A 56,489-nucleotide genomic window follows, 5' to 3' on the forward strand; every position below is an offset into this window, starting at 1 on the left:
TTCCAACCGCCATAAGACCTTTATTACGCAGTTCATCTCCTACTTTTGGACCTACTACATCCACGCGGCGCACTTCAAATTTACCTGTATCTTTTAATAAATTTGCAATACTTACTCCAATGTCACTTCCCAAGCTATCACTACTTCCTGAAAAACGAATAATCACTTCATTAGCACTACCAAATTCAGTAACACTAGCTCCTTTTAAATTTTCATTGATAGCTAAAGCTTTGCGAATTTCAGCCAAAGGAGCTTTTTGCTCGTATTGAAGTTGCACTAAAGTTCCACCGGTAAAATCAATACCAAAATTTAAACCCTTAGTAAAAAGGATAAAAATAGAACCAAAAAATAAAATAAAAGACAAAGAGATGGCTGCAAATCTCATTCTCATAAAATCATAAACATGTTTTTGACTAAAAAATTGCATTAAGGTCTCCTATATCCAAACCATAATCTTGTGTTATTGCTTTTTTCCATACGGTTCATAAACATTTCAAACATACCATGAGTTCCAACAATAGAAGTAATCATCGAAACTAAAATCCCAATACTCAAAGTCACCGCAAAACCTTTTACTGCACCTGTTCCATAAGCATAAAGTACCACCGAAGTAATAAGCGAAGTAATGTTAGAATCTAAAATCGCACTCATTGCATGCTTATAACCATTTTCAACACTTTGCCTTATGCTAGCACCTTCTCGCAATAATTCTCTAATTCTTTCATTAATAATAACATTAGAATCTACTGCCATACCCACAGTCAGTACAAGTCCTGCCATACCAGGTAAAGTTAAGGTTGCTCCAAACATAGCCATTACAGCAATAATCACTAAAATATTTGCTACCAAAGCAATATTAGCAAAAATTCCTGCTATACCATAATACATCACCATAAATGCAATAACTAATATAGAAGCACCTGCTAGAGCTATCATACTCATTTTAATACTATCAGCACCCAAAGATGGTCCAACGCTTCTTTTTTCAAGCATTTTAACCGGTGCTAAAAGCGCCCCACTTCTTAAAGCAATGGCCACATCATGAGCTTCTTCAACAGTAAAACTGCCGCTAATTTGGCCGCTACCCCCGCCTATTCTTTCATTAATTCTTGGAGCTGAATATACTTTATTATCCAAAACTATAGCTAAGCGTTTGCCTACATTATTTCCTGTGTAATCTCCAAATTTTTTCGCACCTTCTGAATTTAAAGTAAAATTAATCACAGGAAGATTATTACTTTGCGCAAAACCTACTTTTGCATCTGTTAGCATAGAACCATCAAGAATAGGTATAGATTTTACTAGATATTTAATTTGAGGATTTTTTGCATCTTCAAAAATCAAGTCTCCATATTCAGCAGCTTGAGCTGGAGTAAGATTATTTACCTGATCCATTCTAACATCATCTACTTCCATTAATTGCAAATGCGCAGCTTTTGCGATAAGTTCTCTAGCTCTAGCCTCATCTGCAGCAGTTTTAATACCTGGAAGCTCGACTAAAATTTTATCCTCACCTGATCTTGCTACATTTGGTTCTGCAAGGCCAAATTGATCAAGTCTGTTTCTAATGGTTTCTACAGCTTGTAAAATAGCTTGTTCATGAGTTAATTTAATTTCTTCTTGGGTTAAAGAAAGTGTGTAGTGTAAATTTTCATGTGTAATAGCCAAGCCTTTAATGTCTTTTAATAACAAATCAACCTTAGCTACATCATTTTCATCTAATAAACTAAATTCAATACTAGCATCATTTACTTTGATTTTATCAACAATAATATCTTCTTTATTGATAGAATAACTAAGAGAAGAGGCTATGGATTTAACCTTTGATTTAACCGCCTCTTCCACTTCCACACCTAATAACATATGCAAACCACCTTGCAAATCAAGTCCTAGGTTGATCTTAGCACCACTTTGGGTTTGCATAAAAGAAGGTATGGAAAAAACTAATCCTATAAGAAAAACTACAAAGAAAATAATACTTCTATAGGTAATTTTTCCACTACGCATCAATTTTCTTTGCTATAAAATCTCTAGAAATTTTTACAACTACATTTTCATCATTAAGCTTAACTTTGATAAAATCCTCTTCTGGTTTTACCACCTCGCAAATTATCCCACCATTTGTGATGATTTTATCCCCTTTTTCTAAAGATAAAACCATTAATTTGTGGTCTTTTGCTTGTTTTTGCTGTGGTCTAATAACCAAAAAATAAAAAATCGCAAAAAGCACAATGAGAGGCAACAATGAAGTCCAAATATTTCCGTTTTCTGCCATTTCTTCCCCTTTTTTTAAAGTTCATAAATTCTAATTCTACCACTTTTAAAATAATAAAAGCCTTTTTTTCTGCACTTTTATTGTCAAATTTTATTTATTTTTCTTTTTTTGAAAATTTACTTTTTGAATTTATTTCACCATTTTTAAGTATATATGGTTTGGTTTTATTGCTAAGAAATAAAAGTAAAGTAGGATATTTTTATACCGGATTTTTTGTAGGAATTTTATGGTTTTGGTGGATAGCTTTATCATCAATTTATTTTGATTTAGCTTATTTAATTCCTTTGGAAATTATCTTAATCGGATTAATTTATGGATTATTATTTTTAGTATGTTTTTTTCTTAAATATGACTTTTTAAGGCTTTGTGGAATTTTTTTACTTAGTTTTGTTCATCCTTTTGGCTTTGATTGGCTAAATTGGGGTGTTTTAAGTGTATATGGAATCTTTGATGCAAGTTATCAAGGCATTATAACTATGTTTTTGATTGCTTATTTTTATTATGAAAAATACATTTCAAGATATTATAAGATGGCAATCATTTTAATCCTTATTCTAATCGGAGCTCAATATAATCAAAAACAATCACAAGCACTAAATTTAGACTATAAATTAATCCAAACTAATATCTCTCAAGATCAAAAATTCATACAAGAAAATTTACAAACTCATTCTAAAGATATATTTTATCAAATCAATCAGGCCATAAAAGAAGGTAAAGAAGCAATTATTTTTCCTGAAACAGCTTTTGCCTTTGCTTTAAATAAAGCTCCAAGTTATTTACAAGTTTTAAAAGATTTATCAAAACAAATCATCATCATCACAGGTGCTATAAGTACTACACCTAATCATCTATACAATAGTACTTATGTATTTGACAATGGTAACATACAAGTTTTTAACAAACATTATCTTGTACCTTTTGGAGAAGAAATTCCTATATTTAAAACCTTTTTTAAAAAATACCTTTTAAATATTGATGAATTTTCAAAAGGAAAAGAATTAAATCAATACACTCTAAATAATCAGCTCATCACTAATGCTATCTGCTTTGAAGCTACAAAAGAAAAACTTTACAAACACTCAAAAATCATCATAGCCATTTCAAACAATGCTTGGTTTAATTTTTCAAGTGAGTATAAATTACAAAATTTTCTAATGCGTTTTTATGCAAATAATTATAATGTAAGTATATATCATGCAGTTAATGGAAAAGAAAATGCAGTAATTAAACCAAAAGAGATATTGATTTTAAAAATAAAAGAAAAACTTTTAAAGCAAAATGAAGCTTAAAAGCTTCATTTTATAATGCTTTAAATTCATCAAGCGCGTCTAATTTTTCCCAAGGATAATCAGCCTGTCCCACTTGACCACGAGCAGCTACATCGGCATACATGAAAGTATCTTTACTTGGTTTATCAAGATTGAATTTATTTTTAATCCAATTTGGAGTTAATGGGAAAGTTTTCATCACAAAATCACTTAAAATATCATCATTTAATCTTGTATTTGTTCCCATGCAATCCACGCTTACAGAAGTTGGCTTAGCCACACCTATAGCATAAGAAAGTTGTACTATACATTTTTTAGCAAGCCCTGCTGCTACGATATTTTTAGCAAGCCATCTTGCAGCATAAAGCCCACTTCTATCAACCTTAGTATAATCTTTAGAAGATTGCGCACCACCTCCTATTGGAGCATAGCCACCAAAGCTATCTACTATAAGTTTTCTTCCTGTTAAGCCACTATCATGTAATGAACTGTGATTTACATATTTTCCCGTTGGGTTGATTAAAATTCTTGTTTTTTCTGGGCAAAAAAGCTCTTTTGGCAAATTTGAATCCAAAATCAAATCCATCACCAAAGCTCTTAAATCTTCTATTTTCATACTTTCAACACAAGGAGCTGAAACTACAATAGTATGGATACTTTGAGGTTTACAATTTTCAAAATTTTCTTTATTTGCATAATCAATTGTCACTTGAGTTTTAATATCCACTCCAAGTTTATCAGGATTCTTTTTTGCAAACTCATATACTTTATCACAAAGCATTCTAGCATAAGAAATAGCTGCTGGCATATATTCTTTTGCTTCATTACTTGCAAAACCAAACATTATCCCTTGATCACCTGCTCCAATTTCTCCATCTTCTTGATCAACACCTTGATTAATATCAGGACTTTGCTCATTTAAAAATACCATTACATCTAAATCATCAGGATGTAAACATTGCTTTTTATTAAAATGTGGATGTCCATCGTAACCAATATCTACTAAAGCTTTTTTTACAATATTTTCATAATCTTGTTTTTCTAGCTTATGTTTTGATTTAATCTCGCCACCAATTACTACTTTATTTCCTGCTACAAAAACCTCACTAGCAACCCTTGAGTCTTTATCGTGAGTTAAAAAAGCATCCACTATAGAATCAGCTATAATATCAGCACATTTATCAGGATGTCCTGCGCTAACAACTTCAGAAGTAAATAAATACATATTTTATATTCCTTAATTATCATAAATAATAATAGCTTTATTCTAGCACAAGCTAGCTTAAAAATCAAAAAGCTTATTTAAGCTTTACTTTGTTAGAATAAATTAAAAATTTATCACTACAAAAAAAGGTAAGAAATGAGTTTATTCTCTTGTGCAATCAAACGCTATAAAGATGGAAATCTTATTTTACAAATTTGCATAGGTATTGTTTTAGGAATTTTAGTAGGTATATTTTCTAAAGATTTAGCTATTTTTGCAAATATTTTTGGTGCTTTATTTACAGGAGCTTTAAAAGCTATAGCACCGATTTTAGTTTTTATCTTAATCTTAACAACTATTTGCACAAAAGAATTTAATCATGGAAGTGAGAAAATAAAACATATTATTTTCTTATATATATTTGGAACTTTTTTAGCTTCTTTAAGTGCAGTTAGTATAAGTTTTGTCTTTCCTGTAGAATTAGTATTAACCGATATTGAAAAAGCTTCCACTGCAAGTCCTGCACACATAGGCGAAGTATTTAAAACCTTACTTTTTCAAATCGTAGATAATCCTATCCATGCTTTATCTTCAGGAAATTATTTAAGCATATTAGCTTGGGCTATAGGTGGGGGTTTTGCTCTAAGGCATTGTTCAAATGACGCAAAACAACTTTTTACTGATATCAACGAAGGCGTGTTAAAAATCGTCAAATTTATAGTCAAGCTTGCTCCTTTTGGAATTTTTGGACTTGTAGCAAATTCAGTTGCTCAAACAGGAGCAGCAGGACTTTTAAGTTATATTAAATTATTAATCATTTTAGTTTTAACCATGTTTTTTGTAGCCTTTGTGATTAATGCTTTAATTGTCTTTGCTTATACGAAGAAAAATCCTTATCCTTTGATTTTTATTTGCTTAAAACATAGTGCTGTTTTTGCATTTTTTACAAGAAGTTCTGCAGCAAACATCCCTGTAAATATGGCACTTTGCTCTAAATTAAATATCAACAATAATCTATATAGCATTTCTATTCCACTAGGAGCTACGATTAATATGGCAGGAGCAGCTGTAACTATAGCTATACTAAGTCTTGCAGCAGCTCATACAGTGGGTATTGAAATAAATTTTTTACAAGCTATGCTTTTGAGTGTTTTAGCTGCATTTGCAGCTTGTGGAGCTAGTGGGGTTGCCGGAGGTTCACTTTTACTCATACCACTCGCTTGCTCTTTGTTTAATATCGATTATGATATAGCTATGCAAGTAGTTGCGGTTGGTTTTATCATAGGGGTTATTCAAGATAGCGTTGAAACAGCTTTAAATAGTTCAACAGATGTTTTATTTAGTGCTATTTGTTCAGATAATGAACTTAATTTAAAAATTTAAGGAGGACTTATGAGGCATTTAATTACTACAAAAGATTTTAGCAATGATGAAATCTTGACTTTATTTAAAGAAGCAAAAGAATTTTTAGATGAAAAACCACGTACATTTTTAGAAGGAAAAAGTGTCACAACAATTTTCTTTGAAAATTCAACACGCACTCAATCAAGCTTTGAAACAGCCGCAAGAAGACTAGGCGCTAAAGTTTTAAAATTAGATGTTTCAAGAAGTAGCTCAAGTAAAGGTGAAACACTTTTTGATACTGCTGCAAATTTAGATGCAATGGCACCAAGTGCTATTGTAGTTAGACACAAAAACTCAGGTGTGCCTCATACTTTAGCAAATTACACTCATTGTCCTATAGTTAATGGAGGCGATGGTAAACACGCTCATCCTACCCAAGCCTTACTTGATCTTTTTACTATAATGGAGCATTTTAACTATAATGTAAAAGGTAAAAAAATAGCCGTAGTAGGAGATATTAAAAACTCACGCGTTGCTGCTTCAAATTTAGAATTATTACCTCGTTTTGGTATAGACATTACCCTAGTAGCCCCACCTCATTTTATGCCAAATTATCCTATTAAAAAAACAAATAAACTAAAAGAAGTTATTGATGATGTAGATATTATCATGAGTCTTAGAACACAAACTGAAAGACACAATATTCCAACCTATGCATCGCTTAAAGATTATGCAAATGATTTTTGTATTAGCAAAGATTTAATAAAAGATAAAAATCTCATTATCTTACATCCTGGTCCTGTACATAGAAATATCGATATTAGCGATGAAGTAATGGCTGATAAAAGATGCAAGGTTTTAACTCAAGTTAAAAATGGTGTTGCCATTAGAATGGCTGTATTAAAAAAACTCATTTTAGAAAGCTAAAACCATGCAAAATTGGAACTTAAGTACATTATTTAAAGATGAGCAAGAATTAAATCTTTTTTTAAAAAAAACCCAAGATGAAGCTTGTGAATTTAAAAAACAATATGAAAATAATCTTCATAGTTTAAGCAATGAGCAATTTTTACAGGCTTTAAAAAATTATGAAGAATTAATCTTAAAGCTTTCCCACATACTAACATATGTGTATTTAAATTTTGCTCAAGATACTACCAAGGGTGCTTTTTATGCAAAATATGAAAATTTAAGTAAAAAAATAGAAGAAAATCTTTTATTTTTTGAGCTTGAATTTTGCGAGTTAAAAGAAGAAAAAAGCAAAACTTTCATCATATTTTGCAAAGATTATGAGTTTTATTTAAATAATCTTATCAAACACAAAAAACACAATCTTTCTAAAAAAGAAGAAAGAGTTATCTTGGCTCTATCAAGTACGGGTTCAAATGCATTTGCAAGATTATTTGATGAAACCTTTAGTGCTTTAAAATTTAATTTTGAAGGACAAAAATTAAGCGAAGAAGAAATTCTAAGCAAGCTTTATGATAAAGATAGAAGCATTAGAAAAAAAGCTTCAAAATGCTTTAGCAAAACTTTAAAAAAACAAAACAAGCTTTTAGTATATATTTTTAATATGATTAAAAGCGAACTTGCTAGTATTTGTGAGTTAAGATCTTATGAAAATCCTGAAACCCCAAGACATACAAGAAATCAAATTTCTAAGAAAAGTGTTGATGCGCTTATTAGTGCTAGCGAGAATAGCTTTGATATTGTTTCTAAATTTTACAATACAAAGAAAAAAATTCTAGGATATAAAAAGCTAAAAGATTATGATCGTTATGCGCCTATTGGAAAGGAAATGCAAGTTGATTTTGATCAGGGAAAGGATATAGTTTTAAAAGCCTTTGAAAAATTTTCTAAAGATTTTTATATGATAGCAAAAGAAGCTTTTGAAAATAACTGGATCGATGTTTACCCTAAAGAATTTAAACAAAGCGGTGCTTTTTCTCACTCAAGCACGCCACTAAGCCATCCTTTCATACTTTTAAACTATACCAACCAAAGACGCGATCTTTTCACTCTAGCACATGAGCTAGGCCACACTATACATCAAAAACTTTCTTATAAAGTAAGTTTTTTAAATCAAGATACACCACTAACTACAGCAGAAACTGCTTCAGTGTTTGCAGAAATGTTGATTTTTGATTATATTAAAGAAAATTTAGACAAAGAAGAGCTTTTATCTTTATATGCAGCAAAAATCGAAGATATTTTTGCTACTCTTTATAGACAGATTAATTTTACTACTTTTGAACGCAGATTTCATGCTAAAAAAGAAGAACTAAGTGCTCAAGAACTAAGTGAAATTTGGCTTGAAGAATCAAGAAAAATGTTTCAAGATAGCGTAGTTTTAACTAAAAACTATGCTCTTTGGTATTCTTATATACCACATTTTATACACTCTCCATTTTACTGCTATGCTTATGCTTATGCACAACTTTTAGTTTTAGCGCTTTATGGTCTATATAAAAGTGGTAAATGTCCTGATTTTACTTCAATTTATATTGAGTTTTTAAGTAGCGGGGGAAGCAAAAGCCCAAAAGAACTTGTAGCTATGTTTGGCTTTGATATAGAAAGTGATGAGTTTTGGAATATAGGCTTAGAGCAAGTTAGAATACTAGTAGATGAATTTTTAAGGCTAAGCAATGATTGATAAAATTTTAAATAATAAAAATTTTATAAGTTTAATGCAAAAAAGCATTTATGAATGTTTGCAAATTTTAATCCAAGAAGATATTGAATTTAATATCATTGTAAATACTAAATTTGTTACACTCGAACCTCCTTTACCATCAGAATTAGATGTAGTGAGTAAAAATCCTTATTGTCTTTTCGCACTTGGTGGCTATACTTTTAAATCTATAGTTTTAACAAATGAACATATAGAATTTCACGCAGGTTTTGGGCCTGATGATTTTGCAACCTTTGTAAAAGTGGATTTAGGTGCAATTACTCAAATTCAAGTTGAAGATAATATCATTTTTGTTAATTTTTCAAACTATTTCAAAAAGCAAAATGATCAAAAATTAAAAGAAAAATCCATGAATGCTTTTTTAAATAATCCTAACAATAAAGATTTATTTAAAAAATGAGTTTTTTTGAAGGTTTAAATGATAGCCAAAAAGAAGCTATCATGCATATTGATGGAGCTATGCTAATACTAGCAGGCGCAGGTAGCGGAAAGACTAAAACCATTACCACTAGACTTGCCTATTTAATCGATCATGTAGGTATTCCTGCGCAAAATACCCTCACGCTAACCTTTACAAATAAAGCTGCTAATGTAATGAAAACAAGAGCCTTAGCACTTTTACAAGATCAAATTTTACACAATCCCCTTTTATGTACTTTTCATAAATTTGGCTTGTTATTTTTAAGACTTTATAGCGAAAGAATTAATAGGGCAAATAATTTTGTCATTATTGATACAGATGATAAAAAGAAAATACTAAAAGATTTAGCTAGCGAAAATTTACAAAGCTCTTTAGCAAGTATAGGTGCTTATATTTCAAATTTTAAAAATCAAAGCAAAAGCGCCCAAGAAATACGCAAAGAATTAGAATTTTTAAAAGATGAAAAAAACAAAAATTATGAAGAAATCATTCATTTATATGAACAATATGAACATTTTTTAATCCAAAATAATTTCATGGATTTTGATGATTTACTCATGCTAACTAATAAAATTTTAGAAGATGAACAATTTGCAAAAGAGCAAAGTCAAAAATATACTTATATAACAGTAGATGAGTATCAAGATACTAATGCCTTACAATATCAAATCCTAAAAAAACTTTGCACGTCTCATGAAAATATTTGTGTGGTGGGTGATGATGATCAAAGTATTTATGGTTGGCGCGGGGCTAAAATAGAAAATATCTTAAATTTCAAAGAACAATTTAACAATGTAAAATTAGTCAAATTAGAGCAAAATTACCGCTCAACTAGCGCTATTTTGCAAGCTGCAAATGAGCTTATAGAACATAATAGAAAAAGATTAGGAAAAACTTTAATTTGCACCAAAGATGAGGGCGAAGAAATCACAATTTTACAAAATGATGATGAGAAAATTGAAAGCTTTAAGGTTGCAAGAGAAGTTTCAAAACTTTTAAACTCAGGGATTAATCCTAGTGAAATAGCCATACTTTATAGAGTAAATGCCCTATCTCGCGCTCTTGAAGAAGCTTTTAGTAAAGAAAAAATTCCTTTTAAATTGCTAAGTGGAATTCGTTTTTATGAAAGAGCTGAGATTAAAGATATTATTTCTTATTTAAGATTACTTTCAAATTTAAATGATGATTATTCTTTTAAACGCATTATCAACCGCCCTAAAAGAAATTTTGGTAATGCAAGTTTAGAAAAGCTAGAAAATTATGCCAAAGAAAATCATTTGTCTTTATTTGAAAGTCTATGTGCTTTGCAAGGAAGTGGATTTTTTAGCAAAAAAACAGACAAAGAATTAGAAAAATTCATACTAAGCATACACAAAATCAAAGAAAAAGATGATTTACTTGCAATGATTTTAGCCTTAGAAGAAGAATTTAAAATCAAAGAATTTTACAAAGATAATCCAGAGGGTGAAGATAAACTTTTAAACATAGATGAACTTTATGCTAATTTAAAAGATAAAATCACTCATGGAAATTATAATGGCTTAGATGATATTTTAAATGAAATTTCTTTACTTAATGAGCAAGATGGACTTGATAAAGAAAGTATTTGTATTATGAGTATTCATGCAAGTAAAGGACTTGAGTTTGATTATGTTTTTATCATAGGCTTAGAAGAAGGATTTTTCCCACTCACTAGCGAATCAAGCAATATAGAAGAAGAAAGAAGACTTGCTTATGTAGCAATCACTAGAGCCAAGAAAAAACTTTATTTAAGCTATGCTAATTCTAGATTTTATAAAGGAAGTCGCACAAGATTAGAAAAAAGTAGATTTTTTGGCGAGAGCAATGTAATCAAAAAAGAATTAACACTAGATCATCAAAAAAATTGCTACAAAAAAGGCGATTTAATCAAACATAAAATTTTTGGCATAGGCAGAGTCACTGGAGTAAGTAAAATAGGAGTTGAAGAAAAACTCACAATTAATTTTGGAGGCATAGAAAGAATGATAATGTCAAGTTTTGTGGAAAAAGTGATATGAATAAACTTTTTGTAGCTTACAAACCAAGTGGAATGAGTTCTAATGCTTTTTTAAGCAAACTCAAGAAAAAATATAAAAACAAAAAAGCAGGTTTTTCAGGAACACTTGATCCTTTTGCAAAAGGTGTTTTACTCATAGCCTTTGATCAATACACAAAACTTTTTCGCTTTTTTGATAAAAATCCAAAAGTTTATAAAGCAACACTTTGGCTAGGCGTGCATTCACTAAGCCTTGATAATCAAAACATCAAAGAGATCAATCTTATAAATGCTTTTGATGAGCAAATTTTAGAACAAATTAAAAATGAACTTTTAGGTAAAATCACCTACACCCCACCCGTATATTGTGCAAAAAAAATAGATGGAGTACGCTCTTATGAGCTTGCAAAAAGAGGTTTTGAAGTCAATTTAAAACCCTGCGTTATGGAAATTTTTTATACTAAAATTTTACACTATAACCACCCCTTTTTAACTATAGAAATAGCGGTTAGTGAGGGTTCTTATATACGCTCTTATTGTGAATTATTTGCTAGAAAACTTGGTATCAAAGCCACGCTAAGCTCATTAGAGCGTTTAAGTGAAGGAAGGTTTTTTTATGAAAATGAAAAAGAGTTAAATCCTTTAGCTTATTTAAATCTTAGAAAAAATACGATAAAATACCCCCAAAAATTACACAATGGACAAAAAATATTTTTGGACGATTTGGAAATTCAAGAAGAAGGTAGCTATATTTTAGAAGAAAAAGATTTTTTTTCTATCATTTCTATCCAAGATAATCAAGTGCAATATTATTTAAATAAGGTATTAAAATGTTAATTTTATCAAGAAAAGAAAATGAAAGTATAAAAATCGGAGATGATATAGAAATCAAAGTAGTTCAAACAGGCAAAGGCTATGCTAAAATAGGCATCGAAGCTCCAAAGTCTTTAATGATACTACGTAAAGAGCTTATCGAACAAGTAAAAAGTGAAAATTTACATGCAATTAGCGATGAAACGATAAAACTTGATGATCTGAGTAAAAAGCTTAAAAAATGAAAGCTTACGCAAAAGCTAATATTTTTTTAAAAATCATAGGAATTGACTCAAGATCATATCATTTATTGCAATCACGCTTTGTTTTACTAAAAGATATTTTTGATGAGTTAAGTTTTAGTGATGAAAAAACCAAAGAAGGGTTTGAAATCACTGGAAATTTTACCCAAGATACCATCATACACAAAGCTTATAAAGAATTAGAAAATTTAGGATTTTCTAATGAATTAAATGAATTTTTTAAAGACAAAAGTTTAAAGCTTACCAAAAACATTCCCATAGGTGGAGGTCTTGGAGGAAGTAGCACTGATGCGGTGACATTTTTGCTTATGATCAACGAAGCTTTAAATTTAAAACTCAACCAACAACAACTTGAACAAATCTGCCAAAAACTCGGCTCTGATTTAATATTTTTTTTAAGCGGATATGATAGTGCAAATGTTAGCGGATGTGGCGAGATTGTAGAGTATTTTGAAGATGATTTTAACCAACTTGATTTTACTTTTCCAGCTATTGAATGCTCAAGCGCAAAAGTATATAAAACATTTGATGAAAGCTCATATGATTTAACAGCGAATTTAAATTTAGCCAAAACACTTAAAACACTTAAAACAAGTGAAATTTTAGAGTATAAAAATACTGATTTAAATGACTTATTTGCTCCTTGTGTAAAAATTTATCCTAAAATGCAAACTTTTCTTAATGAAGCTTATTTTTTAAGTGGAAGTGGAAGTGGAGTTTTTAAGGCTAAATGATGAAAAAAACTATAGTAAAAAACAAAAAAGCTTTTTTTGATTATGAAATTTTGGAAAAATTTGAAGCAGGTATTGTTTTAAAGGGTTCTGAGGTGGTAGCATTAAGAGCTAGTAGAGCAAATTTAAAAGATTCTTTTGTGCGTATTATCAAGGGTGAAATTTTCTTACTTAATGCTCATATTTCTCATCTTAGCACTACACATTCTTTTTATAAACATGATGAAAAAGGCGCGCGAAAACTTTTAATGCATAAAAAGCAAATCGATAAGCTTTTTGGTAAAATTAGCACCCAAGGCTTTACTATAGTGCCATTAGAACTTTATTTTAATGAAAAAAATAAAGCAAAAATCTTAATAGCCTTAGCCAAAGGAAAAAACTTGCACGATAAAAGAGAAAGCTTAAAGAAGAAACAAGCAGATCTTGAGGCAAGAGCTGCTATGAAAAATCATTATTAAAAAAAGGATTTTGATGAAAAAATTTGCTTATTTATTTTTTACAGTTGTTTTTGCATTTTTAATAAGTGCTTGCTCAAGTGAAGAAAAAATCGAAAACGAATTTGCATTTGCTGAGTATAAAATGGGCGATGAAATTCTTTTAAAAAGTGTCAATGGTGGTGAAAAAACCTTAGTAAGAACACAAAATGGTTTTGTGGTAAAGGGTGAAGAGAATAAAATTTTAATGTTTGATTTTTTTGGAACCTTTTGCACACCTTGCCAAGAAGAAGCTACCCATCTAACAAGCTTATGGCAAAAAAATACCGATAATTTTATCATCATAGGGCTTAGTCATTTTGAAAATGTAAGTGATCAAGCTGTGAAAGATTTTGCTATCAAATACGGGGCATATTATTTTTTAAGCAATTCTAAAGAAAATGATAGAATTGTTGCACAAGCCTTAAAAGATATTAATTATCAAAGCATGGAGCAACTTCCTTTTAAAGTAGTTTTAAAAGATGGTATTTATCAAGATTTAACAGACTTTTGGAATAAAAACTCAAAAAGTTATGTGAAATATTATCTTGGAAAAGTTTCTACTCAAACTATGCAAGAAGATATTACTAGGATATTAAATGAGTCTAAAAAGTGAAATTTTAGAACAACAAAAACTAGCAGAACCTAAAATGTTTAAGGTTTTGCTTTTAAATGATGATGTTACCACTATGGATTTTGTAATTGAAATTTTAATGAATATTTTTCATCATGATTTTGAAAAAGCAAGTGCAATTATGCTTGAAATCCATCATCAAGGAAGTGGAGTTTGTGGTATATATACAGAAGAGATTGCACTAAGTAAAAAACAACAAGTTGACACGGCAGCAAAAAACAATGATTTTCCACTCCAAACAAGGATAGAAGAACAATGAAATATAAAGAATTAATTGACTCATTTATACCAAATGCAAGACATTTAAGCTTTATCAATCATCATGAATTTATCACTTGCGAACATTTGCTTTTTGCTTTAGTTAAGCTTAGCAATGATTTTAAAAATCTACTTGAAGAAATCGGAGATGGTGATTTACAAGGCTTTGAAAATGAGTTAAAAAACTACTTAGCTAAAAATAACGAAATTCTAAAAAAAGAAATAGAACCTATTTTTTCTGTGATCTTGGAAAATATATTACACAAGCTAAATGCAAAAAATCAAACAAGTGTGATTGATTTTATCATCGCACTTTGCAAAGAAGAAAAAGCTTATTCTTATAATATTTTAAAAAAACACCTAATAGAAGAAGAAAAAATAAAAGAATTGTTACAAAATGCTGAATTTGAAAATTTAAAAACCCATACTATAGAGCTAGTTGAGCTTGCAAAAAAAGGCAAAATAGATCCTGTTATAGGTAGGAAATTTGAACTTGAAAGAATGATGCAAATTCTAAGCCGTCGCAAGAAAAATAACCCTATTTTAGTTGGCGAGCCAGGTGTTGGTAAAAGTGCCATTATAGATGGACTAGCGCTAGCTATAGCTGAAGAAAAAGTGCCAAAACATTTAAAAAACTCAAAAATTTATAGTCTTGATATGGCAAGCTTGCTTTCAGGGACAAAATACAGAGGTGATTTTGAAAAAAGATTAAAAGATATCATTAAAGAATTAGAAAATATCCCTAATGCTATTTTATTTATAGATGAAATTCACACCATAGTAGGAACTGGCGCAAGCAATGAAAGCCATGCAGATATGTCAAATTTATTAAAACCTGCACTAAGTAATGGCAACATTAAATGCATAGGAGCAACTACTTTTATAGAATACAAAAATACCTTTGATAAAAACAAAGCTCTTAGTAGAAGATTTGCAAAAATTGATATAGATGAACCAAGCGAAGAAGAATGTTTTTTGATCTTACAAGGCTTAAAAAGTAAATACGAAAATTTTCACAAAATCAAAATCAGTGATGAAATTTTACAAACAAGTATAAAACTAGCAAAACAATTTTTACATGATAAATTTTTACCCGATAGCGCGATTGATTTAATCGATGAGCTTGGTGCAAGCTTTGCTTTAGAAGATAAAAAAAGTAAAAAAATAGTAAAAATAAAAGACTTAGAAAATACTTTAGCAAGAATGACACATTCTCATAAAATTTATGAAAGTGATCAAGGTAAAATTCTTAAGAACTTAGAGCATGATTTAAAACAAAACATTTTTGGACAAGATGAAGCTATCAAGGCTTTATGCTCTACCTTAAAACAAAGCTATGCAGGATTAAAAGGTAAAAATACCCCAAAAGGCGTGTTTTTATTTACCGGTTCAAGCGGGGTTGGCAAAACCGAACTTGCCAAAAATTTAGCACAAATTTTAAACCTTAATCTTGAAAGATTTGACATGAGTGAATATTCACAAAAACACGATGTGAGCAAACTCATAGGAACTTCAGCAGGTTATGTGGGCTATGAAGATGGTGGCTTGCTTAGTAATAGTATTAGAAAAAATCCTTTTAGTGTGATTTTATTTGATGAGATAGAAAAGGCTCATCCTGATTTAACTAATACTTTTTTACAAATTTTTGATAATGCAAGCTTGACAGATAATAGTGGATTAAAAGCTGATTTTAAAAATACTATTATCATTATGACTTCAAATTTAGGCTTAAAAGAAAGTAATGAGCTTGGTTTTTTAAGCAGCGATAAAGAAAAAAGTAATAAAGCCATAAAAGATTTTTTTGCGCCTGAATTTATCAACCGTATTGATAAAATCATTCATTTTAATGACTTAGATCAAGAAATTTTAGAACAAATCGTTCAAAAAGAGCTAGATTTAATGGCGAAAAATTTAAATAATATCACCATAGAAGCTGATAAAAAAGTAAAAGAATTTCTTGCTAAAAAAACCAATAACAAAGAATTTGGAGTCAGATTATTAAAACGCATTATTGCTGAAGAATTAGGAGAGAGATTAAGCGATGAGATTTTGTTTGGAAAATTAAAAAATGGTGGTAAATTAAAACTCAAACTTTCCAAAAATGAAAAAATCGAATTTGTATTCTAAACTTTTAAAAAGCCCTGATGATGCGCCTGTTTTTATTAGCGAAAAGCTAGAGGTAGATTTTATACCTCATGCTTATCGTCTAGGGCTTTTTCCATGGACTAGCAATCCTGTTACTTGGTGGTGTCCTTCTCCTAGAATGGTGCTTTTACCTGATGAAGTGCGTATACAAAAAAGCATAAAAAAAGCTTTAAAAACTTATGAAATAAGACTTGATTTTGATTTTAACTCGCTTATAAGTCATTGCGCAAAAAGAAAAAAAACTTGGATAAGTCAAGAATTTATACAAGTTTATACAAAGCTTTTTGAGCAAAATTTAGCTCATAGTGTTGAAGTTTATGAAAATGATGTTTTAATCGGCGGTTTATATGGACTTATCATAGGCAAAATATTTTTTGGTGAAAGCATGATAAGCCTTAAAAAAGATGCATCAAAAGTAGCCCTAATAAGACTTTGTGAGCTTTTAAAACCATATGATTTTTTAATAGATTGTCAAGTGCCTAATGAGCATTTAAAATTTATGGGCGCTAAAGAAATGACAAAAAAAGATTTTTTAAAAACGCTAGAAAAAAAAGTTTCGCTTGAAAGTGGCTTTAAAAATTTCAAAAATTTACTATAAAAAGATATACTTATAGATAAACAAAATTGCATAAATATTTTGGAATGATTTTTGCTTTTAGTCTATAAAAGCTTTATTTTAAAGGAAAAATTATGATAAGCCCTTTTAAATCAAAAGAACTTATTGTTGATGCTTTAGCAGGAAGAAATCTAAGAAGTCAAATGATTAATTCTAACCTTGCAAATGTTGATACTCCTTTTTATAAAGCAAGAGATATAGAATTTGAAACTGCTTTAGTTAATAGAGCAAATGAAATTTTTAAAAAGAAAGATACCAAAGAGCTTGAATTAGCAAGTACAAATGCAAATCATCAAAAACCTTGGAAATTTCCAGATCCTAATAAATCAACCATTTATTTAAGAGATGGACATTTGGCAAGAAATGACGCAAATACAGTAGATCTTGATGTAGAAACTACTGAAATGAGTAAAAATACTATGATGATTACTGCTTTAGATGGTGTTTTAAGAAGACAAAGTAATATTTTTTCAACCATCATAGACACAAGCTCTAAATTAGGCTAGGAGAAAAATAATGGCTTATTTAAGTGATTTTGATATTAGCGGATACGGACTTAGCGCACAACGCTTTAGAATGAATGTAATTAGCTCAAATATAGCTAATGCAAACACTACTAGAACAGCAGAAGGTGGTCCGTATAGAAGAAGAGAAGTGATTTTTAAAGCGACTGATTTTAATGAATTACTAAATAAACAAATCGCTAAAGATAATAATTTTTTAGAATATGAAAATCCTCTAAATGACCCTGCTTCGCAAAAAGATGCAAAACCTGCTATAATGAGCGTAGTGGTTGATAAGGTTGTAAGAGATGATAAAGATTTTCGTATGAAATTTGATCCATCTCATCCAGATGCGAATGAACAAGGTTATGTTGCTTTTCCAAATATAAACCCTGTCATTGAAATGGCCGATTTAATAGAGGCAACAAGAGCTTACCAAGCAAATGTAAGCGCTTTTACAAGCACTAAAACTATAGCACAAAGTGCGATAGATTTACTAAGAGGTTAATAAATGAACACTATTAATGGTATAAATCAATTTAACAATGTTAACAATAAAAATAATAACAACACAAATAACATAGGTGATGAATTTTCAAGCTTATTAAAAAATTCTATAAACAACCTTAATAAAACTCAAGAAACAGCTGAAGCTGCTATGGTAGATATCGCAACAGGTGAAGTAAAAGACTTACACCAAGCAGCAATTGCGATTAGCAAAGCTGAATCAAGTATGAAATTTATGCTTGAAGTTAGAAATAAGGCTATAAACGCATATAAAGAAATTTCAAGAACTCAAATTTAATATATGCTTTCAAACACCATTAGAAATAGAGTTTCAAAGGTAGCTTTTGCTTTTTGTATGGCTCTGTTTTTTATGGCCTTGTTTTTACTTTCTACTTTTTTTCTAACCTCAAAACGCCATATACCAAATACTCAAAAAGAACAATATTTTTCCGCTCTTAGAGGTAATATTATCACAAGCGATAATTTTACAGTAACTTCTAGTAGGCAAATTTATAGAGCAGAGATTGATCTAAGAAGTTTAAATCCTGATAAAAAAGAATTATTTTTAACACTTTTTCAAATTTATAGCGGCGCAAGCGATGAACAAATACAAGATATCAAAAAAAGAATGCTTGCAAAAAAAAGAAGAAGTTATAATTTTATTTTACTCCAAGATATTAATTCAAAAGATGCAAGTTATTTAAAAGAATTAGCTAAAAAGCTTTATACTCAAGGCTTTTTTAAGTCTTTTACAAATAACAATGGCAGAGTTGAAACAAGAGGACTTGATATCATAGAACACAAAGAAGATCGCGTGTATATGCCAAAAGACTCACTTACTCCTATCATAGGCTACACAAGAACTTATATGGATGAAAAAAGTGAAATTTTCAAAAATGTTGGTATAAAAGGCTTAGAAAAATATTACAATGAATGTTTAAATCCTTTGCAAAATGCAAAAATCCAAGGTTTAAGAGATATAGGTGGCAATATTATCTTAAATTTACACTCTTATGAAAAGCGTAAAATAGATGGTTGCAATTTATACTTAAATATTTCACTAAAGCTTCAAAAGGGCCTAGAAAAGGCTATTGATAAAAGAAATGAAGATCTAAAAGCTAATGAAATTATAGTTGCAATTATGGAAAGTAAAAGTGGGAAAATTTTAGCCCTTGCTAGCTCAAGAAGATACGATCCGCAAAATCGTGGAAAAGATCTATCTGTGCTTAATGCAAGTGCGATAGAATATGGCTATGAAGCAGGTTCTGTTATAAAGCCTTTTATATTTACCACCGCTTTAATGCTTGATAAAATCAAAGTCAATGAAATCATCAATACCCAAGGTGGTCAATACAAGCTTGGTCGTTTTACCATACGCGATGATCATAGAAAAGATAAAATGAGCATGGAAGAAGTTATTACCTACTCCTCAAATGTCGGTATGATTAAAATCGCCCAAAGATTAAGCAATCTTGAAATCATCTCAGGGCTTAGAATTTTTCGTTTTGGAGAAAGAAGTGGTATTGATCTTCCTTATGAACAAAAAGGAGAAATACCAAATCCAAAAAGATTAAGAGAAGTAGAAAAATCTGTATTAAGTTATGGTTATGGCTTAAAAACAACTTTTATGCAACTTCTAGCTGCTTATAATGTATTTAACAATGATGGAATTTATATCACACCACAAATTGCAAATAAAATTTATCAAGATGGGCGTTTAATAAAACTTGATGATGAAGTTAAAAAAGAAAAAATTCTCTCAAGCAAAGCTGCCAAAGAAATGCAACAAATTTTAATCAATGTTATAGAAAAAGGAACAGGTAAAAAAGCACAAACTCAAGGTATTATCATAGGTGGTAAAACAGGTACAGCTAGGATTGCTGAAAGAAAAGGCTATACTTCAAATCGCTATAATGCTTCATTTTTTGGCTTTGCAAATGATGAGAAAAACAATTATACCATAGGAGTTTTGGTAAGAAATCCTACCAAGGCCTATAGTTATTATGCTGCACAAAGTGCTTTACCTATGTTTAAAGATACAGTAAATCTTATGATAAAAGAAAGTTATTTAAAACCTATAGAAAACAAAACGATAAAAAACTAATCCAAACTAACTTTAAAATTTAGAGTTTTATTTGACTCTAAACTAAACAATTTAAAATAAACTCTATAAACTCATCGCTATCATTAGGGCAAGCAATAAGCTCATAATCACTTTTTGCTAAGTGTCTATACTCAACTCCAAGTTCAAAAATCGTTTCAGAACAATCTATACAAAAAGATATAGGATAAATCAAAGCTTTTTGATCTAAATTTGCTAAAATATCACTTGTATTAGGTTCAAGCCATTTCACTGGACCTAGTTTTGATTGATAGGATAAAATGATTTGATCAAATTCATTTTTAAGTTTTTCTTTTAAGATACCCACGTGCTCTTGCACATGTTTTTCATACAAATCACCTTTTTTAATCACCGAAAGCGGTAAAGAATGGGCAGAAAAAATCAAAGTTTTATAATCACATTCTTTCTTTTTTTCTAAAATATGCTTTATAATCATTTCATTATAAAGTTCATCTTTATAAAAAACATCAATGATTTTTACATTAGCTTGATTTTGGATATTTCTTAGCTCATTTTGCACCACTTCTAAAGAACTAGTTACAGTGGTTTTAGAATGATGAGGATATAAAGGAAATAAAATGATTTCATCATTTTTTTGAAAATCATATTTTGAAAAAACATCATTTGCAAAGGGTGGCACATAAAGACTAATAAAATCAAAGTTATATTCTCTAGTTTTGGAATTTAATCTATCACATAAACTTTGTGTGATTTGGGTAAGCGGGGACTTCCCACCCATTTTTTCATAGTTTTGCTTCATAGCTTTTAGTCTTGATTTTCTTATCATAAAGGCTGTAAATTTTCTTAAAAAAACATTTTTTATCCCTAAAATATAAGGATCATTAAACATATTTTTTAAAAAAACTTCACATTCATCAAGTTTATTAACCCCACCCATATTTAAAAAAAATACATATTTCACTATTTAACACCTTCTAAAATTTCTTGCACCCTCAAAGCATCTTCAATACTAGCTAAATTTTCACAAACTCCATTTTGCAAAAGCTCAAAAAAGTCTTCATGTTCAGCATATAAAGGAGAGTTTTCATATAAATTTGGAATTTTTTGCATATTGATAAAAAGTTCAAAATTTTTAAGATCAATTTCATAAGTATGTTTTTTACCTAAAAGTGTGTTTTTTCTTATAATGCATTGTCCATTCCAGCTATCATGAATGCTTGCTAAAATATTTTCTAATTTTAAGCTTATCATTACCTCATCTTCAAATTTATCATGATGAAAGCTTTTATAAATATTTGCTTTTAAAATTTGCTCTTGACTTAAAAATCTAACTAAGTCAATATCATGCACACCAAGATCACTTAAAACACCTACATCGTTTATTCTTTGTGGATAAGGAGAAATTCTTTGTATATTAATACTTATAATCTCATCTTCTAAAAGTTTTTCTTTTAAAGTTAAAATAGCAGGATTAAATCTCTCACAAAAACCCACCCCTACTCTGACTTTGTTTTCTCTAGCTTTTTGCTCTAAAATTAAAATTTCATCAACATTTAGCGCCAAAGGCTTTTCTATCAAAACATTTTTTATTTTAGGAAAAACTTTTAAAGCTATGTCTAAATGCGTATGAGTAGGCGTAGCAATGATAACACCATCAAGATTTTGTTTTAAAAAATCATCAAAATTTTTATGCAAAAAGTGTTTAAATTTATCTTTACAAAAAGGGTCATAAAGATGAATTTCTTTTACTTTTAAATTACGCTCAAGTTCTCTTAAATGGTTTTTACCCATTTTACCAAGGCCTATAAGCCCTATTTTCATTTAAAAGCCTCTATCACTCTAGCTTGGTGCTCTTCTTTTAAAAATGCACTCATAGGTAAAGATAAAATTTCATCACTTAAAAGTTCTGTATTTGGTAAATCTCCCTTTTTATAAGCAAGATAATCAAAAGCTTCTTGTAAATGAAGCCCTAAAGGATAATGCACCGCAGTAGGTATACCTTGCTCTTGTAATTTTTGCATGAAATTTTCTCTATTTTTTACACGCACGCTATATTGAGCCCAGGCACTCATAAAACCATCTTTCCTTGGCGGTAAAATACAATTTTTTAAATTTTCATCATAAATTTTTGCTATTGCTTCTCTTTTTTTAATCTCTTCATCTAAGTATTTTAATTTCACATTTAAAATAGCTGCTTGGATGGTATCAAGCCTTCCATTAATACCGATGTATTTATGCTTATATCTTTGCACTTGTCCATGATTTAAATAAATTTTTATTTTTTGCGCTAATTCATCATCTTGGGTAAAAATCGCCCCACCATCTCCATAAGCACCTAAAGGCTTAGACGGAAAAAAGCTTGTACAAGATATATCAGCTATAGCACATGATTTTATACCCTTTTGACTAGCTCCAAAACTTTGCGCACTATCTTCTATCAAAGCAATATTTTGACTTTTACAAAGCTCTTTTAGAGCAAACATATCAGGCATAAGCCCAAAAATACTCACAGCAATTACAGCCTTAGTTTTAGGCGTGATAGCACTTTGAACTTTTTCTAAACTAAGATTATAATCTTTAAAATCAATATCTACAAAAACAGGTTTAGCACCGATTAGTGCAACCATTTCAGCCGTAGCTATAAAGGTAAAACTTGGCACTATTACCTCATCATCTCTACCCACACCCAAAGCCATCAAGGCTAAAAATAACGCACTTGTGCCACTTGAACAACCTATTGCGTGTTCAATACCTACATATTTAGCTAAATTATTTTCAAATTCTTCTAATTTTGCACCACCTATAAAAGAGCTGCTTTGTAAAACTTCACTAATAGCCTCATCGATTTCATTTTTATAAGCATTATATTGAGCATTTAAGTCTATAAAAGGAATTTTCATTGTATTACCTTAGTAAATTTAAAATCATGATTATAAGATAGTTTTACTTAATTTAAAGTATTTTTGGTATTATTTTAAGCAAAAAACTAGCTAGGAAAATCTATGGATATAAGAAAAGAATATTTAGAATTTTTTAAATCAAAAGGACATGAAATCACCTCTTCAAGCCCTTTAGTACCTGATGATGCGACTTTACTTTTTACTAATGCAGGTATGGTGCCTTTTAAAAGTATATTTACCGGAGAAGTACCACGCCCTAATCCTCCGCGTAAAACAAGCTGTCAAACTTGTATAAGAGCTGGTGGAAAACATAATGATTTAGACAATGTAGGCTACACAGCAAGACATCATACTTTCTTTGAAATGCTTGGAAATTTTAGTTTTGGGGATTATTTTAAAGAACAAGCCATTGCTTATGCTTGGGAATTTGTAACTGAGGTTTTAAAACTACCTAAAGAAAGATTATATGTAACTGTACATGAAAGCGATGATGAAGCATATGAGCTTTGGCAAAAACATATAGAAAAAGAAAGAATTTATAAATTTGGCGATAAAGATAATTTTTGGCAAATGGGCGATACTGGACCATGCGGGCCTTGTAGTGAAATTTTTTATGATCAAGGTGCTGAGCATTTTAATTCTAGTGAAGATTATATGGGTGGTGATGGAGATAGGTTCTTAGAAATTTGGAACCTCGTTTTCATGCAGTATGAAAGAAGTGCTGATGGCACACTTACTCCATTGCCAAAACCTAGTATTGATACAGGTATGGGACTTGAAAGAGTTAGCGCTATAAAAGAAGGAAAATTTAGTAATTTTGATAGTTCTTTGTTTATGCCTATTATTGAGAGTATTGCTAAACTTTGTGGCAAAACTTATACCTATGAAAGTGGGGCTAGCTATAGAGTAATCGCAGATCATATTAGATCAAGTATATTTTTACTTGCTCAAGGAGTTGGCTTTGATAAAGAAGGTAGGGGCTATGTTTTAAGAAGAATTATGCGCCGCGCCTTAAGACATGGATATTTATTAGGTCTTAAAAGAGCTTTTATGTATGAGCTTGTAGATGTAGTGTGTGAGTTAATGGGTGGGCATTATACTTACTTAAATGAAAAAAAAGAATTTATCAAAGAACAGATTAAACTAGAAGAAGAAAGATTTTTAAGCACTATCGAAAATGGTATTGAAATTTTCAATGAAGAACTTAAAAAAACTAAAGATATTTTTAGCGGTGAAGTAGCTTTTAAACTTTATGATACTTATGGTTTTCCGCTTGATTTAACCCAAGATATGCTAAGAGAAAAAAATCTTAGTGTAGATGAGGCTAAATTTAATGAGCTTATGCAAGAACAAAAAGATAGAGCCAAAGCCTCTTGGAAAGGAAGTGGGGATAAAGCAATTAGCGGGGACTTTAAAGTTTTATTAGAAAAATTTGGTAAAAATACTTTTAGTGGTTATGAAAATTATGAAGAAAAAACTAAAATCATGGCCATTTTAGATGAAAATTTTAAAATCATAACCGAAGCTAAGGCAGGATATATAGCATGGTTAATGCTTGAAAAAACTCCATTTTACGCAACAAGTGGAGGGCAAAGCGCTGATATAGGTTTTATCAATGAAAATGAGGTTTTAGATACACAAAAATTCTTTGATATTAATCTTAGTCAAGTGAAATTAAAACAAGATCTTAAAACAAACGATGAAGTGTTAGCTTGCATAGATACTAAAAAAAGAGAACAAATCGCAAGACATCACAGCGCGACACATTTATTACACCATGCTTTAAGAGAAATTCTTGGCTCACACATTAGCCAAGCAGGCTCTTTAGTAGAACACAATAAATTAAGATTTGATTTTACTCATCCAAAAGCTCTAAACAAAGAAGAACTAAAACAAATAGAAGCTTTGGTAAATACTTACATCATGCAAGCAAATGAAGCTAAAATTGAAATTTTAGCTTTAGATGAAGCTAAAAAAAGTGGTGCGATAGCTTTATTTAGTGAAAAATATCAAGAAAAAGTAAGAGTTTTAACCCTAGGAGCTAGCAAGGAACTTTGCGGCGGTACCCATGTGAAAAATAGCTCTGAAATAGGAAGTTTTTACATCATCAAAGAAAGTGGTGTTAGTGCTGGAGTTAGAAGAATAGAAGCAGTAGTAAGCAAAGCTGCGCTTGATTATGTTAATGAAAATTTAAAAGAGCTAAACCAAGCCAAAGAAGAGTTAAAAACTCATGATATTTTAAGCTATGTGGCAAAATTAAAAAATGAAATAGCTAGTTTAAAAAATGAATTAAAAAATTCAAACAAAGCAGAATTAAACTCTAAAGAACTAAATGGCATTCAATATTGTGTGCAAAAAATAGATAGTGGCGATATAAAAACCATGATAGATGAGTTTAAAAACAAATTTAACAAAGCTGTGATTTTACTTTTACAAGAAAAAGAAGGCAAAATCATCATCGCAGCAGGCGTTAAAGACGCTTCGTTAAAAGCCGGTACTTTGGTAAAAGAAGTTGCACAAATGCTTGGTGGAAACGGTGGTGGTAGGGATGATTTTGCAACAGCTGGTGGTAAAGATACAAGTAAAATAGAACAAGCACTTGATCATGCTAGAAAAATCATAGAAGAAAGTCTTATTTAATGCTTTATCTAGCTTCAAGTTCGCCTTCACGCGTTGCTTTGCTAAAAGAAGCAAATATCGCTTTTGAGCAAATTATTATCGATTATGATGAGAGCTTGGTAAAAAAAGACAATCCAAGCTCTTATGTGCAGAAAATTGTTTTAGAAAAAGAAAGGCAGTTTTTTGCAAAATACCCTGATTTTAAAAATGTTTTATTTGCTGATAGTATAGTTTGCGCTCAAAATATCATTCTTACTAAAGCTAAAAGCGATAATGAGGCTTTTAATATGCTCAATTTGCAAAGTGGCAAAAGCATTAGCGTTTTAAGCGCGATGATTTTAGTTTTAGAAGATAAAAAGATTTTTAATCTTAGCAAGTGTGATTTGATTTTGGATAAATTTGATTTAAAAGATATGCAAGAATACATTGATTCAAAACTTTATCAAGGTAAAGCCGGAGCTGTGATGTGCGAGGGGTTTCATAAAAAATACATTAAAAAAATCATAGGCCATCAAAGTACAGCACTAGGGCTTAATATAGAACTTTTGAAAGCATTTTTATGATAAAAATTTTAAAAATATTTCTTTCTTTTTGTATAGTGTGTGCGGTTGGAGTTTTTATATTTATTGCATATTTGTTTTCTGATTCTGATTTAAATCAATACACTTTTAAAGATTATAAACCACCTCTTACAACACAAATTTTTGATAAAAATGGAAAATTAGTTGCCAATGTTTTCGAGCAACACCGCTTTTATGCCCCTTATGAAGAACTCCCACCAAGACTTATAGAAGCTTTGGTGGCTATTGAAGATACTAGCTTTTTTGAACATGGTGGGGTTAATATAGATGCGATTTTTAGAGCAGCCATTAAAATCATAAGAAGCGGTGGAAAAACCATGGAAGGAGCTTCCACTCTTACACAACAATTCATAAAAAACACAGAATTAACTCCTGAACGCACATTAAATAGAAAACTAAAAGAAGCTTTACTTGCATATAAGATAGAAAGTACTTTAACCAAAGAGCAAATTTTAGAAAGATATTTAAATTTCATCTTCTTTGGACATGGATATTATGGAGTAAAAACCGCTGCACTTGGATATTTTAGAAAAAATTTAGATGAGCTTAGTCTGAAAGAAATTGCCATTTTAGTAGGTATGCCAAAGGCTCCAAGTACTTATGATCCTACTAGACATTTAGATCTTTCTTTAGCTAGAGCAAACAGCGTAGTACAAAGAATGTATAATCTTGGTTGGATTTCTAAAGAAGAGTATGAAAATGCCTTAAAAGAAATTCCAAAAGTATATGATGATACTTTAACACAAAATGCAGCCCCTTATGTTACTCAAGAAGTTTTAAAACAACTAAGCGGGATTAAAGACTTAAAAAGTGGTGGCTATAAAATAGAGCTTGCTATCGATCTTGACGTGCAAAATATTGCAAGAGAGGCTTTAAAATTTGGCTATGATGAAATAGTTAAAAGAGACAAAGATGCAAATTTAAGTACACTTAATGGAGCTATGATAGTAGCAAATCACCAAAATGGAGACATTTTAGCCTTAGTAGGTGGGGTAAATTATGCAAAAAGTAATTTTAACCGTGCCACTCAAAGCTTAAGACAGCCTGGAAGTTCTTTTAAGCCTTTTTTATACCAAATTGCTATTGACATGGGTTATTCTCCTATGAGTAAGGTTGCTGATATTTCAAGAATTTTTGAAAGTACCAAAGAAGATGAGAAAGATTGGAAACCTAAAAATTACGGTGGAAAATTTCTAGGACTTATAAGCTTAAAAGAAGCACTAACTGGCTCAAGAAACCTAGCTACCATAAATTTAGCTCTTGCCCTAGGACTTGATGTAATCCATGATAAACTTCAATTTATGGGCTTTGAAAATATACCGGTTGATTTATCTATAGTTTTGGGTAGCTTTGGAATTTCTATTTATGATTATGCTAAACTTTATACAGTATTTGGAAACTATGGCATGCAAAAAGATTTGATACTCATTAAAAGAGTAATCGATAAAAATGGCAAAATAGTAGTAGAGTTTAACTCAGGAGAAAGAAAAATCAGCCAACCCGAACAAGCCTTTTTAGTTAATGATATGATGCAAAATGTTGTTAAAAAAGGCACTGGGCGCAATGCTAGAGTAGAAGGGATTGAGATAGCTGGAAAAACTGGTACTTCAAATAAAAGCGTAGATGCGTGGTTTTGTGGATTAACTCCTGAAATAGAAGCTATCATTTGGTATGGAAATGATGATAATAAACCTATGAAACAAATCGAAGGTGGTGCAAGGACTGCTGCGCCGGTTTTTAAAAAATTTTTAACAAAATACCTAGAACTTTATCCTGATAGCGCTAGAAAATTTATCATTCCAAAAGGGGTTTATCAAGGAATTTATGAAAAACAAAGAGAATATTACACTAATACCTCTCCATTTCCAAAAAATAACCCTGCTCTATCTGAAAATAACGAGATAATTTTTTAAAAATATTTTTTATAAAATAATAAAAATTATCCTTTCATTTTCCTTTATATGTTTTAATATCACAAAATATATAAAGGATGTTTCATGAATATCACAAATGAGCAATTATATAACAAAAGACGTCATTTTTTGAAGCTAGGTGCAGGAACTTTGGTTAGTTCAGCCTTGGTTCAATCTGAATTAATGGCATTAAATTTCTTTCCTGATCCTAACAATGAAAAATTAAAACTTAGCGATGAAAAAACTGCAACTAATTATGTTAATTTTTATGAATTTTCTACTGATAAAAAAAGAGCTGTTGAACTTGCAAAAAATTTCAACACAAAGGGCTGGAAAATAGAAGTTAGCGGGGAAGTTGAAGAGCCTTTGACTTTAACCATGGAAGATTTACTAGCCTTTCCTTTAGAAGAGAGAATTTATAGATTTCGTTGTGTTGAAACTTGGTCTATGGTGGTGCCTTGGGTTGGTTTTGAATTGCGCGCTTTAATAGAAAAATGCAAAGTCAAAAGCGAGGCTAAATTTATAAAATTTACCACTCTTTTTGATAAAAATCAATTTGCCGATCAAGCTTCATTTTTCCCAACTCTTGATTATCCTTATGTAGAGGGCTTAAGATTAGATGAGGCCGTGCACCCACTAACGCTTATGGCCGTAGGAATGTATAAAAAGCCTTTATTGGGACAAAATGGAGCACCAATTCGCCTTGTAGTTCCATGGAAGTATGGCTTTAAAAGTATAAAATCTATTGTAAAAATAGAATTTACTAAAGAACAACCTAAAACCACATGGGAGCTAGCCAACCCTAGAGAATATGGATTTTATGCTAATGTTAATCCAAATGTCTCTCACCCAAGATGGTCTCAAGCAAATGAACGTCATTTGGGAGATTTTTTCACTAAGCCTACGCAAATGTTTAATGGCTATGAAAAAGAAGTAGCACATTTGTATAAAGATATGGATTTAAAGGTTAATTTTTAATGAGCAAAAAAGTTTATAATATCGGTGGATTTTTAGCCTTTGCTTTAAGTATTGTTTTTAGCATCTATCAAATCATGCAAGAATTTGATATTGTAAAATCTGTATATTTTTATAGTGGTATATTTGGCTTAATCTTTTTTGGATTGAGCCTGTTTTTTTCACTTTTAAAGTATAAGCACACAAAAGATTACCCTAAATTTTTAGGTTTTTATGCGTTTTTTTGGGCTTTGATTCACTTTTTTAATTATTTTGCTTTTGGAAAAAATTTAAATTTAATACTTTTTTTCAAAGATACTTTTAGTAAAAATTTAGAATTTAGTGGTTTTGTAAGCTTTTTTATACTCACATTTATGTTTATAAGCTCATTTAAGTTTTTTAAAAAAATGAGTAAAATAAGAAAACTTGGATATTTTTGCTTTTTGCTAACAACTTGGCATTATTTTTTATCTGCAAAAATACCACAAATTCCACATTTTTTAGCTTTAAGTCTAGCCTTGATTTTTCTACTTATTAAACTTTATAAAAATTACAAAAAGAGAAAAAGAGTAACTTTTTTGTAAAAATTTTTGTATTTACAAAATACTTTAAGAATAAAAATATAAATATATTCTTAAAATAAGACTTTATATATCTTATTTTAAGGACAACCATGCAAAGAAGGGATTTTTTAAACGGAATGGCTTTAACTATACTTGCAGGAATGACTCCATTGCAAGTATTATATGGTAAAGAAGCTAAAATCGAAGATTTCACTAAAGAATACTACCCACCAAAATGGCTTGGGTTAAGGGGTAGTAATAATGCAAGTTATGAATTTGCACATATGCTAAGAGATGGTGAAAAATTTGACTTTAGCGCTATCAAACCTAAACAAGAATATGACTTAGTTGTTGTTGGAGCTGGAATTAGTGGTTTAGCAGCAGCTTGCTTTTATCAAAACAAATTTGGAAAAAATAAAAAAATTCTTATCCTTGATAATCATGATGATTTTGGTGGACACGCTAGAAGAAATGAAATAGAACTAGAAGATGGCACTATTTTAAGTTATGGTGGTAGTGAAACATTTCAATCACCAAAGGCATTATATTCTAAAGAAGTAGTAGATTTATTATCATCTTTGGGTGTGGATATTGATGAACTTGCTAAACGTTTTGATGTAAATTTTTATCCTGATTTAAAACTTAGCAGGGGTGTGTATTTTTCTAAAGCTGAATTTGGAGTAGATAAAGTCGTAAGTGGTAACCCTAGAAAAGTAATTTGTGATGATATTCCTGAGGGAAGACATAATGGTAGAAGCGTTGAAGCTTTTATAGGAGATTTTCCTCTTAATGAAAAAGATAAAAAAGATTTAATTGCTTTATTTAAAAGCGAAAAAGACTATTTAAAAGGTTTAACAAAAAAACAAAGAGATAAGTATGTGGCTAAAACAAGCTATAAAAAATTCTTAGAAGAAAAGGTTAAGCTTTCACCACAAGCTATAAAATTTTTTGAAGGTATGACAGATGACTTTTTGGCTTTAGGTATTGATGCTGTTTCTTGTGAAGATGCTAGAATTTCTTTCCTACCTGGTTTTGATAAACTTGGGCTTGATCCAATCGAGGGAGAAGCATTGGCTGAAATGGAAGAGCCATACATCCACCACTGTGCTGATGGTAATGCTACTGTTGCTAGATTAATGGTTAGAAGATTAATTCCTGATGTATCTAAGAAAGGTAAAGATATGGATGAAGTTACTCTAGCTCATTTTGATTATTCTAAACTTGATCTTGCTAAAAACAAAGTACGCTTAAGATTAAACAGCACTGTTATAAATGTAGAAAATACAAAAGATGGAGCTTTAGTAACTTATATTAATAAAGGCAAAAATTACAGAGTAAAAGCTAAAAAAGTTGTAATGGCAAATTATAATAGTATGATTCCATATATAGTACCAAGTATGCCACAAGATCAAAAAGATGCTTTGAGTAAAAATGTAAAAACTTCTCTTTTACATACTAAAGTTATCATAAGCAACTGGGAACCATTTATAAAACTTGGAGTACATGAAATTTATTCACCAAAAATGCCTTATGCTAGAACCAAGCTTGATTATCCTGTGGATATGGGAGGATACCGCCACCCAAGAGATCCTAAAAAGCCTATTTGTGTTCATATGGTTTGCTCTCCTTTAGCTTTTGCGAATATCCAAGGGATTGATCTTGATAGAATGGATGCAAGAGATAGAGCTAGAGTAGGCAGAAATTTATTATTCACTATGAGTTTTGAAGAACATGAAAAAATCGTCCGTGATCAACTTCAAGGCATGTTAGGCTCAGCTGGATTTGACCATGAAAAAGATATTAAGGCTATAGTTGTAAATCGTTGGGGGCATTGTTATTCATATACAGAAAATAGTCTTTTTGATGATAGTGAAGAAGCACAAAAAACTATAGAACTTGCAAGAAAACCTTTTGGAAATATCGTTATAGCAAATTCAGATTCTGACTGGTCAGCTTATATGCATTCAGCAATCGATCAAGCATATCGTGCTGTTAACGAACTTTAACAATCAAACTCCTTTTTAGGAGTTTGATAAATTAATCATCGTTTTTAATACTAATATAAATTAAAGCTAAAAGCATATAAGTTACTAATCTAGTAGCATCAGGCAAGCCATTCCAAGTTTTACTCATCCACATACCAAACCATTCTGCAGCCACTACTTGAAAACCAAAAAACCAAAGTAAACAACAACAAGTTAAAGCAATGATTCCAAATTTTTTAGCTTCATGGAAAGTTTTTGCGTCCAAATTTCTTGCTTTAAACATATCTAAAGCACCTTTTAAAGCAGTTAGCATAATAAAAGCTTCAAAACAAATAATAAAAATATAGGCAATATGATGGATAGTAGAATTTGTAATAGCCCTATAAACAATAGCATTACCTAAATAATCAGGTTTAGTATCCATACTCATAACATGTTTTACGAACTGAAAATTTGAATTATAATCAGTTACATTACCAAAAACAACAATAGCCGCTAAAGAGGCAACTGTAAGCAAGATAATCATTTTAGAATATCTTACTATATTCATCATAGAAAAACCACAATTGCAATTCATTATGATACTCCTTTTTTGTTAAATTTATATTAATATAATACAACAAATATTAAATAAAACTGAAATATCTAACGCAATCTTAAAGAATTTAGTACAACTGTTACCGAACTAAAACACATTGCCAAAGCTGCCAAATGCGGACTAAGACTTACAAATGGCACAAAACCTGCTGCAATAGGAATGCATAAAGCATTGTAAATGAAAGCCCAAAAAAGATTAAGTTTGATGATGTTTTTAGTTTTTTGAGAAAGCTCAAAACAATAAGCTATTAAAGATAAATCATCTTTTATCAAAATCAAATCTCCGCTTTTTTTAGCAAGCTCACTTGCTTTGGAAAAACTTATACTTGCGCTAGCTAAATTTAAAGCAGGAGCATCGTTAATACCATCTCCTATAAAAAGAACTTTTTCTTTTTTGATTTTTTGTTTTATAAAATCAAGCTTTTGCTCAGGTTTTAAGTCAGAATAGTATTCATCAATATTAAGCTCATTTGCTATTTTAGTAACACTTTTTTTATTATCACCACTTAAAATAATGCTTTTTATACCTTTTTGTTTTAAATTTGCTATCAAATCTTTAGCTTCGTTTTTAAGCTCATTTTTCAAGCAAACCCCGCCAAGACAAATATTATTTTTTGCAAAATACAAATATATAGGTGCTTGATTTTCAAATTCTTGCAAAAATTGTTTGCTTTTTTGTATATCAACACCATTTTCAAGCATTAGTTTTTCATTGCCTATTAAATATTTATCTTCATTTTCTTCATAAAGCAAACCACTCCCCACCAAAACACTTAATTTTCCTTGCAAATTTAAATTTACATTTAATTCTTTAGCAAAAGCCTTTGCGATTGGGTGTGAGCTTAAATTTTCAATTTGGGTAAGTTTTTGAAAATCTTCTTGAGTAAGATTATGCTTATAAATACTTAAATCATCTTGGCTTAAAGTGCCTGTTTTATCAAAAATAGCAAGCTTTATACTGGATAAATTCTCTAATACCGCTGGATTTTTTACTAAGATAAAATTTCTTGCACCATTTGCTAAAGCACTAACTATAGCTATAGGAGTTGCTAAGCCCAAAGCACAAGGACAAGAGATTAAAAGCGTGGCGCAAGCATGCAAAAATGCTGCATTAATTCCTTCTTTAAAACACCAAAAAGCAAATACAAAAAGCGATAAAACAATAATACAAGCTACAAAATAAGCTGAAATTTTATTAGCTAAGTTTGCTAAAGGTGTTTTGACATTACCTGCTTTAAAAACAAGATCTTTGATTTGTTCTAATGAACTTTCAATAGCCTTTTTACTAGCTTTAATCTTTAAGCTTCCATTTATCAGCACAGTTCCTGCTAAAATCTCATCATCTTGCTTTTTAAAAAGCGGCAAAAACTCTCCTGTTAAAAAACTCACATCAACCTCAGCCTCGCCTGCTATAATTACCCCATCAGCGACAACGCTTTCACCCTCTTTTACTAAAATCACATCATTTTCTTTTACAAAAGCACTGGGTATGCTTTTTATACTTCCATCTTCTAAGATTATATTAGCTTTTTTAATATCTATGTTTTTTAATTTATTTTGATACCCTAAGGATTTAAATTTAGCCTTTTCTTCTAAGTATTTACCTAATAAAACAAAGCTTATAATCATCGCTCCGCCACTAAAATATAAATAACCATCTTTGCTAAATACCTCAAAATACACAAAAAAAGAATATATAAAAGAAGTAAAAGCACCTAGAGATATCAAGGTATTCATATCTAAATTTTTATGCCTTAATCCTTTAAGGGCGTGGATAAAAAAACCTTTTCCGCAATAAAAAATCACTATCATAGATAAAAACATTTGAATTAAAGCAGAAACATTTCCTTGAACAAACATTTCAAAATACATCACAATGGAGCTTAAAATTATACTCACGATAAGCTTTGTTTTCATATTTTTAAGCTCTTTGAGTTTAAACTCATATAAATTTTGCTCTTCTTGCAATATTTCAAAACCCAAAGCTTTGATTTTTGCTTTGATTTTTGCTTCCAAAGATAAATCTTTAAGCAAAAACACTCCACTAGAATTGACATAAGAAACACTTACATCTTCTACTCCATCAATTTTTGCACAAACTTTTTCTATAGCATTAGAGCAATTAACACAAGTCATATTGCCTATTTTTAATTTTAACTCATGCTTCATCTATCTCAAAACCTAAATCTTGCAATTGTTTTTTGAACTCTTCAACTTGCTCTGTTTTTAAATCAATCTCAATGCTTTTTGTTTCAACATTTATTTGCATGGTACCAAATTCATCTTCCAATGAAGCCTTGATTAAATTGACACAACTTTGACAATTAATATTTTTAGTTTTTATAATCATTTATTCTCCTTTTTCTCTATATTCATATTTATGAGAGTGAAAAATTTTATTTTTTATAAATTTAAAGCCCATTTTTTCATAAAGCATTTTTGCATTTATATTTTCATCTTCTACGATTAATGAAAGCTTTTTACCATTTTCCAAAGCTTCATTGAAAGCATATTCAATCAATTTCTTAGCAATGCCTTTTCCTCTTGCTTTTTCATCCACACAAATACTATCTAAATAAAACTCATTTTCACATTCTTTTAAAACTTTTTCATTAATTCCTAAAAATTCTAAATGCCCATTTAAAGGCTTATCTAGCTCATCTGCCAAAGCCCCATCATAAAAACAAATCGCACCTAAAATTTCACTATCTTCTTCATAAACATATATATTTTCATAGCTTAAACGATTATTTTCTTGAGTGAAGAAATTTTCTAAAACCTCTATGGCTTTTTGATGATCATTATAACCACTAAGTTTATATATAAAATGATCCATTGCTAAAGCAAGCAATTGTATGCATTTTTTAACATCATCTTTCCTAGCTTTTCTGATCACTCTTTTACTCCTTTAAAATCAAATTTAGACTTCTTAGTTTATACTTTTAACTTTAAAACAATATAAGAAAGAGAGAATTTATGGGAAGAGCGTTTGAATATCGCAGAGCCTCTAAAGAAGCAAGATGGGATAAAATGAGCAAACTTTTTCCAAAACTTGCAAAGGCTATACAAGTAGCAGCAAAAGAAGGCGGAGCTGATCCTGATATGAATCCAAAGCTTCGTAGTGCTATAGCTACTGCAAAAGCTAATAATATGCCAAAAGACAATATCGATGCAGCCATTAAAAGAGCAAGTGGAAAAGATAGTGCTGATATTAAAAATATCCACTATGAAGGAAAAGCAGCACATGGAGCTTTAATCATCGTTGAGTGTATGAGTGATAATCCTACACGCACAGTGGCTAATGTAAAAGCGATTTTTAGTAAAAATGGTGGAGAAATTTTACAAAATGGCTCTTTAACTTTTATGTTTTCACATAAAGCTGTTTTTCATCTTGAAAAATATGATGGAGATTTGGAAGAACTTGAGCTTGAACTTATTGATGCAGGACTTGAAGAACTTGAACAAAATGATGAAGAATTACTAATTATAGGTGATTACACTGCTTTTGGTGAGCTTAGCAATGCTATAGAAAAAAAAGGTTTAGTGCTTAAAAAAGCAGGACTTGAATACCTTGCTAACAATCCTGTAAATTTTAGCGAAGAACAACTTCTTGATATTGAAAAATTGCTTGATAAATTAGATGATGATGATGATGTACAAGCAGTTTATACCAACATAGAATAGGAGCAAAAAATGCTTAAAAAAATCGACACAAAAGATGCAAAAAAATACAATTTTGCTATCATTAGCACCGAAAAAGGTGATATGAAATTAGAATTATTTCCCGATGAAGCACCGCAAACTGTGTGTAATTTTGCTAACTTAGCTAATGATGGTTTTTATGATGAGCTTGTTTTTCACCGTGTGATTCCAAATTTTGTAATACAAGGTGGTTGTCCTTATGGTATAGGTTCAGGTGGTCCTGGCTATGAGATAGAATGTGAATGTGACGATCAAAAACACAAGCACTTAAGAGGTAGCTTATCTATGGCTCATGCTGGTAGAGATACAGGTGGATCGCAATTTTTCATTTGCCACAGTCCACAACCTCATTTGGATGGAGTACATACTATCTTTGGACAAATCAATCCTGAAGATAAAGAAAGTTTGGAAGTACTAGATAGCATTAGAGCAGGAGATAAAATCAAAACTATCCAAATTTTAGAAAAACTTTAATTTTACATCTCCTTAAAATTGTGCTATGATTTTTTAAGGAGATTAACTATGCATTTTATTTTTATTTGTATTCATCTTATTTGTGCTGTATTTTTTATAGCTTATGTATTTTTTGATGTATGTGTTTATCGCTTTGCTTATAAACACCAAAGTAAAGAAGATTGCGATAAAATCAAAAAAGCCTATACTAAATCAAGTATTTTTATTTTTGCTGGTATTTTCATCTTACTTTTACTAAGTGGATTTTATCTTTTGAATTTTTATGAAATTAACTCTTTTTGGGATTTTTTTACAAGTAATTTTGGCATATTTTTATTTATCAAACTTTTATTATTAATAACAATGCTAGTTTTGACTTTTTACTCTTTATTTTTTATAAAAGTTTTAAAAAGAAAAGATCCTTTAAAATCTCATTTGATTGCATTGATTTTATGTATTTTAATAGTCATTTGTGCAAAAGCAATATTATATTTTTAAAACATTAAAACTAAACTTATATCATTAGCATAAAAAATAAAGGTTATTTATGCTTGGTGATATTATAGATTTTTTACTCGCTCTTGCAAAAGATTGGGGTTATTGGGGGATTATTTTTCTTATGTTTGTAGAAAGTTCCTTTTTTCCTTTTCCTAGCGAAGTAGTGATGATACCTGCTGGATATTTAGCTCATCAAAACGAGCTTAACTTTTGGCTATGTCTATTTTGTGGGACTTTTGGAGCTCTTTTAGGAGCTTTGCTTAATTATTATTTATGTTATTTTTTAGGGCGGGAAGTTCTTTTAAAAATATGCAAATATTTTGGAGTTAATGAAACAAAATTTGCTCAGTTTGAAGCTTTTTTTAATAAACATGGTGAAATATCTACCTTTAGTGGTAGATTAATCCCAGGTTTGCGTCAATATATTTCTTTACCTGCCGGACTTGCGAGAATGAATTTAAAAAAATTTATATTTTATACTAGTTTGGGGGCTGGAATTTGGTGTTTAATCTTACTTATATTAGGTTATATTTTAGGTAAAAATGAAGATTTAATCAAAGAATATCTGCATTTTGTTATTGTAGCTTGTATTGTTTTTGCTGCTATGATTGTAGCTATTTATATCTATATCCAAAAAAGAAAAAAGGTATCTTAAAAATTCAATTTTAAATACCTGGTTTCATTAGCTAGGTATTTTATAATTTTCTTTAATTTAATATATATTTTTCTAAAAACATTTAAATTTATACGATTTTATATTTGATTTTTGATAAAATCTTATAAAAATATTTCAAAGAAAATACTATGGAAAAACCATCAATTCAAAATTTAACTAATTTTTTAATCGAATACATTAGTGTTTTTCTAAGTGCTGGAACTTACACAGCAAGAGTGGCAAAGTGCGTTGGAAGAATAGCTAATGCATATGGTTATGAGATTAACATGAATTTTTTCTTTCATCATACTACGCTAAATATTTTTGATAAAGATGATAATTCCATACAAAGAACCTATATCATACCTAATAAACACAATCATATTAATTTTAAACTTATATTAGCACTTAGCGCATTAAGCTGGCAAATTCATGATCATAAATATAACCTAGAAGAAGCTAAATTTTCTCTTTTAAAGCTCAAACAAAGTAAAAGAAATCCTTTTTTAGCGAATTTATTTTTAGTTTCAGTGGCAAACTCAGCATTTTGCAAGCTATTTGGGGGAGATTTTTACGGCTGTTTATTTGTATTTTTAGCTACTTTAGTAGGTTTTAGCTTAAGAGTTTTACTCACTAGAATAAAAATTGATTTAAGAATTCAATACATTATTTGTTCTTTTTTGTCCTCTTTTATTGTATTTTTTGGAGTGGATTTAAAACTCGTGCAAGAAGCTAATGTTGCTTTGGGTTCTAGTATATTGTATTTAATTCCTGGTGTTTATTTTATAAACTCCGTTATAGACATTTTAAAAGATCATATACTCATGGGACTTAGTCGTATTATAAGCGTAGCGATATTAGTGTGTTGTATTGCCATTGGAATTTATACTACTCTTAGTATTAGTGATTTTGGGATTTTAAGATGATTGATTATTCTTCTATACTTTGGGATATGTTTTTTGCAGCTTTAACAGGTTTTGGCTTTGCTTATGTGTGCAATCCACCCTTTAAAACACTCATACTTTCAGCCATATTAGCTGCTATAGCTCATGGTATGCGCTTTACTTTGATGGGGTATTTTGGCTTTCAAACCTTAGCCATTGCAACCTTTATAGCTTCTTTTAGCATAGGCTGTCTTGGTTTATTTTTAGCTAAGATTTTTAAAACACCTGCTGAAATCATAGCTTTTCCCGCTCTCATTCCTATGATACCTGGAATTTATGCATATAAAGCCATATTGTATTTGATTTCTTTTATACGCTCAGAGGATATTAGCGAAAAGACTAATTTCTTGATTCAATTTTTCGATCATTTTTTTACAACGCTTTCAGTAACACTAGCTCTAGCAGTAGGAGTAAGCGTGACTTTACTTTTGTTTTTTGAGCAAAGCTTTATGATGACAAGAAGTATTAAAAAAAGTAAAAATCACGACCAAAATTAATCGTGATTCATTTTATTTTTTGCCTCTATTCCCATAAGTGCAAAAGCTGTTTTAATACTTAAAGCACATACGGCAAAAAGTTTTAAAAGCTCATCTTCATTACTTGAGCCAACTACTTTATTTTCATTATAAAATTTATGAAATAAAGAAGCTAAATTTTTTAAATAATCAGGAATTTTTTGCAAGGCTCTTGACTCAAATACATCATTAAGTACTGCTTTTAAATTTAAACTTTCAAATAAAAGATTCATACCATCTTCATTTAAACTCTCAAATTTAGCATGCATAACATCATTTACACTTTTACCTGCTTTAGTAAATACTTGATGAATTCTCGCATGAGCATAATTAATATAATACACAGGATTAGAGTTATCTTCTTTTTTAAACTCATCTACATCAAACTCTAAATGTGTATCACATTTTTTACTAATAAAAATATATCTTAGCACATCACTACCAAGCTCTTCTAAAACATCACCCATTAAGATGAAATTTCCTGCTCTTTTACTCATTTTATAAGGTTCGCCATTTTTTAATAATGAAACCATTTGCGCTAGAATAATTTCAAGATTTTGACTATCATGTCCTAAAAATTCCATAGCAGCTTTCATTCTAGCTATATAGCCATGATGATCAGCTCCCCATATATTAATACACTTATCATAACCACGGCTCATTTTATCTTTATGATAAACTATATCAGCAGCTAAATAAGTTCCTTTTCCATCATCTTTAATAATCACACGATCTTTTTCATCGCCTTTAGCACTTGATGCAAGCCATATTTTACCATCTTGCTCATAAGTACCACCATGCTCTTTTAAAGCTTTTAAAGTATTTTCTAATTCATTATAATAGCTTGTTTCACTCACATAAGCATCAATAAATATCTTAGCATCGGCTAAATTTTGCTTGATAATTTTAAGCATTTTATCTTTAGCCCAAAGTGCTAATTGCGGAATGTTTTCTTCTACAAAGAAATCTTTTTCAAATTCAGCAAAAGCCTCTTTTGCTACATCTACGATATATTCACCTTTATAATACTCATCAGGATATTGAACTTGCTCTTTTAAACAATGCTCTTTCACTGCAAGTAATATAGAAAGACCTAAAAGATAAATTTGATTACCCGCATCATTGACATAATACTCTGTATCAAATTTATATCCTAAATGCCTAGCAACCCTAGTTAAAGTATCGCCAAAAATAGCTCCTCTAGCATGTCCTATGTGTAAAGGCCCTGTTGGATTTGCACTCACATACTCAAGTAAAAAACTCTGCTCTTTTTTATCATCTTTTGCAAAATTCTCACTATCGCTCAAAGCTTGTGTAGCTAAAGAATTTAAAAAAGCTCTTGAAAGCTTAAAATTTACATAACCATTTAAAGCCTCTACACTTTCAAAACAATCACAATCTTTTAACTTAGCAACAATATCATTAGCAATTATCATAGGGTTTTGCTTTAATTCTTTGGCTAAAGAAAAAGCCAAAGGTGTAGCAAAATGGGCTAGATTTTTATTCTTAGGATTTTCTAAGATAAAATCTCTTCCTAGTTTTTCTTTAATTTCTTTATAAACTAAAGTTTTCAATGTTTTGCCTTAAGCTTTTTTTACTTCTTCATTGTTTTCTTTTACAAGCACATCTTTTTCATTGATTTTTTCAATTTTTTGCGCATCTTCTTGAACGATTTTTTTATCATCTTCTGTGTTCATTTCATCTTTAAAAGTTTTAATACCTTTTCCTAAGCCTTTAGCAAGCTCTGGAATTTTTTTTGCACCAAAAAGTAACACCACAATAAGTAATATAATCAACCATTGAGTTCCGCTTGGCATATGCATTTTATTCTCCTTTATTCCATTGAATTTGAATTTGTTTTAAATCATGTTTTGTACTTTTTAATTTTGAAGCTTCAAAAACTGCTTCTAATTCCCTATAGCTTTTTTCAAGATCATCATTTATGATTAAAAAATCATATCGATCCAAATAAGCCATTTCATCGCTAGCATTTTCTAATCTTTTGCTAATATCTTCTATTTTATCAGTATTTCGCTTAAGCAATCTTTTTTCAAGTTCTTTTTTATTTTTGGTTGTAATAAAGACAGAAGTAATATATTCAGGCATTTTTTCTTTAGCTATACAAAAACCTTGCACATCAATATCAAAAACGACACTTTTACCCTCTTGCAATGCTTTTTTTACGGGGATTAACGAAGTGCCATAATAATTTTTATGCACCAAAGCCCATTCTAAAAAATCACCTTTTTCTATGCCTTGTTTAAATTCTTCTTCGCTGATAAAAAAATAATCTACTCCATTTTTTTCATTTTCCCTAGGAGCTCTTGTTGTACTTGAAATAGAAAAATAAATATTATCTTTTTCTTTAAAAAGCCTTTGAAGCAAGGTACTCTTCCCTGCTCCACTTGGTCCTGAGATAATTAAAATTTGACCACTCAATGTTTATCCTCATCAAAGCTTATATTAATGTTTATATTCATTTTCATGCCTTTTAAGGCTGCTTTTAAAGTATCATCAGTAATGCTTGAAGTAATAGTTTGAGCTATGCTTTTACTAAGTTCATTTACCATTTCATCTTCTTGTAAATTTTCTACTTTTTCTTCAGTATTTATCTTACTCTCCTCTTTCTTTTCTGCAATAACTGGAGTAAGCTCTTCACCTAAAGCTAACATAATATCATTTTCATTTAAATTTGCAAACTCATCTTGTGTATCATCTAAAATTGCGCCCATATTTTCCTCTATATTTTCCTCTATATTTTCCTCTATATTTTCCTCTATATTTTCCTCTATATTTTCCTCTATATTTTCCTCTAAATCTAAAACCTGCGCATTTTCATTATTACTTGCTTCTTGAGTATCAAAATCTTGCATTGACTCCTCATCAAGACCATTCAACTCTTCATCAAGTTCATCAATAGCAGCTAGTTCTTCTTTTATTTTATCTTGAGTGCTTAATTCCTCTTCTGGCTCAAATTCCATAGCTTCATCTTCTAAAAGCTCTTCTACCAAAGGTTCATTTTCTTCTACAACGCTATTATTTTCTTTTATTTCCCCAATAAATTGAGCATCCTCAGGCAAATCATCAAAACTCATCTCTTTTTCACCCATTTCTTCAACCATAGGCAATTCATCAAAAGAATCCATTTTGGCGGGATTTTCTTCTATATTTTCTTCTATATTTTCTTCTATATTTTCTTCTATATTTTCTTCTATATTTTCTTCTATATTTTCTTCTATATTTTCTTCTATATTTTCTTCTATATTTTCTTCTATATTTTCTTCTATATTTTCTTCTATATTTTCTTCTATATTTTCTTCTATATTTTCTTCTATATTTTCTTCTATATTTTCTCCATGTAAATCATCTAGCAACGTCAAATCATCTTTTTTTTCATCTACTAATACATCTGTTGTTTCAGGTATATTGTCAACTTTTAATTCATCATCTAAATTTTCTTCAAAAAATTCTTCTTGCAAACTTAAATCATCTTCACTTAAACTCTCTTCATGCTCAGACAAGTCAATACCAGCTAAAAGTTCATTTCCATCCAAAGGTGTATCTTTATCAATTAAAATATCATCGTCAAAATTTAATTCATCTTCTTCTAAAGTATTATTTTTATCTTCATTTAAAGTTTTTTCACCACCCAAAAGCTCTATAAAGTCAGTTGGCAAAAAAGGTTTATATAAACATTCTACGCCTTCTACTTGCTCTTGATTTCTAGGTAATAAACAAATCAATCTATTACATTTGCTTTTTAAATCATCTAAATTAGCTTCAATATCATGATCTATGATAATAACATCATAAAATTCTCCAAGCTCCTCAGTATTTGTAATTTCTTCAAAATCATAACCTAATTTTTGAACACCTAAACTGATTAGCTTTGAAACAGCCGTATTAGAATTTATCAGCAAAACCTTCATCTGTCATCTCCCAAAATTAAAGAAATATCTTATTTTAAAACATTTTTAATTATTTATTGCTTATATATTAAAAAATAATAATTCCATATGCTCAAAACTTTTCATTGTTAAATTTTTAAAATACTGCATCATAATAAGCAAAATAGCAATAAGCACTGCAAAAGATAAGAATATCTTAATAGGATACCCCACCACTAAAAGATTAAATTGTGGCATAGTTTTCATAAGCATACCAAAAATCACATCTGATAATAAAGATATAGCCAAAACCGGAAAAGCCATAGAAAAACCAAGTACAAAAATATTTACCATGGCTTTATTTAAATAAAGCATTAAATTTTCATGCGGATAAAACCCACCTAAACTAATGTATTCTAGCGAATTAGATATAAAAAGTAAAACTAAATGATGTCCATCAAAGGCCAAAAATACAAGTAAAGCTAATAAATTTAAAACTTGTGAGATTACAGGTGTGTTTGTACCAGTTGTAGGATCCATAACACTAGCCATAGAAAATCCCATGGTAAAAGAAACCTGCTCACCTGCCATTTGTAAAATAGCAAAAGTCATTTGCAAAATCAACCCTGCCATCATACCAAAAAGTACTTCACTTAAAAGATGTAAAATAAAAAAAGAATCAGGTGTATTGCCCTCAAGCTTTGCCAAAGGATATAAAAACATTGTTAAAAATAAAGCTAAGGTTGTTTTTACCACCAAAGGTATACTATTATAAGAAAAAAAAGGGAAAAAAACTATTAACCCACTCATTCTAGCAAACAAAAGCATGAAAATAACTACATTTTCATCGCCTAAATATTTAACAAATTCCATGATTGTTTAAGTGAAAAACCTTGTCGCATTTTTTAGCAAGCTCTTGATCATGCGTAACAAAAATCAAAGCTGCGTTATTTTTCTTGATATAATCAATCAAAATATCCATTACATTTAAAGCATTTTTAAAATCTAAATTTCCAGTAGCTTCATCAGCAAAAATAATCTTTGGCCTTTTGCTTAAAACCCTAGCTATACTTACTCTTTGCTGTTGTCCACCGCTTAGCTTTGTGATTTTTTGATTCATTAAATCTGCAATATCAAGTTTTTTTAATAATTCATAATCAATATTCTGTCGGCTTAAAACACTCGCAAGTTCTATATTTTCAAAAGCCAAAAAACCTTTAAACAAATAATGCATTTGAAAAATAATCCCAAAATCTTTTCTACGAATTTCTAGCAAAGCATCATCATTTAAACCATATAAGTCTTGATTATTATAAAAAACTTTTCCTAATTGAGGTTTTAATAAGGTAGATAAAATATGCAAAAGAGTGGATTTGCCGCATCCACTACTTCCGCATATTGCAATACAATCTTTTGCATTTACAGCAAAATTTAAATTTTCAAAAAGCGGAACATCAAAACTATGGCTTAAATTTTCCGCTTTTAAAAGTTCCATTTTTAACCAATTTGCGCAGCAACTTCAGCAGCAAAATCTTCGGTTTTCTTTTCTAGACCTTCACCTACTTCAAAGCGAATAAATTCAACTATTTTGATAGTTCCGCCTAGCTCTTTTTCTTTATCAGCAATTACTTGCTCGATAGTTTTTTTATCATCCATTACATAAAACTGACCCATTAAAGTAAGTCTGCTATCAAGTTGAGAGTTATCTGCTATAAAACTATTTAACTTACCTGGGATAATATTAGGCCAAATTTTTTCTGGCTTACCTTGTGCTTGAAGCTCAGCTTTAATAGCTTCTTCAGCTGCTTGAATTACCTCTTGAGTTAATTGTTTTCTACTTGCATATTTTGGAATTTTATGCTCTGGCTTGTTAGGATCTTTTAATCTTCTTCTTTCTTCATTTTCTTTTTCTAACTCAGCAACTAAAGCTTTGTATTCATTTTCTACAAAATCCATATCAAGTTCTTCATAAGATAGATAACTTGGTTTCATTGCAGCAATATGCATACAAATATGCTTTAAAAATTCTCCACACTTGCTAGCTGTAGCTTCGCTATCGCAAGCTGCAGCAATAACCACACCAACACGACCATTAGTATGAATATAGCCATTTACTATGCCATTAGCACCTGCTTTTAAAGTAGCAAATCTTCTAACAACTAAATTTTCACCAATAGTTGCAATTTGGCTTTTTAAGTACTCTTCAAATTTAACACCATTAATCTCACTTGAATGTAATTCTTCAACATTTTGAAGACTCTTTGCTTGAATATGTGCTGTTGTATCTTTTGTTAAAGCAATAAATTGTTCGTTTTTAGCAACAAAATCTGTTTCTGAGTTAATTTCACTTACAGTTGCACATTTAAAATCATCACTTACTTTTACGCTTACTAAACCTTCAGCGGCTAAACGATCAGCTTTTTTATCAGCTTTTCCAAGTCCTTTTTCTCTTAAAAGTTGCACTGCTTTTTCAAAATCACCATCTGTGTCTTTTAGAGCATTTTTACAATCCATCATACCTGCGCCAGTACTTTCGCGCAGTTCTTTTACCATTTGTGCAGTGATTTCAGCCATTATTCTTTATCTCCTTCAAAATCTTCTTCACTCATAGCTTCTTCTAAAACTTCTTTTTTTTCTTCTTCAGAGATTGGTTGTTCTTCATTTGCTTCACCATCTTGCTCTCTTAATGCTTTACCTTCATTGATTGCTTCAGCCATTTCTTGGCAGAAAAGTTGAACCGAACGAATTGCATCATCATTTCCTGGAATTGGGAAATCAACTAAGTCAGGATCGCAGTTTGTATCTAGCGGAGCAACTACAGGGATTTTTAATCTATTAGCTTCTTGTACTGCAATTTTTTCTTTAACAGTATCAATAACAAAAATCATATCAGGTTGAGTTTTCATATATCTAATACCACCAAGATATGCTAACAACTTTTCTTTTTTTCTAGTAAGCATTAATGCTTCTTTTTTAGTTAAAAGTTTAATGCTTCCATCTTCTTCCATTTTTTCTATAACTTCTAATTTTCTAATAGATTGGCGGATAGTTCCAAAGTTAGTCATCATACCACCAAGCCATCTGTGATTTACATAAGGCATACCGCATTTTTCAGCATATTCTTTAATCGCTCCACCTGCTTGTTTTTTAGTACCAACAAATAAAATTGTTTTACCTTCTGCAGCAGCATCACGAACGATATTATATGTATATCTAAAGTATCTAAGTGTTTTTTGTAAATCAATTACATAAATACCTTTTCTTTCACCAAAAATAAATTTTTTCATTTTTGGATTCCATCTTCTTGTTTGGTGTCCAAAGTGCACACCGCACTCTAATAAATCTCTCATGCTTACCATGAAATTCTCCTTGAAATAAAATAATTAGGTTTATTCCTCCGCATTCTTTAACCCATAAGCAACCTAATAAGGAAATTAATGCGTGTGAAATGAAAAAATATTATATCAAATTTTATTTTATATTTAGCTTATTATTGAAGAAAAAGAACGCCACAAGGCGTTCTTTGAGTAAATTAGTGTAGTTTAGACCAAACTGATCTTTTCCAACCTATAGCAAAAATACTTAAGATAGCAAAGAATATCATAATATAAATTCCTGTTTGCTCTCTTTCTTCTTTTTTACTATCACCAACTTTTTCAAGATAATTAATAACTTGAGTTTGTGCTTTTTCATTTAAGCCAACTCTTGGCATAGCAGTACCGTGAATTTTCTTTTGAGGTTCGTTAATGAAAATTTCAAGATAATGCGCGCCTTTAGAACGAATCATCATAGATAAATCTGGAGGCGTCATACCAAGATAATTTTTTAAATCAGTCATATTTGAGCTTGAAACAAAGCCATCATATTTTACATCATGACATCTTCCGCAAGCATTTTCAAACGTATGTTTATTTTTAGCAAAATCAAATTCTTTTGCAATTAAAGCCGTTTTTGCTTGCTCTGAAAGCTCTTGATTTTTAGCATATTTTTCTTCTAAATCAGCTTTTAATTTTGCATCAAATTCTTTTTCATATTCACTAGCTGTATTTTTAAAGAATGCAATTAAGTCTGCTAAATCTTGATTATCTTGTGCTTCATCGCCACTTAAAGGATAAGCAGGCATTAAGAATGGATTTTCATCATTAAATTTATGTGAAATTTGCAAAGCTTTAACCGGATCAATGATAAGTGCGGTTAAAAATTTCTCATCATAAATAGCGCCCGCATCACTTAAATCAGGAGGTGTTACACCTAAAGAAGAATCTGTGATAGTAGCAGGAATTCCAGCAGCTTTTACACCATGACATGCAATACAATTTCCTTCAAAAAGCTCTTTTCCTTTTTGTGCATTACCTTTGCTAAAATCGATTTTTGCGATTTTTTCCCATAATTGCTTAGTAGCTTCTTCTTGGCTTTTAGCAAGCTCTAATGCTTTTTGAGCATTAGCTATAGCTTTTTCACTTCCTGAAGCGTTAGCATCCGTTGCTGCTTTTTCTTTTAAAGCAACTTCACCTTTGGTAAATTCTGCATCAGCTTTTGCAAAGTCAAAATTAACCGGAGTTGAAGGAGGATTCATCACTGAATGTGCATAAGGCTCAACCCCCCAATAAACTAAACCTGTGAAAAAGACAACTACAAAAAATATTTTTAATTCTCTCATTATTAGCCCCTTTTTCTTTCCATGATAGTAATAATTGGTAAGACCACTAACAATAATAGTAAAAATACCATAGAAGCATAAAATCCTATCCAAGCGTTAATTCCTGTTGGAGGAAGCTTTCCATAAACTGTTAGTACAATTAAATCTATCAATAATACCCAAAACCATACAAAAAACATTGGTCTTTCGTGTGCTGGTTTTACAACATCACTTCTATCAAGCCAAGGTAACAAGAAGAAAATAATTTGTGCTATACCAAATGCTGCAAGTCCTATATCAAAAGCCTTAATGCTTCCAACATCAAAGAAAAATCCTCTTAAAACTTCATAACTCCACAAGAAATACCACTCAGGATAAATATGAGGAGGTGTTTTTAAAGAATTTGCTGGGTCAAAATTGATTGGATCCATTGCAAAATTAAATTTAAAACATACCAAGTAAAAGAAGAAAATCATAAATAGTGCAATATACATAAAATCTTTAGCTAAAAATCCTGGCCAAAAAGGAATAACTTTAGAACCTTTTGTATCACCTGCTAAATATTTTTCAGCTTCTAAATCAAAATCAATTTCTTCTGAGATTTCATTATTTACATGAGGAATTCTTAAAGAATAAAAGTGGAATGCAATAATTGCCAAAATTACAATAGGCAATAAACATACATGTAGCATAAAAAATCTAGTTAAAGTTGGATCTGAAACTGCAAAATCTCCTCTTATCCAAATAACCAATGCATCACCTATAAAAGGAATTCCACCAAAAAGCTGAGTAATAACTTGAGCAGCCCAAAAGCTCATTTGTCCCCAAGGTAGCATATACCCACTAAATGCTTCTGCTGAAAATACAACAAATAAAAGCATACCACTAATCCAAATCATCTCGCGACCCTTTTTATAAGAGCCATAATAAATTCCTGTTAGCATGTGAATATATATGATTAAAAATACAACCGAAGCAGCCACACCGTGCATATGACGCCAAAGCCAACCATACTCTACTTCTTGCATGATAGTTTTATTTACGCTATCAAAAGCCAAAGCCACATCTGGCTTATAATACATTACCAAAAATAAACCTGAAATAAATAAAATAGCAAAAAGAGTGGTTAAAATAACACCCATTGCCCATAAGAAGTTAATTTGTTTTGGTATCCAATATTGAGCCATTAAAACATTAAAAAGCTTATTTACAGCTAGTCTTTGATCAAGCCAATCTACAATACCGTTTGCTTTTTTTATCTGTGCCATATTAAGCCTCCGCGATCATTTTTTTATATTCTGGACCTTCTTCGCCTAATACTAATTTTGTTCCATCAATTCTAAAAGGAGGAATGTCCAAAGGTCTTGGAGGAGGACCAAATACATTTTTACCACTGGTGTCAAATTCGCCACCATGGCATGCACACTTAAATAATTTTTCACTTGGAGCATAAGCTGGAATACAGCCTAAATGCGTACAAAGACCAATAACTACAGTATAAGCAACATCACCTACAACAACATCTCTATTGCTATCTTTTGCCATATCTGCATCTTTTTTTAAGATAAATATAGGCTTTTTACGCCATTCAATTGTTCTTAGCTCGCCCTCTTTCATACCAGAAAGATCTACAGTAGTAATACCTGCTGCTTTTACACTTGGGAGCGGATCCCATGTTTTTTTCATTGCAACTAATGAAAAAGCACCACCCACAGCAGCTACTGTTCCAAAGGCAAAGCCCATAAAGCTTCGTCTACTTTCAGATGTAGCCATTTTACTTCCTTTGTTTTGATTTGTATGTAAAGCATAGCAGTTTATCTAAAAAATGATAAATTTTTTCTTTGATACAAAAAGCCTTGTTTAAGATATAAAAGTATTTGTTTAAAAAAGATAGTATCTATTTTATTTAAGGCAATAGATACTATATAAATTAGTTTATTTTTTCATTTTGATATAAATATGTAAAATATCCAAAGCAGCAGGAGTAATACCGCTAATTTGCGAAGCAGCAAAAATAGTTGGTGGATTAAATTTTTGCAGTTTTTCCACCACTTCATTACTCAATCCACTCACACTTTTAAAGTCAAATTTTTCAGGAATTTTCAAATCATTTAAATTTTTCATTTTTTCAATTTGTGCTTTTTGCATTGCTATATAATGATAATACTTTGCTTCATTTAAAATTTCATTTAAAGAATACTCATCCATATTTTTAAACATTTCATCTAAAGCTTTTAATTTTTCTATATTAAAACTAGCTCTTGCAACAATTTTTTGCAAGCTCACTATTGAAGTGATCTTTTCTTCTTCAATACTTTGTAAAAATTCATTATTTTGCTTACTTGGTGTCCATGTAGTTTGAAGTAAAAACTCAAGTCCTTTGTCAACATTTTGTTTTATATTATCAATATATGCATAATCTTCTTGACTTAAAAGTTTAAAATTATATCCATATTCTCCAAGTCTTAAAATAGCATTTTCTTCTCTTAAGAGCAGTCTATACTCAGCTCTTGAAGTAAACATTCTATAAGGCTCTTTGGTGCCTTTCATCACTAAATCATCAATCAACACCCCTATATAAGCTTCATCACGCCTTAGCACAAAAGGTTCTTTTTCATCAATTGCTAAAACCGCATTTACTCCTGCCATAAAACCTTGCGCAGCAGCTTCCTCATAACCAGTAGTTCCATTAATTTGTCCAGCACAATATAAATTTTTAATCTTTTTAGTTTCTAAAGTATGCTTTAGCTCTGTTGGATCAATGTAATCATACTCTATAGCATAACCAAAACGCGTGATTTTAGCATTTTCAAAACCTTTTATACTTCTTAACATCGCAATTTGCACTTCATAAGGTAAAGAAGTAGAAAAACCGTTAATATAATACTCTGTCGCATCTTTAGTTTGTGGCTCTATAAATAAATGATGACTTTCTTTATCACCAAAACGATTAATTTTATCTTCTATAGAAGGACAATATCTTGGTCCTATACCTTCAATTTGCCCTGTAAAAAGCGGAGCGCGGTAAAAGTTACTTTTTATAATCTCATGTGTTTTTAAATTTGTTCTTGCTATATAACATGGAAGTTGATTAGGCTTGAAATTTTTCGTTTTAAAACTAAAAGCTTTAGGGTTTTCATCTCCGGGTTGAATTTCTAAAACACTAAAATCAATACTTTTAGCGTCAACCCTTGGACAAGTTCCTGTTTTTAATCTTCCTACTTTTAAACCACTTTGTTTTAAGTAATCTCCCAAATTTACAGACGCAAGCTCACCTACCCTACCTGCTTGAAGCTTGGTTTCACCTATATGGATAAGTCCATTTAAAAAAGTTCCTGTTGTAAGTATGATTTTTTTGGCAAAATATGTATTTTCTAAATTAGTTTTAACACCCTTAACTTCATCATTTTCTATAAGTAAAGACAAAGCTTGCTCTTGAGAAATTTCTAAATTTTCAAGTTTTAAAAGCTTATTTCTAGCACAAATTCTATAAGCGTCCATATCAATTTGCGCTCTACTTCCGCGCACTGCAACACCTTTGCTTTCATTTAAAATTCTAAATTGAATTCCAGCCTCATCAGTAATTTGTCCCATAAGTCCACCCATAGCATCAAGCTCTTTTACCAAATGTCCTTTTGCTAAACCGCCTATAGCGGGATTACAACTTGCAGCACCAATTTGCTCGATTAAAGTAGTTAAAAGTAAAGTTTTTTTACCCATTCTAGCGGCAGCAGCACTAGCCTCAACTCCAGCATGCCCGCCACCTATTACGATTATATCATACATATTTTGACCTCATTTTTATAAAAAGGCAAAAATTATATAATATTTTTTAAAATAAAATACTAAAAATACTTTTTGAAATTTAAAAGTTTTAGATAAAATCTCATAAAAATTAAAGGTATTGAATGTTTAATGGATTAATCCGCGAATTAGCCTTTGTCAAATCATATCAAAACAACACTTTAAGATTAAAAGCAAACTACAAACCAAAACTAGGTGATAGCATAGCAGTTAATGGTGCGTGTTTGAGCGTAACAAAACTTTTTGATGATGGTTTTAACCTTGAACTTTCTTATGAAACAAGAACTCACATAGCTATTGAAAATTTAAAAGATTATGTACATATTGAACCTGCACTAGCTTATGGCGATAGAATAGATGGACATTTAATGCAAGGACATATTGATGGTATAGGTGAAATTACTAATATTTCTAAAAAGGAAAACGGGGTTGATTTTTATATTAAATGTCCTGATGATATACAAATTTATATGGCAAATAAAGCAAGTGTAGCCATAGATGGGGTGAGCTTAACTATCAATGAAGTTTTAAAAGATGATATTCGTTTAACTATCATTCCCGTAACCTTTAATGAAACCTTGTTTAAAAATTACACCATAGGAAGACGCGTGAATATAGAAAGCGATCTTTTGGCAAGATATATGCACAGACAATTAAATTATAAAAAAGAAATCTCATGGCAACAAATAGACAAAATTACATCACTTTATTAGAAAATGATTTTGCAAAAGCTTTTGTAGCTTTTGATCAAGATTATAATATTTTTAGAGCAAAATTTCATGATAATATTTTTCCTTGGGAAAATTCAATAAAAAAGTGTATATTTTTAAATCAAATTCATTCTAATATCATCACTCATTATAATAAAGATTTTCATTTTAACGCTGATGGGATAATTAGCAATGAAAAAAATATAGCTTTGTGTATTTTAAGTGCTGATTGCTTGCCTTTGCTTTTATATGATAATGAAAATAAAGCCGTAGCAGCTTTGCATTCAGGTAGAAAAGGTTGTTTTGAAAATATCTTAAAAGAAGCTGTTTTAAAAATGCAAAAAAGCTTTAACACTCAAACAAAGAATTTAAAACTCATCATTTCAGCAGGAATTTGTGCTAAAAATTATGAAATTAATGGCGAGATTTTAAATTATAGCAAAGAAAATTTTGCACCTTTTTCACATGAAAATAAGCTTGATTTAAAAGCATTAGTTAAATTTCAAGCAAAAGAATTAGGTGTTAATGATATTTTTGATATCAATCTTTGCACATTTGATGATGAGAGATTTTTTTCTTATAGAAAAAACCAAACTCCAAAGCGCATTGCTAGCGTGATTTATTTAAAGGATTAAAATGTATGAAGTAAAAAATTTACTTGCTTTGAAACTTTTACAAAAGGCTAGAGAATTTGGCGATAACGACCTAAGCAACGAAGTTTTAATCACTCAAATGCTAAACCACACCCCACAAACTCTAAATCAAAACGATACAAAAAATTTAAATGAATTTATCACAACGCTTATAAATGCTAAAGAAAAGGCTAAAATGAGCAATAAATAATTTTAATTTTTCCAAGTTAAAATGAATTTTGTTCCTTTATTTAGTTCACTTTCTACTTTTATTTTTATATTATGCTCTTTACAAATTTTATCTACCAAAGAAAGCCCTATACCAAAACCACCTTGATTTTCATTAAATCTTGAATAACGTTCAAAAATATTAGCCAAATTTTCTTTTGCTATACCACAACCACTATCTGTTATTATAAGTTTTTGCTCTAAAAGTGTTATTTTAATATAACCATTTTTTATATTATATTTTATAGCGTTATTAACAAGATTATCAAACATTTTAAAAAACTGCTCTTTGTTAGCATAAATTTTTCCATCATTTTCCAAGCTAAGCTCTAAGTCGATATTTTTTTGCTCCAAAAATATCTTGAAATACTCCATTCTTTCTTTAATCAAATCTTTTAAAAATATCCAATCTTTTTTAGCTTCATAAGCTTGAGAAAAATTTAAAAAAGTTAAATCTGAATACAAATGACTCAAAGTCAAAGCCGCTATTTTTACACGCTTTAAAGCCTTAATTTCTTCAAAATTCTTTTTTCTTTCCAAACTCTCTACACTCATTAATATCGCACTAATTGGCGTATTAATCTCATGAGTAGTATCTTTTATAAAATTATTTAAAAATCTTATCCTCATTTCTAAAGGCTTGAGCGCAAATTTAAGGATTAAATACCCCATTATACTTACAAAAATCAAAGAAAAAACCATAGCCAAAGCTACTTTAAACCTTATAAATCCAAGCTCTTTAGAAATATCATCACCTTGTACTAAAACCCTCAAACGATTAACATCACCTAAAATTTCTAAAGCATTTTGACTTTGCGCGTTTGCAAGCAATAAATTATTTAAATTCACATCAGCTACATAAATTAGAGTGTTATTATTATAAATATTTGCATTATTAAGTTTAAAAAAAGTTGTTTGAGCGGGCAAATCTAGGTTAGAAAAATAAACTTTTGTTCTATCGAATATTGCAAATTTTATATTAGAAATTTGAGCAATTTTTCTAGCACCTTTTTCTATAGGCTCAAAACGTAATTTTTCCATTTGTAAAATTACAAAACGGTGTTCTTGTCTTAATTTTATGCTATGCTCAGTTACTAATTCTTCTATTAACTTTGCATACCATACACCAAAAAGCACTATAAGAACACTTCCTATACTTACTAAATACAAAGAAAGAATTTGCCATGCAACGCGCTTGGCTTCATACATAACAATACCCTCTTCCTCTTTGGTTGACAATGCTATCTTTACCTAAAATTTTTCGTAAATTTTTTACATAAGCCCTTAAACTAAGTTCGCTTGGCTCTTGATCATACTCCCAAATTTCTTCAAAAATACAAGCAGTATCTATAAATTTACCTTTGTTTTTTAAAAGTAAAGATAAAAGCTTTAATTCTTTTAAAGGCAGGGTTAAAGGCTTGTCATCTTGGTATAAAGTTTGCGAAACAAAAGCAAATTTAAAACCATTTCCTAAGTCTTCATAATCTTCATTTTTATGAGCAAAAGAACGCTTTAAAATAGCATTAATTCTTATTTTTAACTCCTGCAATTCAAAAGGCTTTTTAATATAATCATCACAACCGCTTTCAAATCCCTTTTGCAAATCCATAGTAGTATTTAATGAAGTCATAAAAATAGCCGGTGTGTATTTACCTGCCTCTCTTAAATTTTTAAGCACACTAAAACCATCACCTTGTGGAACTTTTACATCTAAAATCCATAAATCAAAATTTTTCTCATAAGCTTTATCTTGTGCATCTTGAGCATTATCTACTAAAGTAACTACAAAACCTTCTTCTTCTAAAAATTCACTAACAATTTCCCCTAAATTAATATCATCTTCTAACAAAAGAATTTGTGTGGCCATTTTTAACCTTTTTATTATATTTTACTTAAAACATTATATTTTTTTTGTGTAAATTAAATGTGAATTTAGCGGAGTTAAAGCCAAATATTTATAAAATATTAACCGTTTTATATTTTGTACTTAGGATTTGTTATGCTACCTGAATGGGATCAAAAATACAGTATTAATAATGCAAAAATTGATGCCCAGCACCAAAAACTCTTCGAGCTTGCTACTAGAGTTGAAGAAATTTCAGATAGATCGATTTATCAAGTAGAACTTAAAAAGATAGTTGCTGAATTTTTTCACTATATTAAAATTCATTTTCAAGATGAGGAAAACTATATGGCTGAGATTAATTATCCTTATTTAAACCAACACAAACTTATGCGTAAACAAATCACACAATCTATGGTAAAACTCATACAAAGCATAAAAAGCACCAATGACCTAAAAGAAAAATTATACATAGTGGTTAATTCATGGCTTATAGAACACATCATTCAGCATGATATGATGATAGAACATTGGAGACAAAGCACACAAGCAAAGAATTCTTCAGACACCTTCGAAAAAGAAAAACCAAAACCAAAAAATTTTTATATCAATGTCAATGTGAAGGAAAAACCCACAAAGTCCCTTATGATATTCATTTAAAAATACAATATTCTAAAGCACAATTTAAATGTAAAAAATGCTCTACTAATTTAATTTTATGTAAAGAAAAAAACTGAAATTTAATAAAAATTAATCATAATTTAAAATATTGTAAATTATAATACATCAAGAACTCTCCCACAAACCAAACAAGGGGTTTTAGTATGTTACCAAAATGGTGCGACAAATATAGTATTCACAATGAAGAAATCGACAAGCAGCACCAAAAACTTTTTGAACTTGCTGCCAATGTTGAGATGATTTCGGATAAACCTATTCATAAAGGACAGATTAAATTTTTACTTGCGGATTTTTTCAATTATATGAAAGAACATTTTGCCGAAGAAGAAAAATATATGGCGAAAATAGGCTATCCTGAACTTGCTAATCATCAAAAAATTCACAAAAGCATTATTCAATCCATGATAGATTTGATTCAAAATTTAAAAAGTACTAATGATTTAAAAGAAAAACTCAATATTATTGCGTCTAAATGGCTTTTAGAGCATATTTTAAGAGAAGATATAAAAATAGAAAAATGGCATCAAGCCCAACTTAGCAAAAAAGACAAAAATACAAACTTAGGTGAATTGCAAGAATTTTATGAATACATTTGTTCTTGTGCAGATAAAATTCACAAAGTTCCTTATGAAATTCACCAAAAAATACAAACAACTAACACAAATTATAAATGTAAAGCTTGTCAAGAAGCAATAAGACCAAAATAAAGGCTATACAATGAATAAAAGATATACTCTAACTCTTTCAGAAGAACTTTACGAACGCTTAAATCAAACTGCGAAATTTTCTAAAAAGAAAAAAGCTGAAATTTTACGCAACGCTTTAGAAAATTATCTTGATGAGATGGAAGATTTTGCTCCAGCTATAGAAGCTTTAGAAGATCTAAAAGATGGAGATAGTAAAAAGCTAGATAGTATTATCAAAAAATTAAAATGC

At 30.1% G+C, this 56,489-nt stretch carries 59 protein-coding genes and 2 pseudogenes; 36 read left to right on the plus strand and 25 right to left on the minus strand.

The genetic code is table 11. The features are described 5' to 3' along the window. The 3 genes and pseudogenes from secF to yajC all read right to left on the minus strand — a co-directional run. A pseudogene (gene secF, locus CAMP18497_RS05030) lies at positions 1-427 on the minus strand (protein translocase subunit SecF); the annotation flags it as partial. Next, entirely contained in the window at positions 427-2,007 is a 1,581-nt protein-coding gene (gene secD / locus CAMP18497_RS05035; protein WP_337212863.1) for a protein translocase subunit SecD, read from the minus strand. The gene secD and the pseudogene secF, both read right to left, overlap by 1 nt. Further along, the gene (yajC, locus tag CAMP18497_RS05040; RefSeq protein WP_012661754.1) at positions 2,000-2,275 is read right to left on the minus strand and encodes a preprotein translocase subunit YajC; all 276 of its coding nucleotides are present in this window, start codon (positions 2,273-2,275) and stop codon (positions 2,000-2,002) included. Before yajC ends, secD begins: the two co-directional genes overlap by 8 nt. Between yajC and CAMP18497_RS05045 the strand changes: the two genes are divergently transcribed. Next, complete coding sequence (locus CAMP18497_RS05045) at positions 2,245-3,567, plus strand: apolipoprotein N-acyltransferase (RefSeq protein WP_337212866.1); 1,323 nt, start codon at positions 2,245-2,247, stop codon at positions 3,565-3,567. The genes yajC and CAMP18497_RS05045 overlap by 31 nt on opposite strands. A gap of 10 nt (positions 3,568-3,577) precedes the next feature. Here CAMP18497_RS05045 and metK read toward each other — a convergent pair whose 3' ends face one another. Further along, a complete protein-coding gene (gene metK, locus CAMP18497_RS05050) occupies positions 3,578-4,771 on the minus strand; it encodes a methionine adenosyltransferase (protein WP_337212867.1) in 1,194 nt (397 codons plus the stop codon). A 135-nt stretch (positions 4,772-4,906) separates the two neighbouring features. On the opposite strand from metK, the gene sstT reads away from it, so the two are divergent. From sstT to CAMP18497_RS05135, 17 genes are all read left to right on the plus strand, one after another. Next, positions 4,907-6,133, plus strand: coding sequence for a serine/threonine transporter SstT (sstT, locus tag CAMP18497_RS05055; RefSeq protein WP_263726599.1), 1,227 nt, complete (start codon positions 4,907-4,909; stop codon positions 6,131-6,133). A 9-nt stretch (positions 6,134-6,142) separates the two neighbouring features. Further along, positions 6,143-7,021 carry an aspartate carbamoyltransferase catalytic subunit gene (locus CAMP18497_RS05060; RefSeq protein WP_337212870.1) on the plus strand — a complete coding sequence of 293 codons (879 nt, stop codon included), beginning with the start codon at positions 6,143-6,145 and terminating at the stop codon, positions 7,019-7,021. A 4-nt stretch (positions 7,022-7,025) separates the two neighbouring features. Then, positions 7,026-8,747 carry a M3 family oligoendopeptidase gene (locus CAMP18497_RS05065; RefSeq protein ID WP_337212872.1) on the plus strand — a complete coding sequence of 574 codons (1,722 nt, stop codon included), beginning with the start codon at positions 7,026-7,028 and terminating at the stop codon, positions 8,745-8,747. Further along, positions 8,740-9,186 carry a hypothetical protein gene (locus tag CAMP18497_RS05070; RefSeq protein WP_263674691.1) on the plus strand — a complete coding sequence of 149 codons (447 nt, stop codon included), beginning with the start codon at positions 8,740-8,742 and terminating at the stop codon, positions 9,184-9,186. Before CAMP18497_RS05065 ends, CAMP18497_RS05070 begins: the two co-directional genes overlap by 8 nt. Further along, complete coding sequence (locus tag CAMP18497_RS05075; protein ID WP_337212875.1) at positions 9,183-11,246, plus strand: ATP-dependent helicase; 2,064 nt, start codon at positions 9,183-9,185, stop codon at positions 11,244-11,246. The genes CAMP18497_RS05070 and CAMP18497_RS05075 overlap by 4 nt, the downstream gene beginning before the upstream one ends. Beyond that, positions 11,243-12,061 (plus strand): tRNA pseudouridine(55) synthase TruB, encoded by an 819-nt coding sequence (gene truB / locus CAMP18497_RS05080; RefSeq protein ID WP_337212877.1) that lies wholly within the window; start codon positions 11,243-11,245, stop codon positions 12,059-12,061. The genes CAMP18497_RS05075 and truB overlap by 4 nt, the downstream gene beginning before the upstream one ends. Next, positions 12,055-12,282: a carbon storage regulator CsrA gene (gene csrA / locus CAMP18497_RS05085; RefSeq protein ID WP_012661763.1), complete on the plus strand. Its 228-nt coding sequence runs from the start codon at positions 12,055-12,057 to the stop codon at positions 12,280-12,282. Before truB ends, csrA begins: the two co-directional genes overlap by 7 nt. Continuing rightward, complete coding sequence (locus tag CAMP18497_RS05090) at positions 12,279-13,034, plus strand: 4-(cytidine 5'-diphospho)-2-C-methyl-D-erythritol kinase (RefSeq protein WP_337212879.1); 756 nt, start codon at positions 12,279-12,281, stop codon at positions 13,032-13,034. The genes csrA and CAMP18497_RS05090 overlap by 4 nt, the downstream gene beginning before the upstream one ends. Then, on the plus strand, positions 13,034-13,489 hold the full coding sequence (gene smpB / locus CAMP18497_RS05095; protein ID WP_337212881.1) for an SsrA-binding protein SmpB: 456 nt from the start codon (positions 13,034-13,036) through the stop codon (positions 13,487-13,489). The genes CAMP18497_RS05090 and smpB overlap by 1 nt, the downstream gene beginning before the upstream one ends. A 13-nt stretch (positions 13,490-13,502) precedes the next feature. Next, positions 13,503-14,120 (plus strand): TlpA family protein disulfide reductase, encoded by a 618-nt coding sequence (locus CAMP18497_RS05100; RefSeq protein WP_337212883.1) that lies wholly within the window; start codon positions 13,503-13,505, stop codon positions 14,118-14,120. After that, entirely contained in the window at positions 14,104-14,397 is a 294-nt protein-coding gene (locus CAMP18497_RS05105) for an ATP-dependent Clp protease adaptor ClpS (RefSeq protein ID WP_087684979.1), read from the plus strand. The genes CAMP18497_RS05100 and CAMP18497_RS05105 overlap by 17 nt, the downstream gene beginning before the upstream one ends. Continuing rightward, positions 14,394-16,523, plus strand: coding sequence for an AAA family ATPase (locus tag CAMP18497_RS05110; RefSeq protein WP_337212885.1), 2,130 nt, complete (start codon positions 14,394-14,396; stop codon positions 16,521-16,523). Before CAMP18497_RS05105 ends, CAMP18497_RS05110 begins: the two co-directional genes overlap by 4 nt. After that, positions 16,498-17,139 carry a leucyl/phenylalanyl-tRNA--protein transferase gene (gene aat, locus CAMP18497_RS05115; protein WP_214097513.1) on the plus strand — a complete coding sequence of 214 codons (642 nt, stop codon included), beginning with the start codon at positions 16,498-16,500 and terminating at the stop codon, positions 17,137-17,139. The genes CAMP18497_RS05110 and aat overlap by 26 nt, the downstream gene beginning before the upstream one ends. A 92-nt stretch (positions 17,140-17,231) precedes the next feature. Then, positions 17,232-17,663, plus strand: coding sequence for a flagellar basal body rod protein FlgB (gene flgB / locus CAMP18497_RS05120; RefSeq protein ID WP_039618716.1), 432 nt, complete (start codon positions 17,232-17,234; stop codon positions 17,661-17,663). A 10-nt stretch (positions 17,664-17,673) separates the two neighbouring features. Beyond that, positions 17,674-18,168: a flagellar basal body rod protein FlgC gene (gene flgC, locus CAMP18497_RS05125; RefSeq protein WP_039618718.1), complete on the plus strand. Its 495-nt coding sequence runs from the start codon at positions 17,674-17,676 to the stop codon at positions 18,166-18,168. 3 nt (positions 18,169-18,171) lie between these two features. Continuing rightward, entirely contained in the window at positions 18,172-18,465 is a 294-nt protein-coding gene (fliE, locus tag CAMP18497_RS05130; RefSeq protein WP_012661772.1) for a flagellar hook-basal body complex protein FliE, read from the plus strand. Between the two features lie 3 nt (positions 18,466-18,468). Continuing rightward, on the plus strand, positions 18,469-20,271 hold the full coding sequence (locus tag CAMP18497_RS05135) for a peptidoglycan D,D-transpeptidase FtsI family protein (RefSeq protein ID WP_337212890.1): 1,803 nt from the start codon (positions 18,469-18,471) through the stop codon (positions 20,269-20,271). A 37-nt stretch (positions 20,272-20,308) separates the two neighbouring features. On the opposite strand, the gene hemH is transcribed toward CAMP18497_RS05135, so the two are convergent. Genes hemH through CAMP18497_RS05150 form a run of 3 tightly spaced genes read right to left on the minus strand, consistent with a single transcriptional unit; the run spans position 20,309 to position 23,144 of the window. Beyond that, positions 20,309-21,211 carry a ferrochelatase gene (gene hemH, locus CAMP18497_RS05140; RefSeq protein ID WP_263677763.1) on the minus strand — a complete coding sequence of 301 codons (903 nt, stop codon included), beginning with the start codon at positions 21,209-21,211 and terminating at the stop codon, positions 20,309-20,311. Further along, the gene (locus CAMP18497_RS05145; protein ID WP_337212892.1) at positions 21,211-22,071 is read right to left on the minus strand and encodes a Gfo/Idh/MocA family protein; all 861 of its coding nucleotides are present in this window, start codon (positions 22,069-22,071) and stop codon (positions 21,211-21,213) included. Before CAMP18497_RS05145 ends, hemH begins: the two co-directional genes overlap by 1 nt. Beyond that, on the minus strand, positions 22,068-23,144 hold the full coding sequence (locus tag CAMP18497_RS05150) for a DegT/DnrJ/EryC1/StrS family aminotransferase (protein WP_337212941.1): 1,077 nt from the start codon (positions 23,142-23,144) through the stop codon (positions 22,068-22,070). The genes CAMP18497_RS05145 and CAMP18497_RS05150 overlap by 4 nt, the downstream gene beginning before the upstream one ends. 108 nt (positions 23,145-23,252) lie before the next feature. On the opposite strand from CAMP18497_RS05150, the gene alaS reads away from it, so the two are divergent. The 6 genes from alaS (at position 23,253) to CAMP18497_RS05180 (ending at position 31,786) form a co-directional block, all read left to right on the plus strand. Next, the gene (gene alaS / locus CAMP18497_RS05155) at positions 23,253-25,790 is read left to right on the plus strand and encodes an alanine--tRNA ligase (RefSeq protein ID WP_337212894.1); all 2,538 of its coding nucleotides are present in this window, start codon (positions 23,253-23,255) and stop codon (positions 25,788-25,790) included. Beyond that, the gene (gene maf, locus CAMP18497_RS05160; RefSeq protein ID WP_133318684.1) at positions 25,790-26,332 is read left to right on the plus strand and encodes a septum formation inhibitor Maf; all 543 of its coding nucleotides are present in this window, start codon (positions 25,790-25,792) and stop codon (positions 26,330-26,332) included. Before alaS ends, maf begins: the two co-directional genes overlap by 1 nt. Further along, entirely contained in the window at positions 26,332-28,263 is a 1,932-nt protein-coding gene (locus CAMP18497_RS05165) for a PBP1A family penicillin-binding protein (protein WP_337212943.1), read from the plus strand. Before maf ends, CAMP18497_RS05165 begins: the two co-directional genes overlap by 1 nt. A gap of 84 nt (positions 28,264-28,347) precedes the next feature. Then, positions 28,348-29,241 (plus strand): protein-methionine-sulfoxide reductase catalytic subunit MsrP, encoded by an 894-nt coding sequence (gene msrP / locus CAMP18497_RS05170; protein WP_337212897.1) that lies wholly within the window; start codon positions 28,348-28,350, stop codon positions 29,239-29,241. Then, positions 29,241-29,801: a sulfite oxidase heme-binding subunit YedZ gene (locus tag CAMP18497_RS05175; RefSeq protein ID WP_337212899.1), complete on the plus strand. Its 561-nt coding sequence runs from the start codon at positions 29,241-29,243 to the stop codon at positions 29,799-29,801. Before msrP ends, CAMP18497_RS05175 begins: the two co-directional genes overlap by 1 nt. 89 nt (positions 29,802-29,890) lie before the next feature. Beyond that, positions 29,891-31,786 carry an NAD(P)/FAD-dependent oxidoreductase gene (locus CAMP18497_RS05180; RefSeq protein ID WP_337212901.1) on the plus strand — a complete coding sequence of 632 codons (1,896 nt, stop codon included), beginning with the start codon at positions 29,891-29,893 and terminating at the stop codon, positions 31,784-31,786. 31 nt (positions 31,787-31,817) lie between these two features. Here the strand turns inward: CAMP18497_RS05180 and CAMP18497_RS05185 are convergent, their stop codons facing one another. The 4 genes from CAMP18497_RS05185 to CAMP18497_RS05200 form a co-directional block, all read right to left on the minus strand. Beyond that, the gene (locus tag CAMP18497_RS05185) at positions 31,818-32,342 is read right to left on the minus strand and encodes a DUF2165 family protein (RefSeq protein WP_337212903.1); all 525 of its coding nucleotides are present in this window, start codon (positions 32,340-32,342) and stop codon (positions 31,818-31,820) included. A gap of 68 nt (positions 32,343-32,410) precedes the next feature. After that, positions 32,411-34,531: a heavy metal translocating P-type ATPase gene (locus tag CAMP18497_RS05190; protein ID WP_337212905.1), complete on the minus strand. Its 2,121-nt coding sequence runs from the start codon at positions 34,529-34,531 to the stop codon at positions 32,411-32,413. After that, positions 34,521-34,712 carry a heavy-metal-associated domain-containing protein gene (locus CAMP18497_RS05195; protein WP_264283908.1) on the minus strand — a complete coding sequence of 64 codons (192 nt, stop codon included), beginning with the start codon at positions 34,710-34,712 and terminating at the stop codon, positions 34,521-34,523. Before CAMP18497_RS05195 ends, CAMP18497_RS05190 begins: the two co-directional genes overlap by 11 nt. Then, positions 34,713-35,258: a GNAT family N-acetyltransferase gene (locus CAMP18497_RS05200; protein ID WP_337212908.1), complete on the minus strand. Its 546-nt coding sequence runs from the start codon at positions 35,256-35,258 to the stop codon at positions 34,713-34,715. Positions 35,259-35,338: 80 nt separating this feature from the next. Here CAMP18497_RS05200 and CAMP18497_RS05205 point away from each other — a divergent pair, with 80 nt between their 5' ends. The 6 genes from CAMP18497_RS05205 (at position 35,339) to CAMP18497_RS05230 (ending at position 39,111) form a co-directional block, all read left to right on the plus strand. Continuing rightward, positions 35,339-36,046: a YebC/PmpR family DNA-binding transcriptional regulator gene (locus CAMP18497_RS05205; RefSeq protein WP_337212910.1), complete on the plus strand. Its 708-nt coding sequence runs from the start codon at positions 35,339-35,341 to the stop codon at positions 36,044-36,046. A gap of 9 nt (positions 36,047-36,055) precedes the next feature. Next, a complete protein-coding gene (locus CAMP18497_RS05210) occupies positions 36,056-36,538 on the plus strand; it encodes a peptidylprolyl isomerase (protein WP_263677775.1) in 483 nt (160 codons plus the stop codon). A 48-nt stretch (positions 36,539-36,586) separates the two neighbouring features. After that, positions 36,587-37,015, plus strand: a complete 429-nt coding sequence (locus CAMP18497_RS05215; RefSeq protein WP_337212912.1) for a trehalose-6-phosphate synthase — start codon at positions 36,587-36,589, stop codon at positions 37,013-37,015. A 49-nt stretch (positions 37,016-37,064) separates the two neighbouring features. Beyond that, a complete protein-coding gene (locus CAMP18497_RS05220; protein ID WP_337212914.1) occupies positions 37,065-37,670 on the plus strand; it encodes a DedA family protein in 606 nt (201 codons plus the stop codon). A gap of 149 nt (positions 37,671-37,819) precedes the next feature. After that, entirely contained in the window at positions 37,820-38,596 is a 777-nt protein-coding gene (locus CAMP18497_RS05225) for a threonine/serine exporter family protein (RefSeq protein ID WP_337212916.1), read from the plus strand. Further along, entirely contained in the window at positions 38,593-39,111 is a 519-nt protein-coding gene (locus CAMP18497_RS05230) for a threonine/serine exporter family protein (RefSeq protein ID WP_039618755.1), read from the plus strand. Before CAMP18497_RS05225 ends, CAMP18497_RS05230 begins: the two co-directional genes overlap by 4 nt. Here the strand turns inward: CAMP18497_RS05230 and argS are convergent. From argS to mnmG, 12 genes are all read right to left on the minus strand, one after another. After that, complete coding sequence (argS, locus tag CAMP18497_RS05235) at positions 39,108-40,703, minus strand: arginine--tRNA ligase (protein WP_337212919.1); 1,596 nt, start codon at positions 40,701-40,703, stop codon at positions 39,108-39,110. The two genes, CAMP18497_RS05230 and argS, sit on opposite strands and share 4 nt — an antisense overlap. A 9-nt stretch (positions 40,704-40,712) precedes the next feature. Beyond that, entirely contained in the window at positions 40,713-40,952 is a 240-nt protein-coding gene (locus tag CAMP18497_RS05240; RefSeq protein ID WP_039618758.1) for a twin-arginine translocase TatA/TatE family subunit, read from the minus strand. 1 nt (position 40,953) lies between these two features. Continuing rightward, entirely contained in the window at positions 40,954-41,568 is a 615-nt protein-coding gene (locus CAMP18497_RS05245) for a deoxyguanylate kinase / guanylate kinase (RefSeq protein WP_039628617.1), read from the minus strand. Continuing rightward, positions 41,565-43,058 (minus strand): hypothetical protein, encoded by a 1,494-nt coding sequence (locus CAMP18497_RS05250; protein ID WP_337212922.1) that lies wholly within the window; start codon positions 43,056-43,058, stop codon positions 41,565-41,567. The genes CAMP18497_RS05245 and CAMP18497_RS05250 overlap by 4 nt, the downstream gene beginning before the upstream one ends. A 60-nt stretch (positions 43,059-43,118) precedes the next feature. Continuing rightward, positions 43,119-43,889 carry a flagellar biosynthetic protein FliR gene (gene fliR / locus CAMP18497_RS05255; RefSeq protein WP_337212924.1) on the minus strand — a complete coding sequence of 257 codons (771 nt, stop codon included), beginning with the start codon at positions 43,887-43,889 and terminating at the stop codon, positions 43,119-43,121. Then, entirely contained in the window at positions 43,876-44,511 is a 636-nt protein-coding gene (locus CAMP18497_RS05260; protein WP_337212926.1) for an ABC transporter ATP-binding protein, read from the minus strand. Before CAMP18497_RS05260 ends, fliR begins: the two co-directional genes overlap by 14 nt. Before the next feature lie 2 nt (positions 44,512-44,513). Then, entirely contained in the window at positions 44,514-45,590 is a 1,077-nt protein-coding gene (gene tsf / locus CAMP18497_RS05265; protein WP_039626638.1) for a translation elongation factor Ts, read from the minus strand. Next, positions 45,590-46,375, minus strand: coding sequence for a 30S ribosomal protein S2 (gene rpsB / locus CAMP18497_RS05270; RefSeq protein ID WP_012661799.1), 786 nt, complete (start codon positions 46,373-46,375; stop codon positions 45,590-45,592). The genes tsf and rpsB overlap by 1 nt, the downstream gene beginning before the upstream one ends. Positions 46,376-46,548: 173 nt before the next feature. Then, positions 46,549-47,676 (minus strand): c-type cytochrome, encoded by a 1,128-nt coding sequence (locus CAMP18497_RS05275; protein ID WP_337212929.1) that lies wholly within the window; start codon positions 47,674-47,676, stop codon positions 46,549-46,551. A 2-nt stretch (positions 47,677-47,678) separates the two neighbouring features. Further along, complete coding sequence (locus tag CAMP18497_RS05280; protein ID WP_039618771.1) at positions 47,679-48,923, minus strand: ubiquinol cytochrome c oxidoreductase, cytochrome b subunit; 1,245 nt, start codon at positions 48,921-48,923, stop codon at positions 47,679-47,681. A 1-nt stretch (position 48,924) separates the two neighbouring features. After that, positions 48,925-49,428, minus strand: coding sequence for a ubiquinol cytochrome c oxidoreductase, 2Fe-2S subunit (locus CAMP18497_RS05285; protein ID WP_039618773.1), 504 nt, complete (start codon positions 49,426-49,428; stop codon positions 48,925-48,927). A gap of 162 nt (positions 49,429-49,590) precedes the next feature. Further along, positions 49,591-51,441, minus strand: coding sequence for a tRNA uridine-5-carboxymethylaminomethyl(34) synthesis enzyme MnmG (gene mnmG / locus CAMP18497_RS05290; protein ID WP_263678061.1), 1,851 nt, complete (start codon positions 51,439-51,441; stop codon positions 49,591-49,593). Positions 51,442-51,563: 122 nt separating this feature from the next. On the opposite strand from mnmG, the gene ribE reads away from it, so the two are divergent. From ribE to CAMP18497_RS05305, 3 genes are read left to right on the plus strand one after another with little or no spacing between them, the layout of a single operon-like run. Beyond that, a complete protein-coding gene (gene ribE, locus CAMP18497_RS05295) occupies positions 51,564-52,172 on the plus strand; it encodes a riboflavin synthase (RefSeq protein ID WP_337212932.1) in 609 nt (202 codons plus the stop codon). Then, a complete protein-coding gene (pgeF, locus tag CAMP18497_RS05300) occupies positions 52,136-52,804 on the plus strand; it encodes a peptidoglycan editing factor PgeF (protein WP_337212934.1) in 669 nt (222 codons plus the stop codon). Before ribE ends, pgeF begins: the two co-directional genes overlap by 37 nt. Position 52,805: 1 nt before the next feature. Beyond that, entirely contained in the window at positions 52,806-53,012 is a 207-nt protein-coding gene (locus CAMP18497_RS05305; RefSeq protein WP_214135366.1) for a hypothetical protein, read from the plus strand. A gap of 2 nt (positions 53,013-53,014) precedes the next feature. Here CAMP18497_RS05305 and CAMP18497_RS05310 read toward each other — a convergent pair whose 3' ends face one another. Further along, positions 53,015-54,268 (minus strand): sensor histidine kinase, encoded by a 1,254-nt coding sequence (locus tag CAMP18497_RS05310; RefSeq protein WP_263678058.1) that lies wholly within the window; start codon positions 54,266-54,268, stop codon positions 53,015-53,017. Further along, complete coding sequence (dccR, locus tag CAMP18497_RS05315) at positions 54,231-54,896, minus strand: two-component system response regulator DccR (RefSeq protein WP_047208461.1); 666 nt, start codon at positions 54,894-54,896, stop codon at positions 54,231-54,233. The genes CAMP18497_RS05310 and dccR overlap by 38 nt, the downstream gene beginning before the upstream one ends. Before the next feature lie 132 nt (positions 54,897-55,028). On the opposite strand from dccR, the pseudogene CAMP18497_RS05320 reads away from it, so the two are divergent. From CAMP18497_RS05320 to CAMP18497_RS05330, 3 genes and pseudogenes are all read left to right on the plus strand, one after another. Beyond that, positions 55,029-55,609, plus strand: a pseudogene (locus CAMP18497_RS05320) (bacteriohemerythrin). An 87-nt stretch (positions 55,610-55,696) separates the two neighbouring features. Continuing rightward, positions 55,697-56,260 carry a bacteriohemerythrin gene (locus tag CAMP18497_RS05325; protein WP_337212939.1) on the plus strand — a complete coding sequence of 188 codons (564 nt, stop codon included), beginning with the start codon at positions 55,697-55,699 and terminating at the stop codon, positions 56,258-56,260. A gap of 10 nt (positions 56,261-56,270) precedes the next feature. Further along, positions 56,271-56,489, plus strand: a 219-nt coding sequence (locus CAMP18497_RS05330; RefSeq protein ID WP_263678054.1) for a ribbon-helix-helix protein, CopG family, incomplete at its 3' end; no start/stop codon positions are given.

Origin of the sequence: Campylobacter sp. W0066.1, from assembly GCF_024723635.1 — a bacterium.
In the GTDB taxonomy this organism is placed as follows: Bacteria; Campylobacterota; Campylobacteria; order Campylobacterales; family Campylobacteraceae; genus Campylobacter_D; species Campylobacter_D lari_C.

Bases quoted from the DNA above. Each gene is read 5' to 3' on its own strand.
- CAMP18497_RS05240 (WP_039618758.1), bottom strand. From the start codon at position 40,952: ATGCATATGCCAAGCGGAACTCAATGGTTGATTATATTACTTATTGTG.
- CAMP18497_RS05145 (WP_337212892.1), bottom strand. From the start codon at position 22,071: ATGAAAATAGGGCTTATAGGCCTTGGTAAAATGGGTAAAAACCATTTA.
- CAMP18497_RS05110 (WP_337212885.1), top strand. From the start codon at position 14,394: ATGAAATATAAAGAATTAATTGACTCATTTATACCAAATGCAAGACAT.
- pgeF (WP_337212934.1), top strand. From the start codon at position 52,136: ATGGCAACAAATAGACAAAATTACATCACTTTATTAGAAAATGATTTT.
- ribE (WP_337212932.1), top strand. From the start codon at position 51,564: ATGTTTAATGGATTAATCCGCGAATTAGCCTTTGTCAAATCATATCAA.
- CAMP18497_RS05285 (WP_039618773.1), bottom strand. From the start codon at position 49,428: ATGGCTACATCTGAAAGTAGACGAAGCTTTATGGGCTTTGCCTTTGGA.
- smpB (WP_337212881.1), top strand. From the start codon at position 13,034: ATGAAAAAAACTATAGTAAAAAACAAAAAAGCTTTTTTTGATTATGAA.
- secD (WP_337212863.1), bottom strand. From the start codon at position 2,007: ATGCGTAGTGGAAAAATTACCTATAGAAGTATTATTTTCTTTGTAGTT.
- rpsB (WP_012661799.1), bottom strand. From the start codon at position 46,375: ATGGTAAGCATGAGAGATTTATTAGAGTGCGGTGTGCACTTTGGACAC.
- CAMP18497_RS05210 (WP_263677775.1), top strand. From the start codon at position 36,056: ATGCTTAAAAAAATCGACACAAAAGATGCAAAAAAATACAATTTTGCT.
- CAMP18497_RS05185 (WP_337212903.1), bottom strand. From the start codon at position 32,342: ATGAATTGCAATTGTGGTTTTTCTATGATGAATATAGTAAGATATTCT.
- CAMP18497_RS05045 (WP_337212866.1), top strand. From the start codon at position 2,245: ATGAAGTCCAAATATTTCCGTTTTCTGCCATTTCTTCCCCTTTTTTTA.
- CAMP18497_RS05075 (WP_337212875.1), top strand. From the start codon at position 9,183: ATGAGTTTTTTTGAAGGTTTAAATGATAGCCAAAAAGAAGCTATCATG.
- aat (WP_214097513.1), top strand. From the start codon at position 16,498: ATGAAAAAATCGAATTTGTATTCTAAACTTTTAAAAAGCCCTGATGAT.
- CAMP18497_RS05070 (WP_263674691.1), top strand. From the start codon at position 8,740: ATGATTGATAAAATTTTAAATAATAAAAATTTTATAAGTTTAATGCAA.
- CAMP18497_RS05065 (WP_337212872.1), top strand. From the start codon at position 7,026: ATGCAAAATTGGAACTTAAGTACATTATTTAAAGATGAGCAAGAATTA.
- CAMP18497_RS05105 (WP_087684979.1), top strand. From the start codon at position 14,104: ATGAGTCTAAAAAGTGAAATTTTAGAACAACAAAAACTAGCAGAACCT.
- CAMP18497_RS05305 (WP_214135366.1), top strand. From the start codon at position 52,806: ATGTATGAAGTAAAAAATTTACTTGCTTTGAAACTTTTACAAAAGGCT.
- CAMP18497_RS05215 (WP_337212912.1), top strand. From the start codon at position 36,587: ATGCATTTTATTTTTATTTGTATTCATCTTATTTGTGCTGTATTTTTT.
- maf (WP_133318684.1), top strand. From the start codon at position 25,790: ATGCTTTATCTAGCTTCAAGTTCGCCTTCACGCGTTGCTTTGCTAAAA.
- CAMP18497_RS05220 (WP_337212914.1), top strand. From the start codon at position 37,065: ATGCTTGGTGATATTATAGATTTTTTACTCGCTCTTGCAAAAGATTGG.
- CAMP18497_RS05250 (WP_337212922.1), bottom strand. From the start codon at position 43,058: ATGAAGGTTTTGCTGATAAATTCTAATACGGCTGTTTCAAAGCTAATC.
- CAMP18497_RS05205 (WP_337212910.1), top strand. From the start codon at position 35,339: ATGGGAAGAGCGTTTGAATATCGCAGAGCCTCTAAAGAAGCAAGATGG.
- mnmG (WP_263678061.1), bottom strand. From the start codon at position 51,441: ATGTATGATATAATCGTAATAGGTGGCGGGCATGCTGGAGTTGAGGCT.
- flgB (WP_039618716.1), top strand. From the start codon at position 17,232: ATGATAAGCCCTTTTAAATCAAAAGAACTTATTGTTGATGCTTTAGCA.
- CAMP18497_RS05060 (WP_337212870.1), top strand. From the start codon at position 6,143: ATGAGGCATTTAATTACTACAAAAGATTTTAGCAATGATGAAATCTTG.
- csrA (WP_012661763.1), top strand. From the start codon at position 12,055: ATGTTAATTTTATCAAGAAAAGAAAATGAAAGTATAAAAATCGGAGAT.
- CAMP18497_RS05225 (WP_337212916.1), top strand. From the start codon at position 37,820: ATGGAAAAACCATCAATTCAAAATTTAACTAATTTTTTAATCGAATAC.
- CAMP18497_RS05260 (WP_337212926.1), bottom strand. From the start codon at position 44,511: ATGGAACTTTTAAAAGCGGAAAATTTAAGCCATAGTTTTGATGTTCCG.
- metK (WP_337212867.1), bottom strand. From the start codon at position 4,771: ATGTATTTATTTACTTCTGAAGTTGTTAGCGCAGGACATCCTGATAAA.
- alaS (WP_337212894.1), top strand. From the start codon at position 23,253: ATGGATATAAGAAAAGAATATTTAGAATTTTTTAAATCAAAAGGACAT.
- sstT (WP_263726599.1), top strand. From the start codon at position 4,907: ATGAGTTTATTCTCTTGTGCAATCAAACGCTATAAAGATGGAAATCTT.
- CAMP18497_RS05230 (WP_039618755.1), top strand. From the start codon at position 38,593: ATGATTGATTATTCTTCTATACTTTGGGATATGTTTTTTGCAGCTTTA.
- fliR (WP_337212924.1), bottom strand. From the start codon at position 43,889: ATGGAATTTGTTAAATATTTAGGCGATGAAAATGTAGTTATTTTCATG.
- CAMP18497_RS05190 (WP_337212905.1), bottom strand. From the start codon at position 34,531: ATGAAGCATGAGTTAAAATTAAAAATAGGCAATATGACTTGTGTTAAT.
- CAMP18497_RS05135 (WP_337212890.1), top strand. From the start codon at position 18,469: ATGCTTTCAAACACCATTAGAAATAGAGTTTCAAAGGTAGCTTTTGCT.
- dccR (WP_047208461.1), bottom strand. From the start codon at position 54,896: ATGGCCACACAAATTCTTTTGTTAGAAGATGATATTAATTTAGGGGAA.
- msrP (WP_337212897.1), top strand. From the start codon at position 28,348: ATGAATATCACAAATGAGCAATTATATAACAAAAGACGTCATTTTTTG.
- CAMP18497_RS05180 (WP_337212901.1), top strand. From the start codon at position 29,891: ATGCAAAGAAGGGATTTTTTAAACGGAATGGCTTTAACTATACTTGCA.
- flgC (WP_039618718.1), top strand. From the start codon at position 17,674: ATGGCTTATTTAAGTGATTTTGATATTAGCGGATACGGACTTAGCGCA.
- CAMP18497_RS05175 (WP_337212899.1), top strand. From the start codon at position 29,241: ATGAGCAAAAAAGTTTATAATATCGGTGGATTTTTAGCCTTTGCTTTA.
- CAMP18497_RS05195 (WP_264283908.1), bottom strand. From the start codon at position 34,712: ATGATTATAAAAACTAAAAATATTAATTGTCAAAGTTGTGTCAATTTA.
- CAMP18497_RS05325 (WP_337212939.1), top strand. From the start codon at position 55,697: ATGTTACCAAAATGGTGCGACAAATATAGTATTCACAATGAAGAAATC.
- fliE (WP_012661772.1), top strand. From the start codon at position 18,172: ATGAACACTATTAATGGTATAAATCAATTTAACAATGTTAACAATAAA.
- CAMP18497_RS05090 (WP_337212879.1), top strand. From the start codon at position 12,279: ATGAAAGCTTACGCAAAAGCTAATATTTTTTTAAAAATCATAGGAATT.
- tsf (WP_039626638.1), bottom strand. From the start codon at position 45,590: ATGGCTGAAATCACTGCACAAATGGTAAAAGAACTGCGCGAAAGTACT.
- yajC (WP_012661754.1), bottom strand. From the start codon at position 2,275: ATGGCAGAAAACGGAAATATTTGGACTTCATTGTTGCCTCTCATTGTG.
- truB (WP_337212877.1), top strand. From the start codon at position 11,243: ATGAATAAACTTTTTGTAGCTTACAAACCAAGTGGAATGAGTTCTAAT.
- CAMP18497_RS05100 (WP_337212883.1), top strand. From the start codon at position 13,503: ATGAAAAAATTTGCTTATTTATTTTTTACAGTTGTTTTTGCATTTTTA.
- CAMP18497_RS05280 (WP_039618771.1), bottom strand. From the start codon at position 48,923: ATGGCACAGATAAAAAAAGCAAACGGTATTGTAGATTGGCTTGATCAA.
- CAMP18497_RS05275 (WP_337212929.1), bottom strand. From the start codon at position 47,676: ATGAGAGAATTAAAAATATTTTTTGTAGTTGTCTTTTTCACAGGTTTA.